A 56,516-nucleotide genomic window follows, 5' to 3' on the forward strand; every position below is an offset into this window, starting at 1 on the left:
CGCCGGTTCTTGCCCAACAAGTGGTGGGCGCTCGGCCGCGTCGACGTTGTCGTGATCGGCACCCTGATCCTGTGGCACTTCATCGGCGCCACCACTGCCGACGACGGCTATCAGTACGGCATGGCCAAGGCGGCGCACCAGTCCGGCTACATGGGCAACTACTTCCGCTACTGGGGAGTTCCGGAGTCGCCCGTCGGCACGCCGTACTACGACGCGTTCGGTGTGCTCTCGCGTATCACGACCGCGAGTCCGTTCGTCCGACTGATCGCACTCGCCTGCGGAATCGTCGCGTGGCTGGTGATCAGCAGGGAAGTGGTTCCGCGACTCGGTGCGCGCATTCGCGAGAACCGGGTGGCGATTTGGACCGGCGCCCTTGTCTTCCTTGCCTTCTGGTTGCCGTACAACAACGGGCTGCGCCCCGAACCCGCGGTCGCTCTCGGTGTGCTGCTCACCTGGTGCTCGGTGGAGCGTGCGATCGCGACCCGACGCCTGCTACCCGCTGCGATCGCCATCTTGATCGCCGGCTTCACTGTGACCTGCGGGCCGTCCGGAATCATCTGTTTCGCCGCGCTGCTCGCCGGGCTTCGTCCGATCGTGCAGATCTGGGTGGCGCGCGGTAAGAAGCTGGGCTACCTGTCACAGCTGCTGCCGGTCATCGCGGCGGGCACCGTGATTCTGGTGCCTGCGTTCGCCGACCAGACCCTTGCCGTGGTGCGCGAGATGAACCGGGTCCACGTGATCGCGGGGCCCAGCGTGCCGTGGTTCGAGGAATACCTGCGCTACCAGTACCTGCTGAACATCTCGCCGGACGGATCGCTGTCGCGTCGCTTCGGTGTGTTCGTGATGATCCTGAGCCTGGCGGTGTGCATCGTCGTGATGCTCCGCCGCAACGGCAAGATCCCCGGAATCGCGTCCGGTCCCGCTCGTCGCATCATCGGAATCACCATCGGCGCAATGGTGTTGATGATGTTCACGCCGACCAAGTGGACACATCACTTCGGTATCTACGCCGGCCTCGCCGGCTCGCTGGCAGTTGTGACAGCGGTGGCGGTGAGTGCGGTGGCATTGCGTTCGCGGCGCAATCGCGCGTTGTTCGCTGCCGCGATTCTGTTCTTGCTTGCCATGTGCTTCACCAGTTCCAACGGCTGGTGGTACGTGACCAGTTGGGGAGTTCCGTTCTGGGACAAGCCGATCATGATCGCCGGGCTGGGTGCGTCGACCATCTTCCTCGGGCTGACGATGCTGATGCTCGCTGTCGCCGTTTGGTTCCATTTGCGGGAGCCGTACACCGGTGGCCCCACGTTCCCGAAGAGCAGGTGGTGGGCGCTGCCGCCGCTCACCATCGCGGCAGCGGGAATGGTGCTGTTGGAAGTGCTGTCGATGGCGAAAGGCGCTGTTGCCCAATACCCGTCGTTCTCACTGGCGAAGTCCAACTTCGATGCCCTCGCAGGCAACGCCTGTGGTCTGGCGCCGTACGTCCAGCTGGAAACGGACCCGAACAAGTCGATGCTGCAACCGCTCACCGGCGATGCAAGCGCGGCTCTCGCAGGCACGAGCAGCGGCTTCACGCCGGACGGTGTGGCTGGCGACCTGACAGCAGACGAGGAAACATCTGCCGCGAGCGGCACGGCCAACTCGGTGGACACCGGAGATCAGAAGAGCACCACCACCAGTTCGGCCGGAACCGGCGGCGGCGCAGGACAAGTCGGCATCAACGGCAGCAACGTGGCGTTGCCGTTCGGCCTGTCGCCGCAGACGACGCCGGTGCTGGGTAGCTACCAGTCGGGGGAGCAGTCCGCGGCATCGCTGACAAGTGGTTGGTACGGGCTGCCCGGCGCGTCCGGTGGCGCGCGCGGTGACCTGATCTCGATCGCGGTCGCGGGACGCGTACGGTCCGTGGATCACGACGGAATCGTCACCGACGGACCGGTTCTGCAAGTCGAGTACGGAACCAAGAACCCTGACGGTTCGGTGGCGCCCAAGGGTCGTGTGACTCCCATCGACATCGGTCCCGCACCGTCCTGGCGCAACCTGCGCGTTCCGATGGATCAGATCCCGGCAAGCTCCGACGTCGTCCGACTGGTGGTATCCGATCAGAACGCCAACCCTGATCAATGGATAGCGGTGACACCGCCGCGCGTTCCGCAGACCAGGACGCTGCAGGATGTGGTCGGCACCAAGACTCCAGTGATGGTGGATTGGGCTGTGGGACTGCAGTTCCCGTGTCAGCGTCCGTTCGACAGCCACGAGGGCGTCGCAGAGGTGCCCGAGTACCGCATCTTGCCCGACCGCATCGGCGCCATCACCACCAACAAGTGGCAGGACCACTACGGCGGCGGACCGCTCGGCTGGATCGACATCCTGCTCGATGCCAAGACCATTCCGTCGTATCTGAAGGACGACCTGTCCCGCGACTGGGGCGAGATCGAACGCTACGAGCCGCGCAATTCGGATGCTGTTCCCGCCCAGGTGAACAAGGTCACCGTGCAGCGGTCCGGCATGTGGACGCCGGGTCCGATCAACACGGCGTCCTAGGGGTCGCGTCATCCGAACGGCGTAGTTTGCCCCAGTAAGTATGGGGGGCTTCCCCTATGTACGTGCGCGTCCGGAAAACGGACAATTGCAGGTATGGGGATGGGGGAACGGGAGCTGCATTCGGCGGCGGCCGCGGCTGCAGCAGGCGACCGGCGTCGCGCTGAGGAGTTGTTCGAGGAGATCTGGCCGATGCTGGTCCGATACTGCCGTGCGCGGGCGGGATCACGGTCCGGTGGTTGGGAATTCGCCGACGGACTCGCACGCCTGGCCGGCGTGCAGATACCCCTGCGTTACGGACGCGTCGAGGCGTCGCGGCCGTTCCGCGAATTCGTCTATGCCGTCGCCGATCGAACGATGCGAGATGCTCAGCCGACGACGGGTGATGCACTGAATGCGTTGGCGCACAGCGAACGAACCGTGCTGATTCTGCGTGTGATCGAAGGGTTGTCGGTGGGGGAGACCGCGGCAGCGCTCGGCCTACCCGACGCTCGCGTGCGGTTGATGCAGCATCGAGCCATGCGGAGCCTCGGCGCTCAGGTCGCCTGACTAGGGCGGGGCCACCGGTTGTTCTCCAGGGCTTCGATCGACCGATTGAACTTGGTGATCAGAGCGTGCATCTGCTCGACTTCGTGATCGTCCCACTCGGCGACCACCTTGGCGACGCCCTGCCTGCTCTGCTCGCGATCGGCGCGTAGGGCGGCCAAGCCGGCCTCGGTGGCCTGCACCTTGCGGGCCACGCCGCCCTTCGGGTCGACGACTCGCTCGACCAAGCCGTGCTTGAGCATCGACCCCACCTGGCGGTTGACGGTGGATACGTCGAGACGGAATGCTTCGGCGATCTCCTTGAAGCTCAACGCGATGTCGAGCTCCAACCGGCTCAGAATCAGATACGCCGACCTGTCGAGCACCTGTGCGGGGCGGTGCTGGGCGGCGGCCAGATAGTGCCGAGAAAACAAGGTCAGCTCGTACTCGAGGCGCTCATGTGCGGTGATGGCGGACCTCACTTCGGACATTAGTTGTGCATAGTACATATCGTATGTACCGTACACATCAGCGTCGATGGACGCTGCTGATAGTAGGAAATTGGAGAATTACAGTGGCGATTCCATCGGTTTCACCCATGACGGATGTGCCGACCGACGAGCGATCCCGTGTCCCGACCCCAGCTGTGCTGATCGCGGTCCTCGGCTCGTGCGGCGTTGTGGTCTCGCTGATGCAGACACTCGTCGTTCCCCTCATTCCCTCGCTTCCGCAATTTCTGAACACCTCGGCGGCGAACGCTTCGTGGGTCATCACCGCCACGCTGCTCGCGGGTGCCGTCGTGACGCCGATCAGCGGCAGGCTCGGCGACATGTTCGGCAAGCGGCGGGTTCTCTTCATCAGTCTGCTTGCGCTGATCGTCGGGTCGATTGTGTGCGCGCTGTTCTCGTCGCTGATTCCCGTCGTGATCGGCCGCGCGCTGCAAGGCGCTGCCATGGGTGCGATCCCGTTGGGCATCAGCATCATGCGCGACGAACTGCCGTCCGAGCGTGTCGGCTCCGCGATGGCCATCATGAGCGCCACGCTGGGTATCGGTGGCGCCATCGGTCTGCCGTTCTCCGCGGCGATCGCCCAGGTCGCCGACTGGCACGTGTTGTTCTGGGTATCTGCTGGGCTCGGAGCAGTCTGTGCCGCACTGGTTTTCGCATTGATACCCGAATCGCCGGTGCGGACTCCCGCCCGATTCGACTTCGTCGGCGCGGTGGGTCTCACACTTGCGCTCACATCGCTGCTGCTCGCGATCACCAAGGGCGGCGACTGGGGGTGGGGCAGTTCAACCACACTGAGCCTGTTCGCAGCGTCGCTGATTGTTTTCCTCGTCTGGGGCGCATACGAACTGCGCACCACCAGCCCGCTCGTCGATCTGCGGGTCTCCTCGCGCCCGCGCGTGCTATTCACCAACGTCGCATCGATCGCCGTCGGCTTCGCCTTGTACGGCATGTCGTTGACGCTGCCGCAGCTGTTGATGGCTCCGAGGGCGACCGGGTACGGTTTCGGGCTCTCGATGATCGAAGCCGGACTCGCCCTTGCGCCAGGCGGTTTCGTGATGATGTTGCTGTCACCCGTGTCCGCGCGGATCTCGGCGACCCGCGGGCCGAAGGTGACGCTGATGCTCGGATCGGGCGTGATCGGTGTCGGCTACCTGGCCGCACTGGTCCTGATGAACAGCGTGTGGGAGATCGTCATCGCGTCGATGATCATCGCCGGCGGAATCGGGCTCGCCTACGCGGCGATGCCTGCCCTGATCATGGGCGCGGTGCCACTGAGCGAGACCGCAGCGGCCAACGGACTGAACTCGTTGATGCGGTCGATCGGCACATCCACGTCATCGGCCGTGATGAGTGTGGTGCTGGCCCATCTGACGATCTCGCTCGGCGAACACGTACTCCCGTCGCAGCACGGCTTCTCGGTGGCGTTCATGATCTCGATCGGCGCTGCCGTACTCGCTGTTGCGCTTGCCGCGTGCATTCCGATGCGCGCCCAGGCGTAAGGATCCGTCCTACGCGTCTCGACCGCGGTAGGACGGCGTGGTGGAGATGCGCTTCGCATCCCACAGCTGCTCGGTGACGTCGTGGAAGCAGACGAGCGCCACCGGATCGTCCTTGCGCGTGAAGACGGACTCGCTGACGACTGCGCGTACCGTCGAGCCGTCCTCGGCGACGAGCGAGATGATGTCCCCCGCAGCGCCGCGCAGATATTCGATCGCAGTGGTGTCGTCCGCGAGAATGGCCGCGAGAACATCCGCGGTCTCGCGCCCGACTACGGCGTTCTGCTCGAATCCCAGCATGTCCTCGAACGCCGGATTCGCGTGCACGATCGTGCCGTCGAGGTGCACGGCCAGAATCGGGACGGGCAGCCGGTCGAGCAGAATCGATGCAGGCAGACGCTGCAAGTACCCGAGGGGTGTGTCGGGTCTCGGCTCTCTTCGATCTTCCACTGTGGCGATCTCTCAGTTGGGAGGGGAACGCGTTTTACAGCATGTTAGTCGTCGCAAACTCCAATTCCGTTATCACGCAGCAATCCGCGACCGTCCTGAGATCGATTCAGCGCGATCCTTACTCGTGCAAAACGCGCGGAACCGGCCATACGCTGCGCAAATGACCACAGCCTCGGCAACACACCTCGGTTCCATCATCGACGCCACCACCGCGGCCGTCGCGGACAACGTCGCCAACGCTCACGTGGTGTTCCGCGCGTCCGGGACGCCGGAGTATGCCGTCGGCAGCGCGATCGCGCTCGGCGGCTACACCGTGCACGTCGACGAGCCGCAGGCGCTCGGTGGCGAGAACACAGCGCCCAATCCGGTGGAGTTCTATCTGGCGGCGCTGATCTCGTGCCAGGTGGTCACCTACCGGTTCTGGTCGGAGCGGCTCGGCATCACCTTCGACGACATCGCGATCGATGCCGAGGGCGATCTGGATGTGCGTGGATTCTTCGGACTCGACGACGACGTACGGCCTGGATTCACCGCCGTCCGCGTCGAGGTCGCGGTGCGGGGCCCCGAATCACCCGAGCGCTACCGCGAACTACAGGACGCCGTTGATGCGCACTGCCCCGTGCTGGACCTGACGAAGGCGCCGACACCGGTGGAGACGACGCTCGTCATCGCCTGAGCTCGAGTACGGCGCTGGAGTAATCTTGCGACCATGTCACGCGGTGCGCGAAAGGACAGTGGTTCGCGGTTGCGCCGTGCGTCGCGCGGGAGCAACCAGTCGGCTGTGATCACCGTGATCGCGCTCGGTTACGCCAAGTTGTGGCGCGCGCGAATCGGATTCGACGACAGATACGAGATCTACGTGTGCTCCGGTATGCGGGGTGGATTCGGTCGTGCGGGCACCACTATCGGCGGTGCATACCTCACCGACACCAACACGGCCCTGCGCACCATTCGCCACGAATCGGTGCACGCCGATCAGTGGGCGCGGTACGGGGCCTCGTTCGCGATTCGCTACCTGCTCGAGGAACGGCGACACCCGAAGGCGGGCAACAAGTTCGAGATCGAAGCCGGTCTGGTGGACGGCGGTTACACGAAGTCGTCGGATCCGCGGGTTTGATGCAGATCAGGTCCGGCGGACGGTGACCTTTTCGCTCGTCGCCTTGCGGTCCAGCGCGGCCTGATCCGCGTTGGCCACCTGCACCAGTGATGCGCCTGCGGCGAAGACGGCGATCAGGCCGTCGACCACGTCGGTCGGGGTAGTCCAGTCGGCGGTGGAGAGTACCCGGTCGTCGATACCGAAACCCTGTGTCGCAGCCGATGATCCGGCGGCGTCGAGGATGTCGAGAACCGAGCGGCCTGCCAGAGCAGCACCCGCGCCGGACGCGCGAAACTGGTCGCCGTGCACACGCACCGAGGTTGCGTAGTCGGTGACACCGATCGGCAGATCGGGCACGGGGCGACCCATGGCGTCGAGGGAGAGGGCAGCCACCTCGGGGATGTCTGCGCTGTCGTCGAGTCGGTCGGGAGTGACGAACGCCAGTTCGGCAGCCGGGTCCGCATCCAGAACCACCTCGGCGCCCGCCCACCACACGCCGAGAAGCACGGCGGCGGTCTGCCAATGCGCGGGCAGCAGCACGGCGACCCGCGCACCCGGTGTCAGGCCGAATTCGTCGCGAATCATGTTGGCGGTCTTCGCCGCCCAATTCGCCAACGTGAGCGCGGACAGTTCGATCCGCGCGCCGGTCGCGTCGTCGTAGTACGTGATCCGGGGGCGTGCTGGATCTCGCTCCAGGATGGGCGGCAGCAGTGCATCCGTCAGCGTTGTCGTCAGTTCACGCATTTGGGACCACCCTCGCCTGCGTCGATGGGGGGAGCAGGCGGCACCGGCGTCGGTGCCGTGGAGGATTGCGACGAATCCGACTGGGGATCGGTCGATTCCGAGTCGGACGTCGTGGTGGGACCGGTGTACGAATCCGAGCCCGGGCCTGCGTAGTCGGCTGCCAGAACCACGCGAACAGTGCCCTTCGGCACGCTGGAATCGGCAGCGACCCGAAGGCCACCGAGCTTGTCCGCGACGGCCTTGGCGCCCGCGTCGTCCGCGCTGGCCGCCAGCACCTGACTGTTGTCGACCGAGTTACCGGTGTTGTTTCCGACCGTGCCCGTGCCGTAACCGTCGGTGGTCAGTGCCTGCGAGACGTTGCTTGCCAGACCGTCGATGCCGCTGTCGTTTGCAACGTCGACGGTGACGGACGAGGGATTCACCGTGGGTTTCGGCTTGGCAGTGGTGGTTTGGGAGCTGGTGTCGGCATCCTCGCCCGCCAGACTGGCGACGTACTTCTTCACCGCCGCCGGATCGACCGTCACCACGGACTCGCCGTCGTCGGTGTTGCCGTTGAGGTCTGTCACGGGGATCGTCTCGAACTTCACTTCGCCACCGGCGAGTTCCTGCAGCTGGCCGGCGAATTTCAGGATGTCCCAGTCGGAATCGAGAACCACCGAACGCGAGATCGCCGTGCTCAGCTCGCTGAGCTTCGATGGGCTGCTCAAAGTCTTGGCGCTGAGCACCTTTCGGGCGAGGGAGGCCATGAACACCTGTTGACGCACGATTCGGTCGAGGTCACCGCGTGGTAGCTCGTGGCGCTGGCGCACGAAGCTCAGCGCGTCCGAGCCTTGCAAGGTCTGCTCGCCCGCGGGAAAGTTCGCGCCGGACATCGGTTCGTCGACCGCGTTGTTGAGGCATACGTCAACGCCGCCAACGGCATTGGTGAGCAGAACGAATCCGAGCAGGCCGACCTCTGCATAGTGATCGACCGTGACGCCGGTGAGGTCCGCAACCGACTTGATGAGTGCTTGGCGACCGGCTTTGGTGGAATCGGCGTCGGCATCGGCGTCGGATTCACCCTCGTTCACCAACTTCAGTCGCTCGGTCTCCTTGGTGGCACCGTAGGCAGCATTGATCTTGGACATGCCGATGCCCGGAACGTCGACGTAAGAGTCGCGGGGAATGGAAATGGCCGTCGCCGAGCTGCCGTCGTTGGGTATGCGAATGAGCACGATGGTGTCGGTGTTGGACGCAACCTCGTCACCGGCACGCAGCGACGCGAGTTCGCTCTCCGATAGCGGGTTGCCGTGCGCGTCGGTGCGACTGTCCGTGCCGACCATCAATATGTCGATGGCACCGTCCTTTGCACCACCCAGGCCGAGGCCTGCGGCCATCGACAGGTTGGACCGCAGCGAATCGACGCCCTGCCACGCAAATCCGGTGACGACCAGGACCAGAACGGACATTGCCGCGATCGCGATGCGTGCGTGCTTGGAGGCGGGAGGCTTGACGGCCGAGCGTCGCGCTCGTCGCTCTCGTTCCTCCGGCACCCGCAAATCTCCTCTGTAATGCTCGACGTACTCGGTCGGCTTTCAGGCTACTTGCCGTTTGCCACGCTCCCGATCAACCGGCGGCCCGGCGTGCCAGACTTGTCGCGTGCCAAAAATCGTGATCACCGGAGCCCGCGGACAGCTCGGCAGCCAACTCGTTGCGCGGGGGACCGATGCCGGCCTCGACGTGGTGGGACTGACGTCCAGCGATCTGGACATCACCGATCGGGCGGCGGTGCAACGGCTGGTCGAAGGCGGTTCCGTCGTTGTCAACTGCGCGGCCTACACGGCTGTCGACAAAGCCGAGACGGACCAGGCTGCCGCCTTCGCGGGCAACGAGACGGGGCCTCGAAATCTGGCATCGGCATGCGCCCGCGTCGGCGCTCGGCTGATTCACGTTTCGACGGATTATGTGTTCGACGGCACTGCCGATTCGCCCTACGCGACGGATGCGGCGCCGGCCCCGGTAACCGTGTACGGCCGGTCCAAGCTCGCGGGCGAGCTGGCGGTGCACGAGGAGCTGCCGACGGCGCAGATCGTTCGCACCGCGTGGGTGTACACAGGCATCGGCTCGGATTTTGTCGCGACGATGTGCCGACTCGAGACCGAGCGTGACACCGTCGACGTCGTCGACGACCAGATCGGATCACCCACCTACGCCGCCGACCTGGCGGACGGACTGCTGGAACTGGTGGGTCGTCCGGATGCTCCGCGACTGTTGCATCTGACGAACGGCGGCCAGACCAGCTGGTTCGAGCTGGCCCGAGCCGTGTTCACCGGGGTCGGTGCCGACGGCGAGCGGGTCCGTCCGTGCAGCAGCGATCAGTTCGTTCGACCTGCGAAACGGCCGGCCTATTCGGTGCTGTCCGGGCAGGCCTGGGTGGACGCCGGGCTGGCACCGCTACGCGAATGGCGGAGTGCGCTCGAGAGCGCGCTCGCTGAGCTGCCGTCGAATCAGAGGTAGCGGGACGGTTACGCTGACCGGCGTGAGTTCGCAGCTGGCCGTAGTGACGGTGACCTATTCGCCCGGAGACCACCTGTCGGAGTTCATCGAGTCGTTGGCGACCGCAACGACGGAGAAACCGCAGGTCATCCTGGCCGACAACGGGTCGACCGATGGAGCGCCCGAAGCCGCTGCCGCCGCGTTCGATCATGTTCGACTGCTTCGAACGGGTGCCAACATCGGCTATGGCGGCGCTATCAACCGCGCGGTGGCCGAAGTCGACACGAGCATCGAATACGTGATCGTCGCCAATCCCGACGTGCGCTGGAGTCCCGGTTCCGTCGACGAACTGTTGGCCGCAGCGCGGCGGTGGCCCCGCGCAGGCTCGTTGGGTCCGATGGTTCGCGAACCCGACGGCAGTGTGTACCCGTCCGCGCGCGAGGTGCCCGACATTCTGGGTGGTGCCGGACACGCCATTCTCGGCACGGTGTGGCCGCGTAATCCCTGGACCCTGCGGTACCGGCAGGAGGACGAGGCGCGCACCGAACGGCCGGTGGGATGGTTGTCCGGATCGTGCCTGTTGTTGCGTCGTACCGCGTTCGACTCCGTCGACGGCTTCGATTCGCGATACTTCATGTACATGGAGGATGTCGATCTGGGCGATCGGCTGACCAAGGCGGGTTGGCACAACATCTACGTCCCGACCGCCGAAGTGACCCATACGAAGGGGCACGCAGCCGGTCGGAATCCCGAACTGATGCTGCCCGCGCACCATCAGAGTGCGTACAGATTCCAGGCGGATCGGCATCCGCGCTGGTGGCACGCGCCACTTCGACTCGCCTTGAAAGCGGGCCTTACGGCAAGATCCAAGGTTGCGGTTCGATCGGCACTGGCCGAACGGGATGACGCGCAGACGAAGGGAACGACTCACGATGGCAGGTAGCAGCGAGACAGACGCTGTCATTCTGGTCGGTGGCCAGGGCACCAGGCTGCGTCCGCTGACGCTGTCGGCACCCAAGCCGATGTTGCCGACGGCCGGCCTTCCGTTCCTCACGCACCTGCTGGCGCGCATCGCCGAGGCGGGCATCAACCATGTGGTTCTCGGTACCTCGTTCAAGGCCGAGGTGTTCGAGAAGCACTTCGGCGACGGCGCCGACCTCGGCCTGGAGATCGAGTACGTCACCGAGACCGAAGCCCTCGGTACCGGTGGCGGCATCCGCAACGTTCTGCCGAAGCTGCGGGCGGACAACGTCATGGTTTTCAACGGCGACGTGCTCGGCGGCACCGAGCTGGGCGCCGTCCTCGACACCCACGAGTCCACCAACGCCGATGTGACCCTGCACCTGGTGCGGGTCGGCGATCCGCGCGCGTACGGCTGTGTGCCGACCGATGCCGACGGCCGTGTCACAGCCTTCCTCGAGAAGACGCAGGATCCGCCGACCGATCAGATCAACGCCGGTTGCTACGTGTTCCGGCGCGAGTACATCGAGAAGATTCCCACCGGCCGACCGGTGTCCGTCGAGCGTGAAGTGTTTCCGGCGCTGCTCACCGAGGGCGTTCGGATGTACGGCCATGTCGACTCGGCGTACTGGCGCGACATGGGAACGCCGGAGGATTTCGTTCGCGGCTCCGCCGACCTGGTTCGCGGAATCGCCCCGTCGCCCGCACTGCCCGGTCAGCGAGGTGAATCGCTCATTCATCCCGGCGCGGGCGTCGCTCCGGGTGCGCTGATCATAGGCGGTTCGGTCGTGGGTCGTGGTGCCGAGGTCGGTGCAGGCGCACGACTGGACGGCGCGATCCTGTTCGACGGTGCCGTCGTGGAAGCGGGCGCCGTCGTCGAGCGCTCGATCATCGGCTTCGGCGCTCGCATCGGACCCCGCGCGTTGGTGCGCGACGGCGTGATCGGCGATGGCGCCCATGTCGGCGCACGCTGCGAACTACTCCGTGGCGCCCGAGTGTGGCCCGGCATCGATATCCCAGATGGTGGGATCAGGTTCTCCACCGACGTCTGATTCCGCCGGGTGAATGTGCCTTTCGTAGCGTCAGATCGAACGAATGTGCCGTTGACTCAGGCCGGACGACTCAGGCGGGACAGCGAGCGGCTTGGGCTACCAGATGATCGATGGTTTCTGTTTCGGCCTCTGCCGGTAGCTGATCTACCGGCCACCATTGCAGATCTACCGACTCCGAACTGCGGACGATCGGCGCGTTGTCTGCCGCGCGCACCAGAAAGCGCAGATCGAGGTGACGGGTCGGTACGCCGAGCGAGCAGGTGATCGGGTGGGTGTGCGCGGATAGCAGACCCGGTGCGATGGTGAGGTCTGCGATGCCCGATTCCTCTGTTGCCTCGCGCAGCGCCGCGGCGATCACGGTGTCGTCGGACTCCTCGCAATGCCCACCCAGCTGAATCCACTTGCCGACGCGCGGATGCAGCGTGAGCAGGACATTGCGTCCCGATGCGTCGAGGACTAGCGACGACGCGGTGATGTGCCCCGGCGCGTGCGCACGCAGACAACCGGTCGGAGCGGATCCGAGGAACGCCAGCATGGTGTGACGCAGTGATTCGTCGCCGGCATCGGTCGGCCGCCACGCTTCCAGCAGGTCCGTAGCCGACGCGTGCAGCGACTCGACGCTCACAGTTCGAGCACGCCGTCGCCCGGATCACGAGGCGCACGCGGCGTCAGCGGTTCGGTCGGGTGCCCGATCGCGATTGCGCCCAACGGCGACCAGTCCGCCTCGAGCCCGAGTTCTGCTCGGACGACGTCCGGCGCGAAGATCGTCGAGCCGATCCAGCAGCTGCCGACCCCCTTGGTGGCGAGTGCCACCAGTAGTCCCTGCACCGCCGCACCGACCGCGACCGTGAACATGGTTTTCTCGGCCTGGGTGCGTTTGTCGTCGGGATAGTGGTGCGCACCGTCGGGAACGCAGAACGGAATCACGACCTCGGGTGCGCCGACCAGAATGTCGCCGCGGCCGATTCGACGCTCGATCCGTTCCGCGCTCAGGCCGTCGGACTCGAGATCCGAACGCCACTGTTCGCGCATCGCGGCGAGCAAGGCCGTTCGACGTTCGGGGGAGCGCACCCACACGAACCGCACCGGTCGAGTGTGGTGCGGGGCGGGCGCGGTGAGCGCTTCGGCGATGGAGCTGCGGATCAATTCCGGATCGACCGGTTCGCCAGTGAATTGCCGGACGGACCGGCGAAGCAGCAATGCCTCGTTTCGGCCCTGTTCCATCGCCTCGGCGGTGCCGAGCCAGAAAAGATCGTCGATGCCGCCGCGAACCAGATCCCGTGCGGTCGATCCGTCGTCCTGAGACGCGAATCCGCGCACCACCGCGATCGGCACGCCACCCAGCTTGCCCTTGACCAAGTCGCCTGCGGCAGCCAATTCGTCCGCGATCGCCACCTCGGTCACCTGAAGCTCGTTGCCTTGTCCGTCGTGCGATCCCGCGTACGCATGGACTACCGACAGCCCCGACGACCCGATTGCTGCATCGGTTTGTCCCACCCGCCACGCACGCCCCATTGTGTCGGTTATCACAACCGAAATGTCCACTTTCAGGCGCTGTTCGAGCGCCCGACGCAGTGCTGCAGCACTCGCGTCGGGGTCTTCGGGCAGCAATGCCAACTCCGCAGGGTGCACGTTGGAACCATCGATTCCGGACGCGGCCTGGACGATGCCGAGTCGATTTTCGGTGATCAGCGTCCGGCCTTTTCGAGCAAGCACACGCACGGCTTCCTGATCGACCAGCACGCGGCGTGCGGCGTCGCGTTCGTCGGGGTCGGTGGGCGACTCGACGATTCGCCCCTCCACCTTCGACACCACCTTGCTGGTGACGACGAGAACGTCGCCGTCGCGCAGCCATGAGGCCTGCTGCGCGATGTGCTCGGCCAGATCGTCGCCGGGGCGGAACTCGGGAAGCCCACGGACAGGGAGGATTTGGAGGCCGTCCGCGGCGGCGTGATCCTCGCTCACAGTGACACTCCGGCCAATTCCAATGCCGTGCGGACCATTTGGGCCGTCGTCGCGGGATCGCTCATCAGCAGTGGAATGCTGCGTACCTCCACCCCCGGTACGTCGGCCTCGTCGGTGGAATGGATTAGCCACCCATCGAGAATGCCCGTGTCGGAGCGTGCGCCGTAGTAGCGCCCGATCGCCTCGGCGGACGTTTCGACACCGATCACATCGAGGCATTCGTCGGCCATGCCGCGCAACGGTTTTCCACCGATCACCGGGGACAGCCCGATCACCTTGGCCGCGGTGGTCCGCAGCGCGCCACGGATGCCGGGCACGGCGAGGATCGCACCCACGCTGACCACCGGATTCGACGGCGCAAGGAGGACGACGTCCGCGTTCTCGATGGCGTCCAGCACCCCCGGAGCAGGCTTGGCCTGATCTGCGCCGACGTTGACGAAACTGTGCGTCGGAACCTGCGCTCGGTAGCGCACCCACCACTCTTGAAAGTGAATTGCGCGCTGTTGGTCCGGATCGTCGGATTCGGGATCCGTTACGACAACGTGGGTTTCGCAGCGATCGTCCGATGCGGGTAGCAGCTGCACACCGGGCTGCCAGCGATTACACAGGGCATCGGTGACAGCCGAGAGTGGGTAGCCGGTGCGCAGCATCTGCGTGCGAATCAGGTGGGTGGCGATGTCGCGATCGCCGAGGCCGAACCAGTCGGGAACAGCGTTGTACGCCGCCAATTCCTCCTTCGTATGCCAAGTTTCGGCGATGCGGCCCCAGCCGCGTTCGGTGTCGATCCCGTCGCCGAGCGTGTACATGCACGTATCGAGGTCGGGGCAGATGCGTAACCCGTGCATCCACACGTCGTCGCCCACGTTGACCACCGCCGTGATCGAGTCGCTCTCACTGACAAGGGATCGCACACCCTGAAGGAATCGAGCGCCTCCGACCCCGCCGACCAACACCGTCACTCGCACCGGTTTCGCCTCTCCATTCGCGCGCTTTCGCGTCCGCTCTGTCACGTCGACAAAGCCTAGGCCGGTGGGTGTTCGGGGCGCGCACCCTGGGCGATGCGTGGCCAATGCGGCGCGAGATAGTAATGGAATTCGGTCGACAGCTTGACCATCCACCGCTCCGGCGTGTCTAATCACATTTATGTCATTTACGGTCCGCGGCGCGAGTTCGATTGCGGCGGATACCGATTCGAACAGCCGTTCGTATCGGCGTGACATTTCCTTTTCTATTCTGCGCTATCACAGGTGAGGAGGCGGAGCGATGCCCAGCGAGTTGGAAAAGTTCGACACTTCTTCGATCACAGTGGCTGACGAACCGCAGACCGATTCCAAAGCAGGCGCAGTTCTTGGCGTCAGCGACGACGACGAGGCGTCCGCGGAGCGTCCGCGGTTGAGTCTCGTGGTCGATGGTTTCGACGAGCTGTTCGAAAACATCGAAGATCAATGGCAGGAGCGTGCGTTGTGCGCTCAGACCGACCCGGAGGCGTTCTTTCCTGAAAAGGGCGGATCGACTCGGGAAGCCAAGCGCATCTGCTTGGGCTGTGAAGTCAAGGACGAGTGCCTCGAGTACGCGTTGGCCCACGACGAGCGGTTCGGTATCTGGGGTGGTTTGTCCGAGCGTGAACGCCGTCGCCTCAAGCGCGGCATCGGCTAGCGAAGAAATAGCTAGTCAGGCCCGCCGTCGGCGAGGTCGGGGTCGATGATGTCCGGATCGACTCCCAGATAGGTCGCAATCTGTTGCACGAGTACCTCGTGCAACAAGTCGACCAAGTCTTCGGGGTGTTTTGCACGTAGTTCCAGGGGGCGACGGAACAACACAACTCTTGCTCGGGTCGCGCTACCGCGACGATCGACGCCTGCGGGGACGAGCCGGGACAGCGGTACCGGCCCGTCGGCGACGACCTCGTCGGGCCAGGTCACCGACTGCGGGTCGAGCGGACGAATCTTGGGGACTTCGTCGACAGCGATATCGAGCTTCGTCAGTCGCTCGTGCCAGCGGGCATCGAGCGGGGCGAAGGCTTCGAGCGCGAGCAGATCGAACTTTTCACCGCGAGTACGCCACGCGGGTACCGAATTCGGCAGCACCGGACCGCGCACACCTCGACCGCGTCGTGTCACGGTGCGGGAAGTCTGCGGTCGTCGATTCGGTCGTGCCACGAAGAGTCACAGTATCCGGTGTGTCTGGGTAGGTGACGGATCAGGAGGGGGCTAGTGTCGGTTCTGTGAAGAGGTCACAGCTGTGAGGGCGCTGCGTCGATGCTGCAGGCCGGGATGCAAGAACCCGGCCGTCGCGACGTTGACCTACGTCTACTCGGACTCCACCGCAGTCGTAGGACCGCTCGCGACCGTGGCCGAGCCGCATTCCTGGGATCTGTGCGATCAGCACGGTTCGCGAATCACCGCACCCAAGGGTTGGGAGATGGTCCGTCACGAAGGCGGCTTCTCCTCCAGCACGCCCGACGAGGACGATCTGACCGCCCTTGCCGAAGCCGTTCGCGAGGCAGGCCTGTCCGGCCGCGGCACGGTGTCGCAAGCGCCCCGATCGGCCGAGTTCACTCCGGTGACGCCCTCGTCCGTGCCGACCGCACGCACCGGACGCCGCGGCCATCTGCGTGTGCTGCCGGATCCCAGCAACTGATCCCGCGCCACCGCATTTCCGGCCGCATATAGGCTGACCACACAACTTTCGCTGCGTGCATCCGTCGTGCCCGCGGCCTCGAGCACGGGAGCAACTCTGTGGCACGTTCGGCCGAACTCGTGAACGCGGTGATCAAGGCCTACGACGTACGTGGTGTGGTGGGCGAGCAGATCGATGTCGATTTCGTCCGCGACGTGGGCGGCGCCTTCGCACGCTTGGTCCGGACGGATCCGATCGACAACGGTGACAGGCAACGCGTCGTGATCGGGCACGACATGCGGGCCTCGTCCCCGGAGCTCTCGCGAGCTTTCGCGGACGGCGTGCTCGCGCAGGGCGTCGACGTGGTGCACATCGGGCTTGCCTCCACCGATCAGCTCTACTTCGCCTCGGGCCGATTGGATTGTCCCGGAGCGATGTTCACCGCCAGCCACAACCCCGCGCGGTACAACGGCATCAAGCTGTGCAGGGCGGGCGCGAAGCCGGTGGGGCAGGACACCGGACTTGCGACGATCGCGGCCGAGGTCACCGACGGCGTCCCGACGTTCGACGGTCCGGCAGGCACTGCAACCGATGTCGACGTCCTCGACGAGTACGGACAATTCCTGCGTGAGCTGGTCGATCTCAGCGGTCTACGACCGTTGACGGTGGCCGTGGACGCGGGTAACGGCATGGGTGGCCACACAGTGCCCGCCGTGCTCGGTCCGCTGCCGCTGACCGTGAAGCCGCTGTTCTTCGAGTTGGACGGCACCTTTCCCAACCACGAGGCCAACCCGCTCGATCCGAAGAATCTGGTGGATCTGCAGAAGTTCGTCGTCGAGACCGGTGCGGACATCGGGCTTGCGTTCGACGGTGATGCCGACCGCTGCTTCGTCGTCGACGAGAAGGGCGATCCGGTGTCGCCGTCCGCCGTCACCGCGTTGGTAGCCGAGCGCGAGCTCGGAAAAGAGCCCGGTGCCACCGTGATTCACAATCTGATCACGTCGCGGGCCGTTCCCGAGTTGGTAGCCGAGCGGGGTGGAACGCCGTTGCGCACCCGGGTCGGACACTCGTTCATCAAGCAGGAGATGGCGAACACGGGCGCGATCTTCGGCGGTGAGCATTCCGCGCACTACTACTTCCGCGACTTCTGGGGTGCCGACTCCGGCATGCTCGCTGCGTTGCACGTTCTCGCCGCGCTGGGCGAACGCGACCGGCCTCTCTCGGAACTGACCGATGCCTACGAGCGCTATTCGGCATCCGGCGAGATCAACTCCACCGTCGACGACGCGGCCGCGCGTACTCAGGCAGTGCTCGACGCGTTCGCCGATCGCACCGAATCGATCGATCGACTCGACGGCGTCACGGTGTCGCTTGCCGACTCCGCGTGGTTCAACCTGCGAGCGTCCAACACCGAACCGTTGTTGCGGCTCAACGTCGAAGCGCGTTCGAGCGACGAGGTAGACGCATTGGTGACCGAGATACTGACCATCGTTCGCGGTTGACTGGGATAGTGGAGTCATGACCGCCCCGTTGGTTCTCGACCTCGACGACGCCGATTCGCTGGCCGCCGCCGACTCGGTCGGTGCGCTGCGATCGGCGGCCCTCGGTGGCGCTCAGGTGCGCGCGACGGCTGCTGCCGTGACCGAAGGTGCACTCGCTCGACTCGACGGATTGCGCCCGCGCAGCGTGGTGCTCGTCACCGGTGCAGGTCGGGCGTCGCGTGCGTCCGCGTTGCTGGTTGCCGCTCTCGGCGGGCGCTCCGGATTGCCCGTGCTCAGCGTGCCGGAAACGCCGCCGTGGGTGGGTCCGCTGGACGTCGTCGTGGTTGCGGGCGATGATTCGGGGGATCCGCGGTTGGTCGAATCCGTCGATCGGGCGGTGCGTCGCGGTGCCGAGGTGGTGTTGGCCGCGCCCGAGGAAGGTCCGTTGCGTTCGGCGGGTGCGGGTCGCGCATCGGCACTGCCGCCGCGTGTTTCGGTGCTCGATATCAACGCGCTCGTTCGTTATCTCGCTGTGAGCGTCGCGGTGCTCGATGCCGTCGACACCGTTCGCTCGCGGCCGCTGGTTCCCGACCTCGACCTGCTCGCCGACGTTCTCGACGCGGAGGCATTGCGCGACCATCCGGGCAACGAGGTTTTCCACAATCCAGCCAAATCCCTTGCGACCCGGATGCACAAACGGCGCACCGTCCTGGCCGGCGACTCGCCTGCGACGACGGAACTCGCGCGGCACGGCTCGGAGGTGCTGTTGCGCGGCGGTGCCACCGTGACGGCGGCGGCAGGCCTCGGCGACGTGCTCGCGGTCGGTGCACGCCTCGACGCCGCAACGGCGACACCGGCCGCAGGCTACGACCCGTTCTTCCACGACGAGGAACTCGACGGCCCCGCGCCGGTCGATCAAGCGCGGATCTTCGTGCTCAGCACGGACGGCGACCGGTTGGCGTTGCAGCGTCGAGTTGCTGCGCTGCCCAGCGCAGACACGGTCACCGCGGACAGCATCCCGACCGACGGTGCCGACGATCTGCCGCCGTCGCTGGACATGACGAGGTTCGATGGGTCGACGCCTGCCCGGCGCGGCGTCGAGATAGAGCAATTGGCAACCGTTGCCGTACGGCTGGAGATGACGGCCGCATATCTGCAGTTGATGGGTGGGCGATAGTGCATCTGCTCGACGGTCGGCTGCGGTCCTATGCCTGGGGGTCACGGACCGCGCTAGCGAAGTTGTGTGGGCGCCCGGTGCCGTCTGCACACCCGGAAGCCGAACTCTGGTTCGGCGCACACCCCGCCGATCCGGCATATCTGGAGCGCGACGGCGCGGCAGTCTCCATGCTCGACGTTCTCGCGGCGGACCCGACGGGGGAGTTGGGTGCCGAGGTGGTCGCGAAATTCGGTGCGCGCCTGCCCTTTCTGCTGAAACTGCTCGCCGCCGAAGAACCGCTGTCGCTGCAGGCACACCCGAGTTCCAGCCAAGCTCGCGAAGGGTTCGCCCGGGAGAATCGGCTGGGAGTGGCGATCGACTCGTCCGTGCGCAACTACCGCGACGACAGCGCCAAGCCGGAATTGGTTGTCGCGCTGGAGCCTTTCGATGCGCTGGCCGGGTTCCGCGATCCGAGCGTCACCGTCGAGTTGCTCGAATCACTCGACGTGCCCGAGCTGAAGAAATACGTCGGACTCCTTGCCGGACAACCGGATTCCGACGGTTTGCGGGCCTTGTTCACCACGTGGATCACCTTGCCGCAGGCGGCGCTGACGACGTTGCTGCCCGCCGTGCTCGACGGCTGCGTTCGCTACGCAACCAAAGCGCAGGGCCGCGGCCGGTTCTCGGCGGAGGTGCGCACGTCGCTCGAGCTCGCCGAAGCGTATCCGGGCGATGCGGGGGTGCTTGCGGCGCTGCTGCTCAACCGGATCACGTTGCAACCCGGTGAGGGCCTCTACCTCGACGCCGGAAACCTGCATGCCTATCTGCGCGGCACAGCGGTCGAGATCATGGCCAATTCGGACAACGTGCTGCGTGGTGGGTTGACACCCAAACACGTCGACGTACCGGAACTGCTGCGGGTCCTCGACTTTCACCCGGCCGCGATGCCGGTTTTGAAGGCCGAGCATCGCGCCGAAGACGACTTGGCGGTCTACTCGACGCCGGCACCCGAATTCGCCTTGGCCCGAACGGATCTGACGGCAGAGCTGCCCGGGTCGGTCGTCCCCACCGGCGGTCCGAAGGTGCTGGTGAGCGTGCAGGGTTCGGTCGAATTGGATTGCGGGGGAGAGGTACTCGCGCTCGCACAAGGTGCGGCGGCGTGGATTTCGGCGTCCGACCCGGACGTGACGGTGCGAGCGTCTTCGGCGACCGCGCAGGTGTTCTGCGCTGCCGTCGGAAGGCTGGAGTAGACCTTTCGTCCGACGCCCGGGGAGTCGGCTGTGTAGCGTATGTCCGGATCGAACTGGGCTATCGGGTAGGAGACGTCATTGTCGGCCAGCGGGGGTAAGAGGGCGATCATCGCAGCGTTGACTGCGAATGCGGGGATCGCCGTCGCGAAGTTCGTCGGCTTCCTGATCACCGGGTCCTCGTCGATGCTCGCGGAGGCCGTGCACTCCGTCGCCGACACCTCGAACCAGGGTCTGTTGCTGCTCGGTCAGCGGCGTGCGGCTCGCGACGCCGATCAGCTGCATCCGTTCGGTTACGGCCGCAACCGGTACTTCTACTCGTTCGTCGTCGCGCTCGTGATCTTTACGGTCGGCGCGGTTTTCGCGATGTACGAGGGCATCCACAAGATCGAACACCCGGCACCGCTGGATTCGCCGATCGTCGCGGTGGTGATTCTGTTTATCGCGATCGCGTTGGAGAGCTACAGCTTTCTCACAGCGATGAAGGAATCGCGACCGCTGAAGGGCAACGCCAGTTGGTGGGGGTTCATTCGCAACTCGCGCAGTCCCGAACTACCTGTCGTCCTGCTCGAGGACACCGGTGCTCTGATCGGTCTCCTGCTGGCGCTGGCGGGCGTCGGACTGACGATGGCGACGGACAACGGCGTGTGGGACGGCATCGGCACGTTGTGCATCGGAGTTCTGCTCGCGATCATCGCCATCATCTTGATCATCGAGATGCAGAGCCTGCTCATCGGCGAAGGCGTGACGGTCGACGACGAGCGAAAGATTGTGGCGGGCTTGACAGATGGCGATCGCATCGATCGCGTGATCCATCTCAAGACCCAGTATCTGGGGCCGGAGGAAATCTTGGTCGCGGCGAAGATCGCGGTGTCACCGGGCTTGGACATCGCTGCGGTTGCGGCCGCGATCGACGACGCCGAGGCCCGGGTACGGGCTGCGGTTCCGGCGGCACGAGTCATCTATCTCGAGCCCGATCTGTATCGCCCGCAGAACTGAATTCTGCCTCGCGGCCGGCCTCCGCAGACCTGGGCTGGCCGCCATGGCTATCGACAACAACAGTCCCAAAAGGACTAGAAATTCACTGTTCCGGACCAAGTCGGTCGAACAATCGATTCGCGACACGGACGAGCCGGACTCCAAACTCCGCAAAGAACTGACGGCCTGGGATCTGACGATCTTCGGCGTGGCGGTCGTCATCGGCGCAGGCATCTTCACCCTCACCGCGCAGGTGGCGGGCAACAAGGCGGGCCCATCGGTATCGCTGGCATTCGTCATCGCAGCCGCGACCTGCGCGCTCGCCGCCCTCTGCTACGCCGAGTTCGCATCGACGGTGCCCGTCGCGGGCAGCGCCTACACGTTCTCCTACGCAACCTTCGGTGAGCTGGTGGCGTGGATCATCGGCTGGGATCTGATCCTCGAATTCGCATTGTCCGTCGCAGTGGTCGCGAAGGGTTGGTCGCTGTATCTCGGCGAGGTGCTCGGATCGACCATCTCACCGACCGCGCACTGGGGCCCTGTCGATTTCGACTGGGGTGCTGTGCTGATCATCGCGGTGCTCACCGTCGTGCTCGCGACCGGAACCAAGCTGTCCTCGCGGGTATCTGCCGTTGCGGTCGGAATCAAGCTGGCCGTGGTCGCTCTCGTTCTCGTCGTCGGCGTCACCTACATCAAGAAGGCGAACTACTCGCCGTACGTCCCGCCTGCGAAGCCGAGCGACAGCGGCAGCGGTCTCACCCAGACTCTGTTCTCCTATCTGACGGGCGCAGGCAACACCACCTTCGGCTGGTACGGCCTGCTGGCAGCGGCGAGCGTGGTGTTCTTCGCCTTCATCGGCTTCGACGTCGTCGCCACCACCGCCGAAGAGACCAAGAATCCGCAAAAAGCTTTGCCCCGAGGCATTCTCGGATCGCTGGCGATTGTCACAGTGCTCTACGTCGCCGTCACCCTTGTGTTGACCGGCATGGTGCCGTACACGGATCTGGCGGGCGACAAGTCGACCCTCGCTACCGCCTTCGCACTCAACGGAGTCGATTGGGCGAAGAACATCATCTCCATCGGCGCGCTCGCCGGTCTCACCACGGTGGTGATGGTGATGTTCCTGGGCCAGACCCGAGTGCTCTTCGCCATGTCACGCGACGGTTTGATGCCCCGGCAGCTGTCCCGCACCGGTAAGCACGGAACGCCGGTCCGGATCACGATCATCGTCGGTGTGATCTGTGCGGCGCTGGCCGGCTTCGTTCAGTTCGGAACGCTGGAAGAGATGGTCAACATAGGCACGCTCTTCGCCTTCGTGCTCGTATCCATCGGCGTCGTCCTTCTGCGCCGCATGCGACCGGAGCTGCCGCGCGGATTCCGCGTTCCGCTGGTACCGCTCATTCCCGCCCTCTCGGTGCTCGCGTGTCTGTGGCTGATGCTGAATCTGTCGGTGGAGACGTGGTTGCGATTCCTGATCTGGATGGCAATCGGTGCGGTCGTCTACGCCGCCTACGGCCGAAATCACTCCGTGTTGGGTCGCCGCGAACGCGGTTTACAAAAATAGATGTTTGTCTAGACGCCTGACATTAGATGGCGTACTGTCCAATCAACGGTGCGACAGCTCACAAAGCCGTGAGCGCTCGGCACCCATCGATTGGAGACACGGATGTCTACGCATGCCGAACCCGCTCAGGCTGTGCCGGCCGCATTGGACTGGCGCGACTCGAAGCGCTACATGTGGCTGTGGGGTCTGTTCGCACCGACGGCGCTGCTGGTTGCGCTACCGGTGGTCTGGGGCTTGAATCAGACTCCGCTGGGCGGGATTTCGCACGCTCTGTGGTGGTTGGGTCCGATCTTGATCTACGTGTTGATCCCGATCGCCGACATCTTCTTCGGACCGGACGGTGAGAACCCGCCCGACGAGGTGATGGACCACCTCGAGAACGACAAGTACTACCGATACCTGACCTATCTGTTCATTCCGTTTCAGTACGTGTCGCTCTTCCTGGTCGGCTACCTGATCACGTCGGGCAACCTCAGCTGGTTGGGTATCGACGGCGGACTGGATCTGGTCGACAAGGTCGGTGTGGCGATATCCGTGGGCTGCATCGGCGGCATCGGGATCAACACGGCACACGAGTTGGGCCACAAGAAGGTCGACATGGAACGTTGGCTCTCGCGAATTACGTTGGCGCAGACGTTCTACGGCCACTTCTACATCGAGCACAACCGTGGCCACCACGTGCGAGTCGCGACCCCCGAAGATCCGGCGAGCTCGCGGCTGGGTGAGACGTTCTGGGCGTTCTGGCCGCGGACGGTCGTCGGCGCACTGAAGTCGTCGTGGGCGTTGGAGAAGACGCGATTGGCCCGTCTCGGGAAGTCGCCGTGGACGATTCGCAACGAGGTACTCAGTTCGTGGCTGATGTCGGTGGGATTGTTCGCAATCCTGATCGGGATCTTCGGATGGGAACTCGCGCCGTATCTGGTGTTGCAGGCGATCGTCGGATTCAGCCTGTTGGAGGCGGTCAACTACCTCGAGCATTACGGGCTCCGGCGCGAGAAGACGGCCAGCGGTCGGTACGAGCGGCCCGCACCTCGGCACAGCTGGAACAGCGACCACATCGTCACCAACATCTTCCTGTACCACTTGCAGCGGCACAGCGACCATCACGCATATCCCACGCGTCGCTACCAGACGCTGCGTAGCTGGGACGGTGCACCGAATCTGCCGAGCGGTTACGCCAGCATGATCCTGATCGCGTATTTCCCGCCGATCTGGCGTCGGGTCATGGACAAGCGCGTATTGGCCCACTACGACGGTGACATCACGCGCGCCAACATCGATCCGCGCAAGCGTGCCGAAGTGCTGGCGCGATACGGGGTGACCGAGACGGAGGTGGCGTCATGAGCTCGTACCGCTGCCCGGTCTGCGACTACGTCTACGACGAGGCTACGGGCGCTCCGCACGAGGGATTTCCCCCGGGCACAACGTGGGACAGCGTCCCGGACGAATGGTGTTGCCCGGACTGCGGAGTGCGAGAGAAAGTCGACTTCGACGAGGTCGATGTTCGAGAAGGGATTCGGAAATGAACGACTACAAGCTCTACCAGTGCATTCAGTGCGGCTTCGAGTACGACGAAGCTGTCGGTTGGCCCGAGGACGGCATCGAGCCGGGTACCCGATGGGACGACATTCCGGACGACTGGAGTTGCCCCGACTGCGGTGCTGCGAAGGCGGACTTCTTCATGGTCGAGATCGAACGCTCATGAAATTGACTGCGATCCATGCTCGTGACACCGTCTCCGGCATGGATCGCGTCGCTCCGAGAGTTCCCTACGCGGAGGCATCGCGGACGCTGTTGCGCAGTTCGATTCTGGATTCGATGCGCGACCTGCTGATCGAACGCGACTGGTCCAAGATCACGTTGTCCGACGTCTCCAAGCGCGCAGGGGTGAGCAGGCAGACGCTCTACAACGAGTTCGGTTCTCGCGCTGCTCTTGCCCAGGCCTACGCACTCCGGCTCGTCGACGATTTCGTCGATCACGTCGACAAGGCCGTCTGGGCGAACGTCGGAGATGTCCGGTCCGCCCTTGCCGAGGCCTTCCGGGCGTTCTTCCTCGACAGCGCGTCGGAGCCGCTGATTCAGTCATTGCTCAGCGGGGATGCGAAGCCCGATCTGCTGCGCCTGATCACGTTGGACAGCGCACCACTGGTCAGTCGCGCGTCGGCTCGCCTCGAAATCACCTTTCGGAAGAGTTGGGTCGATGCGCCGCCGGCCGAATCGGGAATCCTTGCGCGCGCGGTCGTTCGGCTGGCAATGAGCTTCATTTCAATTCCGCCGACGTCCGATCATGACGTTGCTCACGAATTGGCAGCTTTGCTCAGTCCATTTGTTGAGGCATTCGTTTCTCAGAGTTAGATTCTTTGCTAACGAAACCCGTCCGGGTGTCGATATCAGGGCGAGTGAGTCAGTACTTTCGGCGTGGGGGCGCCGCAATCCTGCTTACGGATTGTTAGGCAGTACTAACTCCGACCCTGTATGTTTTTTCAGCAAGGTGTCAAACCTCTGGTCGGCTTCGAAGGGCATGGACATGGTTGCGGTAGAGGGGGTGCCTACCTGGCGGGATCGGAAGAGATATCTGTGGATACTCAGCCTGATCACCCCGGGATGCGCCGTGATCCCCTCGCAACTGGTGCTCCGGACCGGCCAGCCGATTTTCTGGTGGCTGGGCCCGATCCTGATCTTCGTCATCATCCCGGTCGTGGATCGGCTTGTCGGTGACGACGGCGAGAACGTTCCGGACGACGCCTACAAATGGCTTTCCGAGGATCGTTTCTATCGCTGGTGCACATTCCTCTTTCTGCCGTTGTTGCTGGCAGGTTTGATCATCGCCGGTTACATGTGGGCAAGCCCCGAGCTGAGCGTGCTCGACAAGATCGGCCTAGCGACCACCGTCGGGTTGATCAGCGGTGTCGGGATCAATGCAGCACACGAACTCGGCCACCGCGTCGAGGAGCACGAGCGCTGGTTGGCCAAAGTCGCACTTGCACAGTCTTGCTACGGGCACTTCTTCGTCGAGCACAATCGCGGCCACCACATGAACGTGGCGACACCCAACGATCCGGCAAGTGCCCGGTTGGGCGAGCGGGTCTGGGAGTTCGTGCCGCGCAGCGTCATCGGCGGATTCCGGTCCGCATGGCAGTTGGAAAAGTCGCGCCTGGAGCGCAAGGGGTCGCGCGCGTGGAGCGTGCACAACAACATTCTGCAAGCGTGGTCGATGAGCGTCGTTCTCTTCGGTGCAATGCTGGCGGTGTTCGGCCCGACAATTGCGCCCTATCTCGTATTGCAGGCCGTTGTTGCATTCTCGATGCTCGAGGTCGTCAATTACGTAGAGCATTACGGGCTGTTGCGGCAACAATTGCCGAACGGTCGGTATGTTCGTTGTTCCCCGCGCGACAGTTGGAACAGCGACAGGCTGGTTACCAACATTTTCATGTTCCACCTGCAGCGGCACAGCGACCATCACGCCAACCCGGGCCGGCGATATCAGACGCTGCGCACCTCCGACGTGGCCCCGCAGTTGCCCGCCGGCTACGCGACGATGATCTTGCTTGCGATGATCCCGCCGCTGTGGCGACGCGTGATGGATCACCGTGTGGTCGAGAATTACGGCGGCGACATCACGCGCACCAACCTGTTGCCGAGGCGCCGCGAGAAGCTGCTCGCCGCGTACGGCGTCGACAAGCAACTGGCCGACGCAGCCTGAGGTGCTTGCCCCCAACGTGCCTGTCCTTGAGGTGCACTGTCTGGGCCTCTGATGCGGCGGCTAGCCTAAGGGAACCCGATCAGAGAGAGGCAGATGACGACCTCAGTGTCCAACACCGTGTCCGAAAACAAGCTCGTTGCAGACAAAGCCAACGGAATCGATTTCAAAGTAGCCGATCTGTCGCTGGCCGAATTCGGCCGCAAGGAGATCAGGCTCGCAGAACACGAGATGCCGGGCCTCATGGCGCTGCGTCGCGAGTACGCAGAGGTGTTGCCGCTGAAGGGCGCTCGCATCTCCGGCTCGCTGCACATGACCATCCAGACCGCCGTGCTCATCGAGACACTCGTTTCGCTCGGCGCCGATGTTCGCTGGGCGTCGTGCAACATCTTCTCCACCCAGGATCACGCTGCCGCGGCCATCGTCGTCGGCCCCAACGGCACTCCCGAGGAGCCCAAGGGCATCCCGGTCTTCGCCTGGAAAGGTGAGTCGCTCGAGGAGTACTGGTGGGCGGCAGAGCAAATGCTCACCTGGCCCGAGGGAGACGAAGCGGAGCGGAGCTCGACCCATGGGGGTGGCCCGGCCAACATGATTCTCGACGATGGTGGCGACGCGACCATGCTGGTCTTGCGTGGTGCGCAGTTCGAGAAGGCAGGCGTCGTTCCGCCCGCCGATGATTCCGATTCCGCCGAATACAAGGTGTTCCTCAACCTGCTGCGTGCGCGGTTCGAGACGGACAAGGGCAAGTGGACCACCATCGCCTCGGCCGTCAAGGGTGTCACCGAAGAAACCACCACCGGTGTGCTGCGGCTCTACCAGTTCGCTGCGGCAGGCGAGCTGGCCTTCCCGGCGATCAACGTCAACGATTCGGTCACCAAGAGCAAGTTCGACAACAAGTACGGCACCCGCCACTCGTTGATCGACGGCATCAACCGCGGCACCGACGTGCTGATCGGCGGCAAGGCTGCGTTGGTCTGTGGTTTCGGTGACGTCGGCAAGGGTTGTGCCGAGGCGCTCAAGAGCCAGGGTGCGCGTGTCGCGATCACCGAGGTGGACCCCATCAACGCGCTGCAGGCGTTGATGGAGGGCTACGAGGTCAAGACCGTCGAAGAGGCTGTCGGTTGGGCCGACATCATCATCACCGCGACGGGCAACCAGGGCATCATCACCTTCGAGCACATGCAGAACATGAAGCACCAGGCGATCCTCGGCAACATCGGTCACTTCGACGACGAGATCGAGATGGCACGTCTGGAGTCGGCTCCCGGCGTCACCCGCGTCAACATCAAGCCGCAGGTCGACGAGTTCCAGTTCGCGGACGGGCATTCGATCATCGTGCTGTCCGAGGGGCGGTTGTTGAACCTGGGCAACGCGACGGGCCACCCGTCGTTCGTGATGAGCAACAGCTTCTCCAACCAGGTGATCGCGCAGATCGAGCTGTGGACGAAGCCGGACGAGTACGACAACGAGGTCTACCGGCTGCCGAAGCACCTCGACGAGAAGGTCGCGAAGATCCACGTCGAAGCACTCGGTGGCACGTTGACCAAGCTCACGAAGGAGCAGGCGGAGTACATCGGCGTCGACGTCGAGGGTCCGTACAAGCCGGAGCACTACCGGTACTAGGCACCTCGTGCGCGGTCGACGAGTCCAAGGGCTCGTCGACCGCGCATGGGCGATAGCCTTCCCCGCGTGGGAATACTGATTGCGCTCGAAGGCCTCGACGGCGCAGGTAAGCGGACGTTGGTCGAGAAGGTTGTGCGTGAGTTGCGCGCGCTCGGACGTACCGTCGCGACCGTCGACTTTCCTCGCTACGGTCGTTCGATCCACGCCGACCTGGCATCCGAAGCGCTCAAGGGTGAACACGGAGACCTCGCGGCCTCGGCCAATGCGATGGCAGTCCTGTTCGCCCTCGACCGAGCAGGCGCCGCCGACGATCTCCGGGATTTGGTCGCCGCCAACGACATCGTCATCCTCGATCGCTACGTCGCGTCCAACGCGGCGTACGGCGCGGCGCGCACCCGCCAAGGTGCCGACGGCGACTTCGCCGCCTGGATCGCCGAACTGGAATTCGAGCGGCTCGGGTTGCCTGCCCCGGACCTGCAACTGCTTCTCGATGTGCCGGTGGAGCTGGCGGCGCAGCGCGCCCGCCTTCGCGGCGAGAGCGATGCGACCCGGGCATTGGACGCGTACGAACGCGACGGCGACTTACAGGCGCGCACCGGTGGCGTCTACCGTGAGCTGGCCGATAACAGCTGGCAGGGGACGTGGTGGCGGGTCACCGCGAACGCCGATCCGGCCGAGCTGGCGGGCAGGATGGCAGAGTTGTCATGACGATTGTGCGAGACGCGCCCAGGCGTGGCGAGCTGTTCCGGCCGATGGAGGTGACACGATAGAGGCATGAAACCAAGGATTCTGGTTGTCGACGACGACACGGCGCTAGCCGAGATGCTGACGATCGTGCTCCGCGGCGAGGGTTTCGAGCCCTTCGTCGTGGGTGACGGAACGCAAGCTCTTGCCGCTGTCCGTGAGACGCGGCCGGATCTGGTGTTGCTGGACCTGATGCTGCCCGGCATGAACGGCATCGACGTGTGCCGTGTGCTGCGCGCCGACTCGGGCGTTCCGATCGTGATGCTGACCGCCAAGACCGACACCGTGGACGTGGTGCTCGGCCTGGAATCCGGCGCCGACGACTACATCATGAAGCCGTTCAAGCCGAAGGAGTTGGTCGCTCGGGTGCGCGCCCGACTGCGCCGCACCGAGGACGAGCCCGCCGAGCTGCTCTCGATCGCCGACATCATCATCGACGTGCCCGCGCACAAGGTCAGCCGCAACGACGAGCTGGTTTCGCTGACACCGCTGGAATTCGATTTGTTGGTTGCCTTGGCACGCAAGCCTCGCCAGGTGTTCACTCGTGAGGTGTTGCTCGAACAGGTGTGGGGCTACCGGCATGCTGCCGATACCCGGTTGGTCAACGTCCATGTCCAGCGGCTGCGCGCCAAGGTGGAGAAGGATCCGGAGAATCCCGAGGTCGTTCTGACCGTCAGGGGGGTCGGCTACAAAGCCGGACCGCCGTGAATCTGACTCTTACCCGAATGCGGCGGCGGATCGACCGCGAGCTCGCTCCGCTGCTGCGCTGGTTTCAATCACTCTCCAACACCCTCGCCCACGCCTGGCGCAGGTCACTTCAGCTTCGCGTCGTCGTCTCCACCCTCACGCTGTCGCTGATCGTCATCACCATCCTCGGCGTCGTGCTGACCAGTCAGATCACCGACAGGCTGCTCGAGGCCAAGATCAGCGCTGCCACCGAAGAAATGGATCGTGCCCGCGGCACGGTGCAGGGGGTGCTTGCCGGGGCCGACGACAGTAACTCGTTGCCGACCAGGCTCGAAGGCGCGCGCGCCGCGTTGTCGAGCAGAGAGAGCGACAGCGGTCAGGCCGCAGGCGCCGCAGGCACTTTCGATTCGGCATTGATCGTTCCCGGCGACGGCCCGCGGGAGCCGACAGTGGTTGGGCCAGCGGATCAGATCCCGCAGAGCCTCCGATCGTTCGTGCAGGCAGGTCAGGTGAGCTACCAGTTCGCGACGGTGGCAGATCCGGACGGCTATCAGGGGCGCGCGTTGATCGTCGGCAGCCCGACGGCGTCCGACATCTCCACGCTCGAGATGTATCTGGTGTTTCCGCTGGCCAGCGAAGATCGCAGCCTGTCGCTGATGCGCGGCACCATGCTGATCGGTGGTGCGGTCCTTTTGGTGCTACTTGCTGCGATTTCGATGCTGGTTGCGCGGCAGGTGGTGCTGCCGATTCGGTCGGCGTCTCGCATCGCCGTCCGATTTGCCGACGGCAGGCTCAAGGAGCGCATGCCGGTTCGCGGCGAGGACGATATGGCCCGGCTTGCGATGTCGTTCAACGAAATGGCCGAAAGTCTGTCGAAACAGATCAACCAGCTCGAAGAGTTCGGCAACTTGCAGAAACGCTTCACCTCCGACGTCAGTCACGAGCTACGTACGCCGCTGACCACGGTTCGCATGGCCGCCGACCTGATCCACGACGGCAGCGGCGAGTTGGATCCGGCATTGCGGCGATCGTCGGAGCTGCTGGTCACCGAACTGGACCGGTTCGAGTCTCTGCTCAACGACCTGCTCGAGATCAGTCGCCACGACGCCGGCGTTGCCGAGTTGTCCGCCGAGCAGCTCGATCTGCGGATGTGTTGCCGAGCGGCCGTGTCCACAGTGCGACACCTGGCGCGCGACTCGCAGACCGAGCTGGTGCTGGACCTTCCGGAGGTGCCAGTCATCGCCGAGGTGGATCCGCGTCGCGTCGAGCGAATTCTGCGAAATTTGCTGGCCAATGCCATCGACCACGGCGAGGGCAAGCCGGTGTTGATTCGATTGCGCTCCAACGAAGATGCGGCCGCAATCGTGGTTCGCGACCAAGGCATCGGCCTGCGACCCGGCGAAGAGAAGCTGGTGTTCAACAGGTTCTGGCGCTCCGACCCTTCGCGCGTGCGTCGTTCCGGTGGTACCGGCCTCGGCCTGGCGATCAGCGTCGAGGATGCGCACCTGCACGACGGCAAGCTGGAAGCATGGGGCGACCCCGGCAACGGGTCGGTGTTCCGCCTGACCGTCCCACTCGTGCGGGGCCGCAAGGTGATCGGCAGTCCGCTGCCGCTCAAGCCGGGCAACCTTCGCCACGTGCAAGGTAAGCCGTTCGACGATCCGGGCACCAACGGGCACACGCCTGCGATCAAGTCGGTTCCCGAACGCAATGCCCTCGAAGCCGCCCCGGACACCCCGGATTCCCCTGCCGACGCCGATCGGGTCGGAGAGCGCAAAGGATGACCATCGGTATCACCCATCGCCGGGCCGCGGCAGCGGTGTCGATCTTCGGCGCCCTGCTGCTGACCGGGTGCGCGAGTCTGCCCGACACGTCGACGCCGGAAGCCATCGGCACCATCGCGCGCGAGCCGGTCAGCGCCAGCCTGCCGCAGCCCGCCCCCGGACGTGAGCCGGACCTGCTGCTGCGCGACTTCTTCAGTGCGGGTACCGATCCCGCGAACCGGCATGTCGGCGCGCGGCAGTTTCTCACCCCGGACATGTCGGCGAAATGGGATGACGCCGCCAGCGCCACGCTGGTGGACAAGCTGGACGTACTGCCGGACACCCGCACCGCCGATCACGCCACCTACACGATCCGAGGCAAGCGGGTCGGGCAGTTGCAGGCGGGCGGCGCCTATCAAGCCGAAGAGGGCACGTTCGAAGGCAAGGTCGGCCTGCGTAAGGCCGACAACCAGTGGCGCATAGACGAATTGCCCGCGGGCGTAGTGATGGAGCTGCCGCAGTTCGCCAGCAGTTACCAACGCAAGTCGTTGTACTTCCTCGACCCCACCGGCACCGCGACGGTCCCGGACCCGCGCTGGATCGCAGGCAGTCAGGACCAGACGGCGGCCCAGCTGATCGGCCTGCTGGTCGACGGCCCCAAGCCCGCTCTCGCGCCCGCGATTCAGAACGAGTTCTCGGACAAGGTGTCCATCCGCGGTCCGATCACCAAGGCGGACGGCCGGACCACCTCGGTGGGTGTTGGCCTCGGCGGAATTCGCATCGACTTCCAGGGTCTCGCAGGCATGGAGAAGAAGAATCGGGATCTCCTTGCGGCCCAGGTGATCTGGACTCTGGCGAAAGCCGAGATTTCCGGCCCGTACGTGTTGCTGGCCGACGGCAAGCCGCTCGACGATCAGCATCCGAACGGCTGGACCACCGAGGACGTCGCGTCGTTGGATCCACTTGCCAACGCCAGCAACAACATCGGGCTGCATGCGCTACGTGACGGCGCGCTGGTCTCGGTCGGCGACTCCGGGGTGACACCGATCCCCGGCTACTTCGGCGTCGTCAACAACCTGCGATCCATCGCTCTCTCACGAGACGGAAACCTGATCGCCGCAGTTGCCGACACCGGTCGGCAAGCACCGGATCCCACGAACGCGTTGATGGTCGGCTCCTACGACGGCGGTGCGTTCCCGGTCGCCGACGGCGGCGTCATCAGCCGACCCTCGTGGGCGGCGGACGACGGTTCGGCATGGGCCGTGATCGACGGCACCCGGGTGATCAGGGCCGTCCGCGATCCGCAGACCAGCCAGGTGTCCGTGGTCAATGTCGACTCCGCTGCGGTGAACGCACTGGGCAAGTCGATCACCGAGCTGCGCCTCTCCCGTGACGGTGTGCGTGCCGCCATGATCGTCGACGGCAAGGTGTACGTAGCGATCGTGGTGCAGCAACCCAACGGGGTGTTCGCGTTGACCAATCCGCAGCCGGTGGCGATCGGTCTCGGCAGCCCGGCACTGTCGCTGGACTGGACGACCGGCGAATCTGTGGTGATCGCCCGCGCTGCGGCCGATGTCCCGGTGGTGATGGTGACCGTCGACGGCTCGCGTATGGACGCGCTGCCGAGTCGGAACCTGACGGCTCCGGTGACGTCGGTCGATGCGGCGTCGACCACTGAGTTCGTCGCCGACGCGAGGGCCGTGTTCCAGCTCAACAACAACGATCCCGTCGAAGACCGCGAGTGGAGGGAAGTGCGCGGCCTTGCCGGCCTGAAGGCGATTCCGGTACTGCCCGGCTGACTCCGAACCGTGTCGGTCCCCGCGCGCACACTCGCGTGGTGAACACACTGCTCGACCTGATTCTGCCGCTGGAATGCGCGGGCTGCGATATGCCGGGTACCGGATGGTGCGAGCGCTGCCGTGACGACGTGGAAGCCGAGCCGATCCGGATCGAACCGCGCGTCGATCCGGGAGTGCCGTGTTGGGCGCTCGGCAGCTACACCGGTCCGCGTAGGCGGGCCGTCATCGCAGCCAAGGAACGGGGAAGACGCGACCTTGCGCTACCGCTCGGCGCGGCCTTGGCAGGGGCGCTGTGCTGGCTGCGGCGCTGGGGTGAGCTGTCGCCGCTCGAGTTGGCACCGCTGCTGCTCGTGCCCGCTCCCAGCCGAGCGCGCGCGGCACGTATGCGCGGAGGTGATCCCGTCGAACGGTCGGTGCGGGCGGCGGCGTGGGCGTTGGAGCCGGAGCGGTGCACCGTGGCGCCGGTGCTCGGGATGCAACGCGGTGTGCGTGATTCGGTGGGTCTGTCCGCTCGGGAAAGGCAGGCGAATCTGGCCGGTCGTATCACCGTTTCACAGGAATTTCCGCGGATCCGGGGTGCCGAGATCGTGCTGATCGACGACGTGCTGACCACCGGGGTAACGGCGCGCGAGTCGGTTTCGGCTCTGCAAAGAGTCGGGCTGACGGTGGATGCAGTGGTGGTTGTTGCGGCCGCGTAAATACGACACGCGAAATTTTGGTGAACGCTGGCACTCGTGCCGACGACGGACTAGCGTCGCGTCCACACCCGAAGAGTCAGGGAGGAGGTGGTGCCTCGAAACCTGGTGTCGGGCGGTTCCCCTCCCGGCACAGCTCAAGCTCGCCACGACCGTTTGCCGGTGGTGGCCGTATTTCGGGAGGTACGCGTGACGACCGCTTCACAATCCTCGGTTTTCGAAGAAGATTCAGCCGAACTATCCGCCCAGCCCGACGCTTCCCATGCCGAAGTTGTGGTCAAGGGCCGCAACGTAGAAGTACCAGAACATTTCCGAAACTATGTGTCCGAGAAGCTGTCTCGGCTCGAACGTTTCGATCCCTCGATCTACCTCTACGACGTGGAGCTCTTCCACGAACGCAATCGACGACAACGCAAGAGCTGCCAGCGGGTGGAGATCACCGCGCGAGGCAAAGGTCCTGTGGTTCGTGCCGAAGCGTGCGCGGACAGCTTTTACGCTGCTCTCGAGTCGGTGACCGCCAAGCTGGAAAGCCGGCTCCGGCGAACCAAGGATCGTCGCAAGGTCCACTACGGCGAAAAGACGCCGAAGTCGGTGGCGCAGGCGACGGCAGCGCTTGCCGAAGTGGAGGCGATTTCGGCTGCCATCGCGGCCGAGTCCACCGATGACACCACTCCAGATTCCGGTCCGGGCCAGATCGTCCGAACCAAGTTGCACTCGGCGGCTCCGATGTCGGTAGACGACGCGCTCTACCAGATGGAGCTGGTCGGTCACGATTTCTTCCTGTTCCACGACAGTGCCACCGATCGACCCTCGGTGGTCTACCGCAGGCACGCCTTCGATTACGGGCTCATCAGGCTCACGTAAGTCAGTCGCCGAGAAATCCGGCCGGAGCGAATGCCCCGGCCGGATTTCTGTGTTCGGCCGATCAGCAGTGCGTATCGACCTGCACTCGTACCGTTGGACCCATGGACTCGATGCCCACTCCAGCGCTGATCGTCGACCCGTCGACCGTCGATCGCAACATTGCGGCCATGGCCACTCGCGCGCGATCGCTCGGCGTCGAATTGTGGCCGCACGTCAAAACGCACAAATGTGCGGACATCCTTGCCCGTCAGCTCGAGGCCGGAGCAGCGGGCGTCAGCGTTGCCACCGTTCGCGAAGCCGAACTCGCTGCCGATCAGCACGCGCCTGCCATCTTGATAGCGCATCCGCCTGCCTCTCCCGAACGTCTGAGCCGGGCCGTCGCGCTGGCAGGACGGGTGCGACTGCGCGTTGCGCTCGACTCGGAGGAGGTTGCGCGTGCGCTGGACGAGGCGTGCCGCGATGCCGGGGTGATCGCCGAATGGCTGTGGGAGGTCGATTGTGGCGTCGGCCGCACAGGCACACCGCCGGGGGCCGCAACAGCCGAACGCGTTGCGCGTCTTGCAACGCACACCACCGCAGCTACTTTCGCGGGAATCATGGCGTTCGGTGGGCATGCCTACGGAGCCCGCGACACCGACGGCGTCCGCGCTGCCGCCCGTGAGGAACGTGACGCCGTCGTCAGTACCGCCGATGCGCTGGAGGCGCTCGGTGTTGCCGTCCCCGTTCGAAGCGCGGGAAGTACGCCCACCGCGCACGCCTTGGATCACGCGACCGGGCTGACCGAATTGCGGCCCGGCAACTACGTATTTCACGACGCGACACAGGTCGGGCTCGGCGTAGTGACGATCGATGACTGCGCCTTGACCGTCGCTGCCACCGTCGTCTCGCGGCCGACCGACGGGCGGGTGATCCTCGACGCGGGATCCAAAGCCCTCGGTGCCGACCGCATGACCGAACTGGCCCCCGGCTTCGGAACGGTCGTCGATCATCCCGAACTGATCGTCGCCAAGCTCTACGAGGAACACGCGATCCTCAGCGGTGCCGAGGCGGGCACACTCCCGATCGGTACCCGTGTCCGCGTGATTCCCAACCATGCCTGCGCCGCGGCGAATCTGCACCGCACCATGCACCACCTGGGCGGGTCGGGCGAGTGGACAGTCGCCGCTCGCGGTTGGCGACCCGAGCTTCGATAGGCCTCATCCGCTGGTGCCCGGTATGTGCGACTCGGGTCCGATAGAACGGCCGGAATGGTCGCACTGTGTGATCAGCGCATACCATGGACGCCGCTGGGCGAAGGTGGCCCGCACTGTTCCCGTGCGCGGGAGCCGTGACCCTGACGGACGAAGATTGAGGACAAACAAGACCGTGCCTGCGCTGTCACTAGGGAAGTTGCTCCGAATCGGTGAAGGTCGCACAGTCAAGCGACTGGCGCATCTCGCGGATGAGGTGACCGCTCTGGGTCCCGAAATCGAGAAGCTCACCGACGCCGAGTTGCGCGCGAAGACGGTCGAGTTCCGCAAGCGCTACGCCGACGGCGAAACGCTCGACGAGCTGCTCCTGGAGGCTTTCGCGGTCGCTCGTGAAGCGTCCTGGCGGGTGCTGTCGCAGAAGCACTTCGACGTGCAGGTGATGGGTGGCGCCGCGCTGCACATCGGCAACATCGCCGAGATGAAGACCGGTGAGGGCAAAACCCTGACCTGTGTGCTGCCCGCCTACCTCAACGCCATCGGCGGCAAGGGCGTCCACGTGGTCACGGTCAACGACTACCTGGCCAAGCGCGACTCGGAGTGGATGGGTCGTGTGCACCGCTTCCTCGGCCTGACGGTGGGCGTCATCCTCTCGGGCATGACTCCGGCAGAACGTCGCGACGCGTACAACGCCGACATCACCTACGGCACCAACAACGAGTTCGGCTTCGACTACCTGCGTGACAACATGACGCACTCGCTCGACGACCTCGTGCAGCGCGGCCACAACTTCGCCGTGGTCGACGAGGTCGACTCGATCCTCATCGACGAGGCCCGCACACCGCTGATCATCTCCGGCCCCGCCGACGCGTCGTCGAAGTGGTACGCCGAGTTCGCCCGTATCGCACCGCTGCTCAAGCGCGATCTGCACTACGAGACGGACATCAAGAAGCGCACCATCGGTGTGCACGAGGCCGGTGTGGAGTTCGTCGAGGATCAGCTGGGCATCGACAACCTGTACGAGGCCGCGAACTCGCCGCTGGTCAGCTACCTGAACAACTCGATCAAGGCGAAAGAGCTCTACACCCGCGACAAGGACTACATCGTTCGCGACGGCGAGGTGATCATCGTCGACGAGTTCACCGGTCGCATCCTGGTCGGCCGCCGCTACAACGAGGGCATGCATCAGGCCATCGAGGCCAAGGAGAAGGTCGAGATCAAGGCGGAGAACCAGACCCTCGCCACGATCACCCTGCAGAACTACTTCCGCCTCTACGACAAGTTGTCCGGCATGACCGGTACGGCGCAGACCGAGGCGTCCGAGCTCAACGAGATCTACGGCCTCGGCGTTGTGCCGATTCCCACGAACCGCCCGATGGTGCGCGCCGATCAGTCGGATCTCATCTACAAGACCGAGGAAGCGAAGTTCGACGCCGTCGTCGACGATGTCACCGAGCGGCACGAGAAGAACCAGCCGGTTCTGATCGGTACCACCAGCGTCGAGCGTTCCGAGTACCTGTCGAAGCAGCTCACCAAGCGTGGTGTCGCACACAACGTGCTCAACGCGAAGTTCCACGAGCAGGAAGCGACGATCATCGCCGAGGCGGGCCGCGCCGGTGCGGTCACAGTGGCGACCAACATGGCCGGTCGCGGTACCGACGTTGTGCTGGGCGGCAACCCGGACATCATTGCCGACCTGGCACTGCGCAAGCAGGGACTCGACCCTGTCGAAACCGCCGACGACTACCAGGCGGCTTGGGACCCGACGCTCGAGAAGGTGAAGGCCGAGGTCAAGGCAGACGCCGACAAGGTGCGCGAAGCGGGCGGCCTGTACGTCCTGGGCACCGAGCGTCACGAGTCGCGTCGTATCGACAACCAGCTGCGGGGTCGTTCCGGTCGTCAGGGCGATCCCGGCGAGTCGCGGTTCTACCTGTCGCTCGGTGACGAGTTGATGCGTAGATTCAACGGTGCGGCACTGGAATCGATCATGACCCGGCTCAACCTGCCCGACGACGTGCCGATCGAGGCCAAGATGGTGTCGAAGGCCATCAAGAGTGCGCAGACGCAGGTGGAGCAGCAGAACTTCGAGATTCGCAAGAACGTTTTGAAGTACGACGAAGTGATGAACCAGCAGCGCAAGGTCATCTACGACGAGCGGCGCCAGATCCTCGAAGGCAAGGATATGGAGGGTCAGGTCGAGAACATGATCACCGACGTGGTCACCGCCTACGTCAAGGGTGCAACCGAAGAGGGCTATGTCGAGGATTGGGATCTCGAGCAGCTGTGGACCGCGCTCAAGACCCTGTACCCGGTGAAGCTGGACTACAAGGAACTCGCAACCGAAGACGAGCACGGTGACCTGAGCGAACTGACCCGCGACGAGTTGTCGGACGCGGTGCTCGAGGACGCGCACCAGGCCTACGCGCAGCGCGAGTCGGAGATCGACGGTCTTGCGGGCGAGGGCGGCATGCGCAACCTGGAACGCCAGGTGCTGCTGTCCGTGCTGGACCGCAAGTGGCGCGAGCATCTCTACGAGATGGACTACCTCAAGGAAGGCATCGGACTGCGTGCAATGGCGCAGCGCGATCCGCTGGTCGAGTACCAGCGTGAAGGCTTCGACATGTTCTCGGCGATGCTCGAGGGCCTCAAGGAAGAGTCGGTCGGCTTCCTGTTCAACCTTCAGGTCGAAGCTGTGCAGCCCGAGCAGCCGCAAGGTCTCGGCGTGGGTGCCGGCTTGCAGTCGCCAGTCGGTGCCGGTGCGCCCGCGGCTCCAGCCCCGGCCCCGGCGGCTCCCAAGCCGCTGCCGACCCAGGAGGCTCCGAAGGAGCCGGCTCGGGCGGCCGCACCATCGGCGTTGCGGGCTCGCGGACTACGCGATCTCGACGACAACCGGCGGCTGAGCTACTCCGGTCCGGCGGACGACGGCACCGCGGCGGTGCGGCGCACCACCGCAGCGCAAGAAACCGGCGGCGACAACGGTGCGGACAACGGGGCAACCCGCCGCGAACGTCGCGAAGCCGCGCGGCAGCAGGCGAAGCCGGCCAAGCGTGCGCCCAAGGCCAAGCGGAAGCACTGATACAGCGTTAACCGAATCGCAGCGACGTCACCGACCAACCGATTCCGGTTCGGTTGGTGATGCGCGCGGCGACGGCGAACATGCGCGGTCCGCGACTGTAGGTGCCGAACACTTCGGCGGTCGTCGGATCGACGAGTCGAATGTGCACGCGCTCCAACGTGCCCGTCCCCAGCGCCTTTCCGGGGAACGCGGTCAACGACCGAGCGCGCACCATCTCGAGTAGCGCGGGCTCGACGATCGATTTGAGCTGAGTGGGCGGTCGCCGCCGATCCACCACCTCGAGGACCAGCCGCAGCGCGTGCTCGGTGAACCGTCTTGCCGCAGTGTGGTTTTCGAGATCTTCGATCGGTACCGCGGGTGCAGATCCGGAGCGCCCGTCGTGCGGTGTTCGGCGCACGGTGCGCTGCTGCGGAACGGCGCAGTGCCTGGTGCCGACGCGGCCGTGCTCGTAGAGCGCGGGTTCACACTGTGGTGGTCGAGACAGAAACTGTGGTGGTCGCGACGGAAATGGCGTCATCTTCTCTCCAAATCGGCAGACGTGTGCTCGGGCATTCGAATGCGTCCGAGGAGAGGATCGGACGCGCACAGCATGTCATGGATGTGTGACATTCACCTGATTTTGCGACTCTCGCTTCCGGCACCGTCCGGCAATAAGGTGGAGCAATGGTCGCCCGGCTCACTCCGCAGGATGCAGCGTTCTACGGCGTCGAGGCCAGTAGCTCGCCCGTGCACATCGGATCGCTTGCGATCCTCCAGAATTCGGACGGTCGGCTCGACTACGAGCGGCTGCTCGAGATCGTCGAGCGCCGACTCTTCCTGGTGCCTCGGTATCGCCAGAAGGTACGCGAAGTTCCGTTCGGGCTGGGTCGGCCGGTCTGGGTCGACGACAAAGATTTCGACATCACCTATCACATTCGGCGTTCGGCATTGCCGAAGCCGGGAACGGACGAGCAACTGCACGAACTGGTCGCTCGGCTGACGTCGCGGCCCCTGGACGCCACGCTGCCGCTGTGGGAGATGTACCTGGTGGAAGGCTTGTCGGACAACAGGTGTGCCATCTTCACCAAGTCGCATTCGGCGCTGGTGGACGGCGATTCCGCGCTCGAGATCGGTCATGTGATTCTCGATGCGACGCAGACACCTCGCCCGGTTGCAGACGACCTGTGGATGCCGGGTCGAGAGCCGACGTCGTTCGGGCTGACAGTCGATGCGCTCACCGAGTTGATGGTCCGGCCGGGCGCGAGCGTCGAGTTGGTGCGGCGCACAGTCGGTGGAGTGACGTCGACGGTGGGCAATTCCGCGCGCTCGATGGTGCGCGCGGCGACTCTGGTGCAGTCTGCTGCGAAGGTGACGCCACCCAGTCCGCTCAATGCGCCCATCTCACGCAACAGACGCTTCGCGGTGGCGAAGACCGACCTGGTCGACTACGGCAGAATCAAGGCCCGCTTCGATTGCTCGATCAACGATGCGATCTTGGCCGTTGTCACTGGCGCACTGCGCAATTGGCTGTTCTCGCGGGGTGAGCCGGTCACCGAGTCGACGAGTCTGCGTGCGCTGGTGCCGATGTCGGTCTATACCGGCGAGGGCGAGGCCAGCGAAGTGTCGTCGTTCTTGGTCGATCTTCCTGTGGGCGAACCGAACCCGGTTATTCGGCTGTCGCATATCGCGCACGCGACCGAGGTTCACAGCCGGCAGCGGACTACTGTGCGAGCGCGAACTCTGGTGCGGCTCTCCGGATTTGCGCCGGCCAGCCTGCATGCGCTGAGCGTCCGCACGGCCAGTGGGTACGCGCAGCGCGCCTTCAATCTCCTCATCACCAATGCGCCGGGGCCGCAGGTCCCGATGTTTGTGGGCGGCGCGCGGATGCTGGAAATGTTCCCCGTGTCGCCGCTGCTGAAGAACCAGGCGTTGAGCATCGGTCTGACCTCGTACGACGGCAACGTCTACTACGGTTTGAACGGGGACCGTGACGCTATGCCCGACGTGGACGTGGTGACGGCGCTGCTGTACGAGTCGATGGAGGAAATGCTCGATGCGAGTGCGTGAGCAGTTCGGAGTGGTCCGGTGAGGGTCTACATCCCCGCGACCGTGCGGATGCTGCGCACGCTCGTGACCGAGCGTGAGTTGCTGCCCGTCAACGGGACGGCGTTCGCGATCACACCCGCGCTGCGTGAGGCCTACTCGTCCGGTGACGACGACGAATTGGCCGAAGTCGCGATGGCCGAGGCCGCGCGCGCATCGCTACGTCTACTCGCCGCCGAGAGCGAGGACGGCGCCGAGATCCACAATTCCGACGGCGCACCGGTGCGGCGCCGCGCGGTCATCGCCGCTGACGTGGACGGCGCCCGCCTACGACCGGACCTCGACGATGCGGTGGTGCGGCTGACCGGTCCCGTCGAGTACGCGCAGGTGGCGTCGGCGCACGTCGACCTCGCCGAAGCGGAAACGACCATCGAACGGGCCATCGCGGTGATCGACGACGCCGATCTGGGGGACGCCGATGCGGAGTTCGTGCTCGGCGATGCCGAAGATCACGAGCTCGCCTGGTACGCCGCGCAGGAGCTGCCATTCCTCGTCGAGCTGCTCTGAGCGCTCCCTACTTGCAAGTAACTTACGAACCCGTAACCCTGGTATCCTTTGGATGACCTCACACCGGATCGGATGGACAGCGCAATGGGTTTGCGGAACTGGCTCGAGGCGCCTGTCGCGGAAGTGGCCGCGCCGTGGCGCTCGCGTCTGAACTTGGTGCGTGGGGCCGTCGCGCGAGTGACCACACCGTTGCTGCCCGACGACTATCTTCATCTCGCCAACCCGCTGTGGTCGGCTCGTGAGCTGCGTGGCCGCATCGTCGAGGTGCGGAAGGAAACCGCTGATTCGTGCACGCTGGTGATCAAGCCGGGTTGGGGTTTCGACTTCGATTACAAGGCGGGCCAGTACGTCGGTATCGGCCTGCACATCGACGGGCGATGGCACTGGCGGTCGTACTCGCTGACCTCGGCACCCGTCGAGTCCGGGTCGATGCGTCCGGGTGATCGCAAATTGATCTCCATCGCGGTCAAGGCCATGCCGGAGGGCTTCCTGTCGAGTCATATCGTCAGCGGCGTGCCGTCGGGCACCATCGTGCGACTGGCAGCGCCGAAGGGCGATTTCGCGTTGCCCAAGCCGCCGCCTGCCAAGATTCTGTTTCTCACCGCGGGCAGCGGCATCACTCCGGTGCTGTCCATGCTGCGAACCATGAAGGGCCGCAACGAACTGACCGACGTGGTGCACGTGCATTCGGCACCGACTGACGAGGACGTCATGTTCGGTGCGGAACTGCGCGAGCTTGCAGCGCGCAACCCCAACTTCGTCACCCGGATCCACCTGACGAGAAGTCAAGGCAAATTCGCGCTGGCCTCGCTGGACGAGCAGTTCCCGGACTGGCGCGAACGCGACACCTGGGCCTGCGGTCCGGTGTCCATGCTCAACGAGATCGAACAGGTCTGGCGTGACGCAGGCCTATCCGATCGACTCCATCTGGAGCGTTTCGAAATCGCCCGTGCCGACACGTCGGGGCATGGCGGCACCGTCACCTTCGCCAAAGCCGGCCGGTCGCTGGCAGTGGACGGGGCGACGACGTTGCTGCAGGCTGGTGAGCAGGTTGGCGTCGCGATGCCCTTCGGTTGTCGGATGGGCATCTGTCAAACCTGCGTCGTTCCGTTGACCGATGGCCATGTTCGGGACATTCGTTCCGGTCAGGAGCATCGCGAGGGCGATCGCGTCCAGACTTGCATCTCGGTTGCCGCAGGCAACTGCACGCTCGACCTGTAGCTCGTTCCCACACCAAACGGAGGATGTCCGGTGGCTATCACCGATATCAAGGCGTTCACGCATCTCACCGACGCCGACGTCGAGGCGCTCGGCCGTGAGTTGGATGTCATCCGCCGCGACATCGAAGAGTCGCGCGGCATTCGTGATGCCAAATACATCCGTCGCACCATCAAGCTGCAGCGTGCGTTGGAGGTCGGCGGACGTGCCACCCTGTTCGCGAGCAAGTATCGGCCGGCCTGGGTTGCGGGCACGGTGATGCTCACGCTGTCGAAGATGATCGAGAACATGGAGCTCGGCCACAACGTCAGCCATGGCCAGTGGGATTGGATGAACGATCCGGAGATCCACTCCACGTCGTGGGAGTGGGACATGACCGGCCCGTCGGCGCACTGGAAGCGTGCGCACAACTACTCGCATCACACGTATACCAACATCGTCGGCATGGACGACGACATCGGCTTCGGCATCCTGCGCATGACGCGCGACGAGGAGTGGCGGCCGGTCAACCTCTTGCAGCCGATCGCGAACATCATTCTGGCTGCCACGTTCGAGTGGGGCATCGCCCTGCACGACCTGGACAAGGAGAAGGAACTTCGCGGCGTCGATCCGAAGGATTTCTTCTCCGAGCCGAACAAGGAGTTCTGGGCGAAGATCGCGAAGCAGGTCGGCAAGGACTTCGTGATCTACCCGGCGCTGACCGGTCCTGCGTGGAAGACCACGTTGGCCGCGAATGCGACTGCCAACCTGGCCCGCAACCTGTGGACGTACGCGGTCATCTTCTGTGGCCATTTCCCGGACGGTGCCGAGAAGTTCACGGTTGAGCAGTTCGAGAACGAGACACACGCCGAGTGGTACCTCCGCCAGATGCTGGGCAGCGCGAACATCAAGGCCGGCCCGCTGATGGCGTTCATGACCGGCAATCTGAGCTACCAGATCGAGCATCACCTGTTCCCCGACCTGCCCAGCAACCGCTACGGCGAGATCTCTGTTCGGGTGCAGGCGCTGTGCGACAAGTACGACCTGCCCTACACCACGGGTTCGATCGGAAAGCAATATCTGTTGGCGTTCCGCACGATTCACAAGTTGGCGTTGCCCGACCGATTTCTGAAACGGACCGCCGACGACGCTCCCGAGACGTCGTCCGAGCGTCGATTCGCAGGCATCACCGACACGGTCAATGCGCTGCGCGTCGATCCCGCGACCGGCGAGATGCGCGGACTCCGGTCGGCGATGGTCGAGGCCAAGGCCGCGATGCGAGCCAAGAAGGTCGAGGCCAAGGCCGCTTTGCGGATCAAGAAGATCGAAGCCAAGGCCGCATTGCGCGAGGCGAAGGCTCAGCGCAAGCGCGCGAATTGACCTTCGTCAGGTCGGCCGGTCCCATGCGTCGTTGCTGCTGACCGCGGTCAGCAGCAACCGGACGGCTTCGACTCGGCGAGCAGCCTTGCCCTCCAGCAGATCCAGTGCGCATTCCGGGTCCGCGGGTGGTCCGAGGTGCGTGCAACCTCGCGGGCAATCCAGCGCTGCCGCAGCTAGATCGGCGAACGCGGCCACGACGTCCGCGGGGGAGATGTGCGCGAGACCGAACGACCGGATGCCGGGTGTGTCGATCACCCAACCCGATGTGCGCAGCGGTAGCGCTACCGACTGCGTCGATGTGTGTCGACCTTTGCCGACTCCGGACACCACGCCCACAGCTCGGTCGGCATCCGGGACGAGCCTGTTGACCAACGTCGACTTCCCGACGCCGGAGTGCCCGATCAGCGCAGTGAGTTTGCCGTCCACCACAGCGAGGACGTCGTCCAGCGGTTCGCTGCTGCCGCCGAGCACCACCGGCAGATCGAGGTCGGCGAACGAGCTGGCGAACTCCTGGTGCGATTCCAAGTCGCTCTTGGTCAAGCACAGAATCGGTTGCAGCCCACCGGCATACGCGGCAATCAGGGTGCGTTCGACGAAGCCGGTCCGCGGTGGCGGGTCGGCGAGTGCGACCACTATCAGCAGCTGCTCGGCATTGGCAACCACGATGCGTTCGAACGGATCGGTGTCGTCAGCGGTACGGCGCAGCACAGATCGGCGATCGCTGACGCGGACGATCCGGGCAAGTGTGTCGGTCTTGCCGGAGAGATCGCCGACGATGTCGACCTCGTCACCGACCACGATCGGGGTACGCCCGAGTTCGCGTGCGCGCATGGCGATTACGTGCTTGTCGGGATCGCCGCCCAGTGCGCAGCCCCAACGGCCGCGGTCGACGGAGACCACCATCGCGGACTCGGCGCTCTCGTGTTGTGGCCGAGTCTTTGTGCGGGGACGCGAACTCTTGCCCGGGCGTACCCGGACATCGGATTCGTCGTACTCGCGTCGTTTCAGTGGAAGAGGCTTTCCCACATACCCGTGAAATCGGGGAGCGTCTTCGCGGTTGTGCCGATGTCCTCGACCTCGATGCCGTCGACGCAGAGTCCGAGAATGGCTCCGGCCGTTGCCATTCGGTGATCGGCGTAGGAGTGCCACACACCGTCGTGCAGCGGGGCTGGCACGATGTCCAGGCCGTCTTCGGTCTCGGTGACGTTGCCGCCGAGCGCATTGATCTCGGTGGTCAGCGCTGCCAGCCGATCGGTTTCGTGGCCGCGAAGATGTGCGATGCCCCGCAGCCACGACGGCGAATCTGCCAGTGCCGCAAGGGCTGCCACGGTGGGCGTGAGCTCGCCGATGTCGTGCAGGTCGATGTCGATGCCGTGCAATTGCTTCGGACCTGTCACCGAGAGGGTTCCGTCGATGTAGGCGACGTGTGCGCCCATCTGCTCGAGGATGTCGCGGATCGCGTCGCCCGGCTGTGTGGTCTTCACCGGCCACGACGGGACACTCACCTGGCCGCCGGTCACCGCGGCTGCGGCAAGAAACGCGGTGGCGTTGGACAGATCCGGTTCCACTGCCCAATCGACCGGGCGAATCGGGCCGGGCGAGACGATCCAGGTGTCGGCTTCGGTGCTCTCGGAAGGGGATTCGACCCGCACGCCCGCGGCGCGGAGCATGTCGACGGTCATCTCGATGTGCGGCATCGAAGGGACCGGCTTGCCGCTGTGGTGTACGCGGATGCCGTCGTCGAATCTGGCGGCCGAGAGCAGCAGTCCGGAGACGAACTGCGACGATCCCGACGCGTCGATGGTGACTGTGCCACCGGCGACTGACGCCCCGCCGACGACAGTGAACGGCAGCGCGTTTCCGTCGACGTCGGCGCCGATGGCGCGGAGAGCATTCAAGATCGTGTCGAGCGGTCGTTGTCGGGCTTGCTCGTCGCCGTCGAACGCGACCGGGCCGCTCGCCAGTGCTGCGACCGGGGGCAGAAAACGCATCACGGTTCCGGCGAGGCCGCAGTCGATGTCCGCGCTGCCGAGTTGTCCGGGCGTCACGCGGAGGACGGTTCCGTCGCCGTCGATGTCGGTGCCCAGAGCGCGAAGGGCGTAGATCATCAGATTGGTGTCGCGACTGCGCAGGGCGCCGGTGATGGTGGACGGGCCGTCGGCCAACGCAGCAAGCACCAGCGCGCGGTTGGTGATCGATTTGGAACCGGGCAGCGCGACTGTGGCATGTACGGGTGCCTGCGCGAGGGGTGCTCTCCAAACGTCCACGTACCCCATCTTTGCGCATCGCACGTCGGTGGCTCATGCCAGCATGGAGTCATGTGCGGCAGATATGCGACCACCACGGACCCGGCATTGCTGGCTGTCGACCTCGATGCGGTCGACGAGACCGATCCGGACGAGGATCTGCTGCCCGAAGAAAAGGGGCCCAACTACAACGTCGCGCCCACCACCAAAGTATTGACGGTGGTGCAGCGCCACGACCGCTCCCACCCCGACGACGACGCAACCCTGCGGGTACGCCGGATGCGATGGGGGCTGGTGCCGCGGTGGACCAAACCGGCCGAGCCCGGAGTGCCCGCGAGGGGGCCACCGCTTTTCAACGCCCGAGCCGACAAGGCTGCGACTACCCCCGCGTTTCGAGATGCGTTGAAGACCAAGCGCTGCCTGGTGCCGATGGACGGTTGGTACGAGTGGCTGACCGAACCGTCGGCGGACAAGAAGGCCACCAAGGTGCCGTACTTCATGACGCCTGAGGACGGCTCGCGGCTCTACATGGCGGGCCTCTGGTCGGCGTGGCGCGATGGCGACCGTCCGCCGCTGCTGAGCTGCACCATCCTGACCGCCGATGCGGTCGGTGACTTGACACGCATCCACGATCGGATGCCGCTGATCATGCCGAAGGAGCACTGGGGGAGTTGGCTTGATCCGGATCGTCAGGTGGATCCGGCGTTGCTGGAATCGCCGAGCCTGGACGTGGTTGGTGCGCTCGAAATCAGGCCGGTGTCGCCGCTGGTCAACAGCGTCAAGAACAACGCGCCGGAATTGGTCGACCGTGTTGACCCAGGAACGGTGCAGGATCGAAGCGGCGAGCAGATCAGCTTGCTCTAGTGCACCAGCCGATCGGGAGGGCACCGCTGTGTTCAACGACCTGTTCCAGATGCAGATCCCGATGCTCGAGAAGATTCTCCGGACCGTCCTTGTATACGTCGTCATCATCGTGCTGTTTCGCATGATCGGGAAGCGCGGGCTCGCGGCGTTGAACACCTTCGACTTCGTTGTGATCTTCCTGCTCAGCAACGTGGTGCAGAACGCGATCATCGGCGAGGACAACAGCCTGCTGGGTGGGGCGATCGGTGCCGTGACGTTGATCGCGGTCAACGCGGCGGTCAACCGGTTGATCGTGGTGAGCCCGCTGACGTCGCGGCTGTTGGAAGGAACCGCGACCACGGTCATCACCGATGGCAAGGTCGACGAGGCGGAGGTTCGACGTCTCGGGTTGGACCGCGCCGAGCTGGAACATGCGGTGCGCGTGCAGAACGGTGACAGCATCGCCGATGTGACGCACGGCGAACTGGACCCCAGCGGGAAGCTGGTGTTGGACGTCGACGACGACGCCAAACCGGTCACCCGCCGCGACCTGGCCGAGGTGTTGGCGCGGCTGGACAGCATCGATCGGCGGTTGTCCGCGCAGCGGTAGTGGGTCTCAGTTGACTGCGCGCAACGGAGCTGAATTCCGGCGGAGGATGTCCAACGCAGCCAACTACGCCAAGACGATGTTCGAACAGCTCGCGTGGTGGGCCACGACTCTCACCGAGGCACGCGCCAGGACGCCCTACCCGGCGTAGTCGCCATCAGAACGGCGGTGGTTCATCGAGGTCGGTGCGCGGTGGGTCTGGTAGTCGGGCTTTGATTTCGGGTGGGATGTGGGTGCTGAGTAGGTAGCGGAGGTCTTCTTCGATCCAGGATTTACTGTGGGGTCCGAAGTAGCGGTCGAGCACGTCCGGGCTGGTGCATGACGGGAGTTCGGCCGGAATGTCGGGTTCGTGCACCGGCTCCGGGGCTGGTGGGATCGGGTCCGGGATGTTGTCCGGGAACAAGTATCCGGCACCGGCGGGGGTCGTGATGATTTTCTGGCCTGATGGTGAGGTCCATTGCAGGCGGCCGCGTCCGATCTGACGCACGCGCCACCCGTTGCGGCCGTTGTCACCATCGGTTTTGAGGCGGTGATGGCGCCGGCACAAGCACGCGGTGTTCTCGCGTTCGGTGAGTCCACCCTCGTCGGGGTTGTCAGGGCAGAACGGGCAGGTGTGGTCGATATCGCACAACGCGGCGGGGACGATGCAGCCAGGGAATCGGCAATGACCATCGCGGGCGCGGATCCAACGGGCCAACGCGACCGAGGGTGCGTACGTACGCCGCTGGGTATCGGTCTCGGGGTCGGTGATCTCGACTGCGGCATCCGCGGCGGCAAGCAGGACTTCCCAGCGTCCGTCTTTCGCCAACTCGCGAACCAGGTCGGCGTCGACGGCGCCGCAGCCAGCGAGGAAGCCTGGATACTCGCGGAGTTTCAGCAAGGTATCGAGGGATACTCCGACCTGTATCAACGGTTTCCGCGGGGCCGCGATCGGGGTGTCGGAGACGGGGCAATCATCGCGCCCGCACGAGCAGGACAATTGGCCTGAACCATCAGCGAGGGCGACCAAGGCGTCGGCTCGGCGTTGGGCGAAGGTGCGTGGATCGTAGGCGCACACCGACATCGACATTTCGCGTAGCCGCATCGCCAGCGTTTGCGCACCAATCGCAGGTAGGAGGCCATCGACGTCGGCGACACCGTCCCCGAGGTGCTTGATCCGCACGTCCCGATCGGCGACTCGGTGTTCGCGGCGTTTCTTCTCCCCGTGCGGATCACGGGCGGCGATCCACCGGCGGGCGTTGTGGCGTAGTCGGGTCGGGTTCATCCCCATCGCCGCGTCGACCAGGCGTTGTTCGATCTCCGCGATGACGGCCGGGTCGACGTTGATCACGGCGTTGACTATGACCCGAACGTGCGGGAGATCGATGTCACCGATCGCGAACGCGGCCCTGGTGATCGGGAGTTCGTGATCGAGAGCCAATCCGATATCGATGAGTCCGGACACCGCTGCTTCGGTCATCCGTAACGCGGTGGCGGCTTCGGTGGTCGCGAACTCCCCGGCGCGGGCCGGGTTGACCCCGACCGCGGCGTCGTTGCGGCAGTGCTGACGAAACAGCTCCGTCAACGAGAAGATTTCCTCGGCGTGTGCGACCGCGCTCGCTCGGTGCTGCAGACGCAGACGATCGATGACCCCGTGTCGGGTCTCGATGGCTTCGCCTATGTCGAACATGTGTTCTAGTCTACTCGCATATCGGCTGCCGTGCAACGACTTTCGAGCAGAAGTCGACCCCTCGAAACTATGGTTATGCAGGCGTCCACTCGACCGATGCTTGCGTAACCATCAACTCGTGCGAGCAGCAATGTGCGCGACGACAGCACTCGTCAATTGAATCAAATCGGCCGACGCCAACTCGATCTCCATGCCACGCTTTCCCGCACTGCAGAAAATCTGCTCGTGCGTCAGCACCGAACTGTCGATCACCGTCGCCAGCTGCTTCTTCTGCCCCAGTGGCGAAATTCCGCCGAGAACGTAGCCGGTGGATCGTTGTGCCTTCGCAGGATCGGCCATCGTCGCCCTGGACGCTCCGAGTGCGCTCGCTGCAGCTTTGAGCGACAACGTGCAGTTCACGGGGGCTATCGCGACCGCCAGCTTGCCGTCGGACAGCTCGACGATCAACGTCTTGAACACCGATTCGGGCCGCACGCCGAGAGCCTCCGCCGCTTCCAGCCCATACGACGACGAACCGGGGTCGTGGCGATACTGATGCACCGTGTGCGGCACCTTCGCGCTCACCAACACCCGCACGGCCTGCGTCGCGCCTGCTCCCATGCGGTCGACTCTAGGGTCAACAGTCCGCCGTGAGGGTGATGGTGTCGGAGGTGTCCGCCCCAGCGGTCGCGGACGGCGTTTGGTCGGTTACCGGACAGTCGCTGGCATTCGCCGTGCGGACGCCATTGGGATAGGTCACCACGATGTTGGTGAATTGTGCTGCGGCCAAAGCATTTTGGGCGTCGCTGACGCTCATGCCGATGACATTCGGCGTCATCGTCGCGCTCGCCGTGCCAACGCCGAGTGCGACGGCTGCTGCCGCGGCAGCGAGCGCAACCGTGATCGATCGTCTTGCGAACATGTGAATTCTCCTTGCCCCGATGTTGCTTGTGACGCTGCTCTCGGAGCGGAAGAATTTCCGCAGAACTCCCTGTGGATCTGCTGACAAATTGCGCGGTGGGAACACGAAACAGGCCATGCGTGTTGAAGGGTGCAGAACAATCCGAAGTGAAGGGAGTTCGTCCGTGCCGGTGCTGTGCCAAGAGCGACCTATTGCCATGGCGGTAGATTCGATGTCTACGGCTAGGGAAGGGACACGCGTGCGCGGCGACGAAGGCCCGGCAATCGAGCGACCGGATACCGAAAACGAGCTGGCGGAACGGTTCGAGCGCGATGCGCTCCCGTTGCTCGACCAGCTCTACGGCGCTGCCCTGCGCATGACGCGGAATCCTGCCGACGCAGAAGATTTGGTGCAGGAGACCTACGTCAAGGCGTTCACCGCCTTCCGGTCCTTCAAAGAGGGCACCAACCTGCGCGCCTGGCTGTACCGGATTCTGACCAACACCTACATCAACTCGTACCGCAAGAAGCAGCGTCAGCCTGCGCAGTACCCCACGGACGAGATCACCGATTGGCAGCTTGCCGCCAGCGCCGAGCACACGTCGCAGGGGTTGCGGTCCGCCGAGGTGGAGGCGCTGGACGCACTGCCGGACGACGACATCAAGGCGGCGCTGCAGGAATTGCCCGAAGAGTTTCGGATGGCGGTCTATTACGCCGACGTCGAGGGATTTCCCTACAAAGAGATCGCGGAGATCATGGGAACTCCCATCGGCACCGTGATGTCCCGGCTGCACCGCGGCCGCAAACAGCTGCGCGGCATGCTCGCCGAGGTGGCACGTGAACGAGGATTCAACAGGAACGGCGCCGTGGACGCTGCGGAGCAGGAGGTTTCGCCGTGAGTACCCAGGATGAGGAATTCGAGCTGGATTGTTCGGCCGTGATCGCCGATGTCTGGCTGGTTCTGGACAACGAGTGCGACCAGGCGAGCCGTGCGCGCCTCCAGAAACACCTGGACAGCTGCGGGTCGTGCTTGGCGGCCTACGGCATCGAGGAGCAGATCAAGGGGCTGCTGAGCCGCAAGTGCGGTGGGGAGCGCGCTCCGGAGTCGCTGCGTCAGCGACTCTCGATCGAGATCCGTCGCACCGTCGTGGTGGAGCGCACCGACATGGAGAACTGACCGACCCTTCGAACGCACACAGCCGCACATTCGATCGAATGTGCGGCTGTTGTGTATATCCGGCTTGCGTCAGCTGTTCGGACGCTTGCCGTGGTTCGCTTTGTTCTTCTTACGGTCACGCTTCTTGCGGCCTCGCTTACCCATCAGTAAGCCTCCCTTCTGGTTGTCGGCCATTCTTCCACGTGTGGTTGGCTGTAACTGCATTGACTGGTGTGTGCAGCGACGACGAATGAGGTGCTCATGGCAGAAGACGTCCGCGCAGAGATGGTGTCGACCGTGTTCCAGGTCGTCGTGACCGAAGGTGCCAGCGTCGTATCCGGTGACACTCTGGTCATTCTCGAATCGATGAAAATGGAGATCCCCGTACTGGCCGAAGTCGACGGGACGGTCACATCGATCGGTGTGAAGGTCGGCGACGTCATCAAGCAGGGCGACTTGATCGCGGTCATCTCCTGATCCGAGATCCCGAATGTCGACGCTGAGCGAGCTTCTCGCCGAGTACACCGATCTGCCCGGCGCTGCCGTCGATCACCTGCAACGCGTGGTGGGGGATTGGCAGCTGCTCGCCGATCTGTCGTTCGCGGACCTGCTGCTGTGGGTGGGATCCGGTCCGGTGGAAGCCGGTGCGCCTGTGGTCTGTGTGGCGCAATGCCGCCCGACCACAGCACCCACCGTCATCGTCGAAGACGCCGTCGAGACACTGGCGTCGAGCACGGAGCATCCGGAGGTTGTCCAGGCGTTGCTCGACGGTCGGATCGTCCGCAGCGAGGTCGGCGCCTCCGGTGTGGAAGCTCCGACGTTGCGCGAGGCGATCCCGGTGCTGTCCGGGGGGCATGTGATCGCAGTGCTCAGCCGCGATACCGACCTGGCGCGGACCCGGATGCGCAGCACGTTGGAACTGGCCTATCTCGAATGCGCCGACGACCTCTGCCTGATGATCAACGACGGCACGTTCCCCACGCCGGAGGATCGCGCCGCGACGCATTCCAGCCCGCGCGCAGGTGACGGATTCATTCGGCTCGACACCGCAGGCAAGGTGGTCTACGCCAGCCCCAACGCTCAATCCGCCTATCACAGAATGGGTTTGACGAGCGACCTGTCCGGTCACGAGCTCGCCGAAACCACTCGATCGTTGGTGACGGACCCCTTCGATGCGCAGGAGGTCGTCGCCGATATCGCCGCTGCGCTCGCGGGTAAGACCGGCAGGCGAATGGAGGTGGACGCGCATGGCGCGACGGTGCTGTTGCGCACTCTCGTGCTGCGTCCCCGCGGTGAATTGGCGGGTGCGGCTGTGTTGGTCCGCGACGTCACCGAGGTGAAACGGCGCGATCGCGCGTTGCTCAGCAAGGACGCCACCATCCGCGAGATCCACCACCGGGTGAAGAACAATCTGCAGACCGTTGCCGCGCTGCTGCGCCTGCAGGCGCGTCGCACCGAGAACGACGAGGCGCGTGTCGCGCTCACCGAATCGGTGCGTCGAGTGACCTCCATTGCCGTTGTGCACGAGATGCTTTCGATGTCCGTAGACGAGGAAATCGATCTCGACGACGTAGTGGATCGGCTGGTCCCCGTGATGGCGGACATCGCGTCGGTCAACACCCGCGTCGGTGTACGACGCGAGGGCAGCCTGGGCGTCTTCTCCGGCGAACGTGCGACTCCCTTGGTGATGGTGCTCACAGAACTGGTGCAGAACGCGATAGAGCATGCCTTCGATCCGGGAGCCACGGGCACGGTGACACTGCGCGCCGAACGCTCGGCGCGATGGCTGGACGTGGTGGTGCACGACGACGGTCGCGGCCTGCCTGCTGGGTTCAGTGTCGAGAAGTCCGATCGGCTCGGTTTGCAGATCGTGCGCACGCTCGTGGGGACGGAGTTGAACGGAACGATCGCACTGCGGCCCGGTAGCCACGGCGGCACTGACGCGGTGTTGCGGGTTCCCCTCGGGAGGCGAAGCGGCCGGAACTGACCGGCGGGTGCGTTGCTAGCAATTAACCGGAATCGCGGTGCCTTATAGCGCTGGGACCTGCACCGACTCGGGTAATATCGCGGAGAATGAGGGATGGGCAGCGAGCGCCGGACTTTCGACTTCGAGACCACACCGGCCACATGCGCACACTGTACGAATTTCTTTCCGACGGACCGGTGGTGTTGTTCTTCTACCCGATTGCGTCGTCGCCGATCTGTACCGCGCAGGCATGCCACTTTCGCGATCTCGGCAACGAGTTCGCTGCCGTCGGAGCTCAGCGAATCGGCATCAGCACCGACAACGTCGATCGGCAAGCGCATTTCGCCAAGCAGCGATCATTCGATTTTCCGTTGCTGAGCGACGACGGCGGTCGGGTGGCCGAACAGTTCGGTGTCAAACGTGGGGTACTGAGCAAGCTTTCGCGAAGTTTCGGCGACGACGGGCGGACTCGCCACGGGCAACACGTCCGACACCGTGAGCGTCGGTCCGGGCGCTTCATCGGGAAGTTCCTGCCGGTCCGGCGAACTACGTTCGTCATCGATCGCGACGGCACCGTGCTGAAGGTCGTATCCAACGAGCTGCGCGCCAACACCCATGCGAATCAAGCATTGTGGTTCCTGCAGAACAGCGTCAGCCAGTAAGGCTGCCCGGGCCATCAAAAAGACCCGGCACCAACAGGTGCCGGGCCCGATCGTTCGGGTGCGTCAGACCGTGGTGCGAGCCCTGGTCCGCGCGTTGCGGCGCTTGAGTGCGCGGCGCTCGTCTTCGCTCATCGCGCCCCACACGCCGGCGTCCTGTCCGGACTTCAGTGCCCAGGACAAGCAATCTGCTGTGACGGGGCAGCGGTTGCAGACGAGTTTGGCATCGGCGATCTGCGCGAGAGCCGGGCCGCTGTTCCCCACGGGGAAAAACAGTTCGGGATCCTCGTCGCGACAGATTGCATTGTGGCGCCAGTCCATCCTCTGCTCCTTACCGGGTGCATGGAAGCACCGTTTCGTATTGGCTCGTTAACTTGTGCGTCTGAAATGTTTCTGCACGGTTGCTTGTGAATGCTTTCACGAACACAGTAGATGTCAATAGGGTTCCCGCGCACCGTGGGGAAACTCACTCTGTTAGGCTTCCCTTCGGATCGCTGCGGTCCTTTCTACCCCGAGTCGGCCGGGTTCGCACGACAAATAGACTGATCGACCAGCTACGAGCGTGCGCGGACCTGCCTCAGGGTGCGGGCGGAGACACCACGTCGAGCGCTCGGGGGATCGAATGAAACTCCACGTCGTCGCGCTGGCCGATGAAGTCGCCGTCCATCTGCAAACCGATCGGTGCCGATGATCTGATGCGTACGCTCGGTACGTCGTCGACGCGAAACAGCTTGCGCGCCTTGGGTTCAGCGCCTGCCCGGAGCAGCTGACCCGACACCCGCAAGGTGGTGAACAACGCGGTGGTCTGCATTGCGAAAACCCCCAGCCCGGTGTCGTAGCCGGTGTGCGGATTGGTGTGGACGGGACGAGCGTTGAAGTAGGTCCACGGACTCGCGTTCGTGACGAACGAATAGTGAACATCTCGGACGGGTTCCTGCCCGGCGATTTCTACCGTAAGGGTGGGATCGGCGCCCTTGGTGCGGAAGAAAGTCCGCGTGGCGGTCGCGACGTAGCGCATCGGTGTCGCGGCGTATCCGTCGTTGCGACTGGAATCGATGGCCTCGCACACATCGGCGTCCCAACCCATGCCCGCGTTGAAGGTGAACCAACGCTTGTCCGCGTAGCCGAGCCCGATCGTGCGTGACGAGTGCGTCGACAGCAGGTCGATCAGCTGGTTCGTCGCGTCGACGGGGTCCGGCGCGATGCCGAGAGATCGTGCGAACACGTTTGCCGATCCACCTGGGAGCACCGCGATGCGCGGTGTCCATTCGGTGGGTGCCGGATCGGGCGACCCCAGCGTCGGTGCAGGAAGGAAGCCGTTGATGGCCTCGTTGACGGTGCCGTCGCCGCCGTGCACGACCACCAGATCCATACCCTCGTCGGCGGCTTTGGCTGCCAGCTCGGCGGCATGGCCACGGTGCTCGGTGTGCGCCACGGTCAACTGCACGCGGCTCTCCAGCGCATGCGCAAGGAGGTCCCGAGCAGCGGGGGTGGTCGATGTGGCATTGGGATTGACGATCAGGAGCGCGCGCACGGGGCAGAGCCTACGGCCAGACGGCGGACTGATCGCCTCGTGCGCCGACTTATAGGCTGTTGCCGTGCCGAAGCAATCCGCGAGCAGTGCCCCGCCCAAGCCGATCCGCTGGGCGGGAAGTCTGGTTGCACTCGAAGGTGCGGTTGCGTTCGTCGTCGCGGTGATCCTCGTCATCCGCGCATTACTCGGCCACGACCAGAGCCAGGCGAGCGGATACGGAACCGCAATCTGGTTCCTGATCCTCGGTGGCGCGGTGTCCGCAGGCGGAGTCGCGCTGCTCACCGGGCGCCGGTGGGGCAGGGCGATCGCAGTCGTCGCTCAGGTGTTGCTGCTCCCGGTTGCGTGGGCGTTGTTGACCGACTCCCATCGGCCCCTGCTGGGGATTCTGTTGGGCGTTGTCGTCGTCGCGTGCCTGGGACTGTTGTTCTCGCCGCCCGCATCCCAGTGGATGGCGCTGGAGTACGGCGACGTCGACGACGCCTAACCGCTGAACTAAACCTGGGTCGCGAGCGCCGTCAGCGCCGAGTCCGACAATCGATAGCCGATCCACTCGGTCTGCGGCAGTGCACCCAGCGAGTCGTAGAAGGCGATCGAGGGCGCGTTCCAGTCCAACACCGCCCAGCTGAGCCTGCTGTAGCCGTTGTCGACACATTCGCGAGCGAGCGTCGCCAGCAGGGCCTTGCCATAGCCCGACCCGCGGTGCGCCTGCGCGACGAAGAGGTCTTCGAGGTAGATCCCGTGCACGCCGTCCCAGGTCGAGTAGTTGAGAAACCAGACGGCGGTGCCGACCACGGCGCCGTCGAG

Annotated in this window: 59 protein-coding genes (2 of these 59 only partly in view); 41 read left to right on the forward strand and 18 right to left on the reverse strand. The window is 64.7% G+C overall.

What is annotated here, in order from left to right:
- Positions 1–2,535 carry the 3' portion of an arabinosyltransferase domain-containing protein gene (locus FOY51_RS05090; protein ID WP_371830405.1) on the forward strand. The gene continues 756 nt to the left of window position 1, outside the view, so 2,535 of the gene's 3,291 nt are visible here — the last part of the coding sequence; its start codon lies beyond the left edge, outside the window; its stop codon occupies positions 2,533–2,535.
- A gap of 99 nt (positions 2,536–2,634) precedes the next feature.
- Entirely contained in the window at positions 2,635–3,081 is a 447-nt protein-coding gene (locus FOY51_RS05095) for a sigma factor-like helix-turn-helix DNA-binding protein (protein ID WP_187776184.1), read from the forward strand.
- Here the strand turns inward: FOY51_RS05095 and FOY51_RS05100 are convergent.
- Positions 3,069–3,548: a MarR family winged helix-turn-helix transcriptional regulator gene (locus FOY51_RS05100; RefSeq protein WP_149429117.1), complete on the reverse strand. Its 480-nt coding sequence runs from the start codon at positions 3,546–3,548 to the stop codon at positions 3,069–3,071. The two genes, FOY51_RS05095 and FOY51_RS05100, sit on opposite strands and share 13 nt — an antisense overlap.
- A 107-nt stretch (positions 3,549–3,655) precedes the next feature.
- On the opposite strand from FOY51_RS05100, the gene FOY51_RS05105 reads away from it, so the two are divergent.
- Positions 3,656–5,065, forward strand: a complete 1,410-nt coding sequence (locus tag FOY51_RS05105) for an MFS transporter (RefSeq protein WP_149429118.1) — start codon at positions 3,656–3,658, stop codon at positions 5,063–5,065.
- Between the two features lie 9 nt (positions 5,066–5,074).
- On the opposite strand, the gene FOY51_RS05110 is transcribed toward FOY51_RS05105, so the two are convergent.
- On the reverse strand, positions 5,075–5,512 hold the full coding sequence (locus FOY51_RS05110) for a PAS domain S-box protein (RefSeq protein ID WP_149429119.1): 438 nt from the start codon (positions 5,510–5,512) through the stop codon (positions 5,075–5,077).
- A gap of 160 nt (positions 5,513–5,672) precedes the next feature.
- Between FOY51_RS05110 and FOY51_RS05115 the strand changes: the two genes are divergently transcribed.
- Entirely contained in the window at positions 5,673–6,188 is a 516-nt protein-coding gene (locus FOY51_RS05115) for an OsmC family protein (RefSeq protein WP_149429120.1), read from the forward strand.
- Between the two features lie 33 nt (positions 6,189–6,221).
- Entirely contained in the window at positions 6,222–6,629 is a 408-nt protein-coding gene (locus tag FOY51_RS05120) for a hypothetical protein (RefSeq protein ID WP_149429121.1), read from the forward strand.
- A gap of 6 nt (positions 6,630–6,635) precedes the next feature.
- Here the strand turns inward: FOY51_RS05120 and FOY51_RS05125 are convergent, their stop codons facing one another.
- Positions 6,636–7,352 (reverse strand): TIGR03089 family protein, encoded by a 717-nt coding sequence (locus FOY51_RS05125; RefSeq protein ID WP_149429122.1) that lies wholly within the window; start codon positions 7,350–7,352, stop codon positions 6,636–6,638.
- The gene (locus FOY51_RS05130; protein WP_149429502.1) at positions 7,340–8,800 is read right to left on the reverse strand and encodes an LCP family protein; all 1,461 of its coding nucleotides are present in this window, start codon (positions 8,798–8,800) and stop codon (positions 7,340–7,342) included. Before FOY51_RS05130 ends, FOY51_RS05125 begins: the two co-directional genes overlap by 13 nt.
- 190 nt (positions 8,801–8,990) lie before the next feature.
- On the opposite strand from FOY51_RS05130, the gene rfbD reads away from it, so the two are divergent.
- From rfbD to manB, 3 genes are read left to right on the forward strand one after another with little or no spacing between them, the layout of a single operon-like run.
- Positions 8,991–9,848 (forward strand): dTDP-4-dehydrorhamnose reductase, encoded by an 858-nt coding sequence (rfbD, locus tag FOY51_RS05135; RefSeq protein WP_149429123.1) that lies wholly within the window; start codon positions 8,991–8,993, stop codon positions 9,846–9,848.
- A 22-nt stretch (positions 9,849–9,870) separates the two neighbouring features.
- Complete coding sequence (locus FOY51_RS05140) at positions 9,871–10,770, forward strand: glycosyltransferase family 2 protein (protein WP_149429124.1); 900 nt, start codon at positions 9,871–9,873, stop codon at positions 10,768–10,770.
- Positions 10,760–11,839 (forward strand): mannose-1-phosphate guanylyltransferase, encoded by a 1,080-nt coding sequence (gene manB, locus FOY51_RS05145; protein ID WP_149429125.1) that lies wholly within the window; start codon positions 10,760–10,762, stop codon positions 11,837–11,839. The genes FOY51_RS05140 and manB overlap by 11 nt, the downstream gene beginning before the upstream one ends.
- 70 nt (positions 11,840–11,909) lie before the next feature.
- Here manB and FOY51_RS05150 read toward each other — a convergent pair whose 3' ends face one another.
- Genes FOY51_RS05150 through cofD form a run of 3 tightly spaced genes read right to left on the reverse strand, consistent with a single transcriptional unit; the run spans position 11,910 to position 14,769 of the window.
- The gene (locus FOY51_RS05150; protein ID WP_149429126.1) at positions 11,910–12,464 is read right to left on the reverse strand and encodes an NUDIX hydrolase; all 555 of its coding nucleotides are present in this window, start codon (positions 12,462–12,464) and stop codon (positions 11,910–11,912) included.
- Complete coding sequence (locus tag FOY51_RS05155; RefSeq protein ID WP_235916123.1) at positions 12,461–13,804, reverse strand: coenzyme F420-0:L-glutamate ligase; 1,344 nt, start codon at positions 13,802–13,804, stop codon at positions 12,461–12,463. Before FOY51_RS05155 ends, FOY51_RS05150 begins: the two co-directional genes overlap by 4 nt.
- On the reverse strand, positions 13,801–14,769 hold the full coding sequence (gene cofD, locus FOY51_RS05160) for a 2-phospho-L-lactate transferase (protein ID WP_187776219.1): 969 nt from the start codon (positions 14,767–14,769) through the stop codon (positions 13,801–13,803). Before cofD ends, FOY51_RS05155 begins: the two co-directional genes overlap by 4 nt.
- A 427-nt stretch (positions 14,770–15,196) precedes the next feature.
- Here cofD and FOY51_RS05165 point away from each other — a divergent pair, with 427 nt between their 5' ends.
- Entirely contained in the window at positions 15,197–15,460 is a 264-nt protein-coding gene (locus FOY51_RS05165; RefSeq protein ID WP_187776221.1) for a WhiB family transcriptional regulator, read from the forward strand.
- An 11-nt stretch (positions 15,461–15,471) separates the two neighbouring features.
- Here FOY51_RS05165 and FOY51_RS05170 read toward each other — a convergent pair whose 3' ends face one another.
- The gene (locus FOY51_RS05170) at positions 15,472–15,963 is read right to left on the reverse strand and encodes a metallopeptidase family protein (protein WP_149429130.1); all 492 of its coding nucleotides are present in this window, start codon (positions 15,961–15,963) and stop codon (positions 15,472–15,474) included.
- 82 nt (positions 15,964–16,045) lie between these two features.
- On the opposite strand from FOY51_RS05170, the gene FOY51_RS05175 reads away from it, so the two are divergent.
- From FOY51_RS05175 to secA, 20 genes are all read left to right on the forward strand, one after another.
- Positions 16,046–16,444 (forward strand): DUF3499 domain-containing protein, encoded by a 399-nt coding sequence (locus tag FOY51_RS05175; RefSeq protein WP_149429131.1) that lies wholly within the window; start codon positions 16,046–16,048, stop codon positions 16,442–16,444.
- Between the two features lie 98 nt (positions 16,445–16,542).
- Positions 16,543–17,925 carry a phosphomannomutase/phosphoglucomutase gene (locus FOY51_RS05180; protein ID WP_149429132.1) on the forward strand — a complete coding sequence of 461 codons (1,383 nt, stop codon included), beginning with the start codon at positions 16,543–16,545 and terminating at the stop codon, positions 17,923–17,925.
- 16 nt (positions 17,926–17,941) lie between these two features.
- Entirely contained in the window at positions 17,942–19,081 is a 1,140-nt protein-coding gene (locus FOY51_RS05185; RefSeq protein ID WP_149429133.1) for a tobH protein, read from the forward strand.
- A complete protein-coding gene (gene manA / locus FOY51_RS05190; protein WP_149429134.1) occupies positions 19,081–20,310 on the forward strand; it encodes a mannose-6-phosphate isomerase, class I in 1,230 nt (409 codons plus the stop codon). Before FOY51_RS05185 ends, manA begins: the two co-directional genes overlap by 1 nt.
- Positions 20,311–20,388: 78 nt before the next feature.
- The gene (locus FOY51_RS05195) at positions 20,389–21,306 is read left to right on the forward strand and encodes a cation diffusion facilitator family transporter (RefSeq protein ID WP_149429135.1); all 918 of its coding nucleotides are present in this window, start codon (positions 20,389–20,391) and stop codon (positions 21,304–21,306) included.
- Between the two features lie 43 nt (positions 21,307–21,349).
- Positions 21,350–22,849, forward strand: a complete 1,500-nt coding sequence (locus FOY51_RS05200) for an amino acid permease (protein ID WP_149429136.1) — start codon at positions 21,350–21,352, stop codon at positions 22,847–22,849.
- Between the two features lie 90 nt (positions 22,850–22,939).
- Positions 22,940–24,193 carry an alkane 1-monooxygenase gene (locus FOY51_RS05205; protein WP_371830406.1) on the forward strand — a complete coding sequence of 418 codons (1,254 nt, stop codon included), beginning with the start codon at positions 22,940–22,942 and terminating at the stop codon, positions 24,191–24,193.
- On the forward strand, positions 24,190–24,375 hold the full coding sequence (locus FOY51_RS05210) for a rubredoxin (RefSeq protein ID WP_149429138.1): 186 nt from the start codon (positions 24,190–24,192) through the stop codon (positions 24,373–24,375). The genes FOY51_RS05205 and FOY51_RS05210 overlap by 4 nt, the downstream gene beginning before the upstream one ends.
- Positions 24,372–24,554 carry a rubredoxin gene (locus FOY51_RS05215; protein WP_149429139.1) on the forward strand — a complete coding sequence of 61 codons (183 nt, stop codon included), beginning with the start codon at positions 24,372–24,374 and terminating at the stop codon, positions 24,552–24,554. The genes FOY51_RS05210 and FOY51_RS05215 overlap by 4 nt, the downstream gene beginning before the upstream one ends.
- Entirely contained in the window at positions 24,551–25,204 is a 654-nt protein-coding gene (locus FOY51_RS05220) for a TetR/AcrR family transcriptional regulator (protein WP_149429140.1), read from the forward strand. The genes FOY51_RS05215 and FOY51_RS05220 overlap by 4 nt, the downstream gene beginning before the upstream one ends.
- Before the next feature lie 172 nt (positions 25,205–25,376).
- On the forward strand, positions 25,377–26,552 hold the full coding sequence (locus FOY51_RS05225; RefSeq protein ID WP_235916124.1) for an alkane 1-monooxygenase: 1,176 nt from the start codon (positions 25,377–25,379) through the stop codon (positions 26,550–26,552).
- 93 nt (positions 26,553–26,645) lie between these two features.
- Positions 26,646–28,172: an adenosylhomocysteinase gene (ahcY, locus tag FOY51_RS05230; protein WP_149429141.1), complete on the forward strand. Its 1,527-nt coding sequence runs from the start codon at positions 26,646–26,648 to the stop codon at positions 28,170–28,172.
- Between the two features lie 66 nt (positions 28,173–28,238).
- Positions 28,239–28,880 (forward strand): dTMP kinase, encoded by a 642-nt coding sequence (locus FOY51_RS05235; protein WP_149429142.1) that lies wholly within the window; start codon positions 28,239–28,241, stop codon positions 28,878–28,880.
- A 66-nt stretch (positions 28,881–28,946) separates the two neighbouring features.
- Positions 28,947–29,624, forward strand: a complete 678-nt coding sequence (gene mtrA, locus FOY51_RS05240) for an MtrAB system response regulator MtrA (protein ID WP_149429143.1) — start codon at positions 28,947–28,949, stop codon at positions 29,622–29,624.
- Between the two features lie 17 nt (positions 29,625–29,641).
- Positions 29,642–31,387: an MtrAB system histidine kinase MtrB gene (gene mtrB / locus FOY51_RS05245; RefSeq protein ID WP_149429144.1), complete on the forward strand. Its 1,746-nt coding sequence runs from the start codon at positions 29,642–29,644 to the stop codon at positions 31,385–31,387.
- The gene (gene lpqB, locus FOY51_RS05250; protein WP_149429145.1) at positions 31,384–33,165 is read left to right on the forward strand and encodes an MtrAB system accessory lipoprotein LpqB; all 1,782 of its coding nucleotides are present in this window, start codon (positions 31,384–31,386) and stop codon (positions 33,163–33,165) included. The genes mtrB and lpqB overlap by 4 nt, the downstream gene beginning before the upstream one ends.
- 35 nt (positions 33,166–33,200) lie before the next feature.
- Positions 33,201–33,863 (forward strand): ComF family protein, encoded by a 663-nt coding sequence (locus FOY51_RS05255; RefSeq protein ID WP_149429146.1) that lies wholly within the window; start codon positions 33,201–33,203, stop codon positions 33,861–33,863.
- Between the two features lie 186 nt (positions 33,864–34,049).
- On the forward strand, positions 34,050–34,724 hold the full coding sequence (gene hpf, locus FOY51_RS05260; RefSeq protein WP_149429147.1) for a ribosome hibernation-promoting factor, HPF/YfiA family: 675 nt from the start codon (positions 34,050–34,052) through the stop codon (positions 34,722–34,724).
- Between the two features lie 101 nt (positions 34,725–34,825).
- Complete coding sequence (locus FOY51_RS05265; RefSeq protein WP_149429148.1) at positions 34,826–35,917, forward strand: alanine racemase; 1,092 nt, start codon at positions 34,826–34,828, stop codon at positions 35,915–35,917.
- A gap of 172 nt (positions 35,918–36,089) precedes the next feature.
- Complete coding sequence (gene secA, locus FOY51_RS05270) at positions 36,090–38,987, forward strand: preprotein translocase subunit SecA (protein ID WP_149429504.1); 2,898 nt, start codon at positions 36,090–36,092, stop codon at positions 38,985–38,987.
- Between the two features lie 7 nt (positions 38,988–38,994).
- On the opposite strand, the gene FOY51_RS05275 is transcribed toward secA, so the two are convergent.
- A complete protein-coding gene (locus FOY51_RS05275) occupies positions 38,995–39,504 on the reverse strand; it encodes an Rv3235 family protein (RefSeq protein WP_149429149.1) in 510 nt (169 codons plus the stop codon).
- A gap of 146 nt (positions 39,505–39,650) precedes the next feature.
- Between FOY51_RS05275 and FOY51_RS05280 the strand changes: the two genes are divergently transcribed.
- The 4 genes from FOY51_RS05280 to FOY51_RS05295 all read left to right on the forward strand — a co-directional run bounded on the left by FOY51_RS05280 (position 39,651) and on the right by FOY51_RS05295 (position 44,153).
- Positions 39,651–41,033, forward strand: coding sequence for a WS/DGAT/MGAT family O-acyltransferase (locus FOY51_RS05280; protein WP_149429150.1), 1,383 nt, complete (start codon positions 39,651–39,653; stop codon positions 41,031–41,033).
- 18 nt (positions 41,034–41,051) lie between these two features.
- Positions 41,052–41,576 (forward strand): DUF6912 family protein, encoded by a 525-nt coding sequence (locus FOY51_RS05285; RefSeq protein WP_149429151.1) that lies wholly within the window; start codon positions 41,052–41,054, stop codon positions 41,574–41,576.
- An 84-nt stretch (positions 41,577–41,660) separates the two neighbouring features.
- Positions 41,661–42,797 carry a ferredoxin reductase gene (locus FOY51_RS05290; RefSeq protein ID WP_149429152.1) on the forward strand — a complete coding sequence of 379 codons (1,137 nt, stop codon included), beginning with the start codon at positions 41,661–41,663 and terminating at the stop codon, positions 42,795–42,797.
- A gap of 30 nt (positions 42,798–42,827) precedes the next feature.
- Positions 42,828–44,153, forward strand: coding sequence for a fatty acid desaturase family protein (locus FOY51_RS05295; RefSeq protein ID WP_149429153.1), 1,326 nt, complete (start codon positions 42,828–42,830; stop codon positions 44,151–44,153).
- A 6-nt stretch (positions 44,154–44,159) separates the two neighbouring features.
- Here the strand turns inward: FOY51_RS05295 and rsgA are convergent, their stop codons facing one another.
- Together rsgA and aroA are read right to left on the reverse strand one after the other, a co-directional pair.
- Complete coding sequence (gene rsgA / locus FOY51_RS05300; protein WP_235916125.1) at positions 44,160–45,056, reverse strand: ribosome small subunit-dependent GTPase A; 897 nt, start codon at positions 45,054–45,056, stop codon at positions 44,160–44,162.
- Positions 45,057–45,157: 101 nt separating this feature from the next.
- Complete coding sequence (gene aroA, locus FOY51_RS05305) at positions 45,158–46,429, reverse strand: 3-phosphoshikimate 1-carboxyvinyltransferase (RefSeq protein WP_149429154.1); 1,272 nt, start codon at positions 46,427–46,429, stop codon at positions 45,158–45,160.
- A gap of 42 nt (positions 46,430–46,471) precedes the next feature.
- Here aroA and FOY51_RS05310 point away from each other — a divergent pair, with 42 nt between their 5' ends.
- Entirely contained in the window at positions 46,472–47,263 is a 792-nt protein-coding gene (locus tag FOY51_RS05310; RefSeq protein WP_149429155.1) for an SOS response-associated peptidase, read from the forward strand.
- A gap of 28 nt (positions 47,264–47,291) precedes the next feature.
- Entirely contained in the window at positions 47,292–47,852 is a 561-nt protein-coding gene (locus tag FOY51_RS05315; RefSeq protein ID WP_149429156.1) for a DUF421 domain-containing protein, read from the forward strand.
- A gap of 154 nt (positions 47,853–48,006) precedes the next feature.
- Here FOY51_RS05315 and FOY51_RS05320 read toward each other — a convergent pair whose 3' ends face one another.
- From FOY51_RS05320 to FOY51_RS27110, 3 genes are all read right to left on the reverse strand, one after another.
- Positions 48,007–49,518 (reverse strand): HNH endonuclease signature motif containing protein, encoded by a 1,512-nt coding sequence (locus tag FOY51_RS05320; RefSeq protein WP_149429157.1) that lies wholly within the window; start codon positions 49,516–49,518, stop codon positions 48,007–48,009.
- Between the two features lie 111 nt (positions 49,519–49,629).
- Entirely contained in the window at positions 49,630–50,118 is a 489-nt protein-coding gene (gene ybaK / locus FOY51_RS05325) for a Cys-tRNA(Pro) deacylase (RefSeq protein WP_149429158.1), read from the reverse strand.
- Positions 50,119–50,134: 16 nt separating this feature from the next.
- Positions 50,135–50,419: a PASTA domain-containing protein gene (locus tag FOY51_RS27110; protein WP_187776185.1), complete on the reverse strand. Its 285-nt coding sequence runs from the start codon at positions 50,417–50,419 to the stop codon at positions 50,135–50,137.
- Positions 50,420–50,630: 211 nt separating this feature from the next.
- Between FOY51_RS27110 and FOY51_RS05335 the strand changes: the two genes are divergently transcribed.
- The gene (locus FOY51_RS05335; RefSeq protein ID WP_235916126.1) at positions 50,631–51,296 is read left to right on the forward strand and encodes a sigma-70 family RNA polymerase sigma factor; all 666 of its coding nucleotides are present in this window, start codon (positions 50,631–50,633) and stop codon (positions 51,294–51,296) included.
- Positions 51,293–51,574, forward strand: coding sequence for a mycothiol system anti-sigma-R factor (gene rsrA / locus FOY51_RS05340; protein ID WP_149429160.1), 282 nt, complete (start codon positions 51,293–51,295; stop codon positions 51,572–51,574). Before FOY51_RS05335 ends, rsrA begins: the two co-directional genes overlap by 4 nt.
- A gap of 69 nt (positions 51,575–51,643) precedes the next feature.
- On the opposite strand, the gene FOY51_RS28110 is transcribed toward rsrA, so the two are convergent.
- Positions 51,644–51,718: a 50S ribosomal protein bL37 gene (locus FOY51_RS28110; RefSeq protein ID WP_149429506.1), complete on the reverse strand. Its 75-nt coding sequence runs from the start codon at positions 51,716–51,718 to the stop codon at positions 51,644–51,646.
- A 96-nt stretch (positions 51,719–51,814) separates the two neighbouring features.
- Here FOY51_RS28110 and FOY51_RS05350 point away from each other — a divergent pair, with 96 nt between their 5' ends.
- The 3 genes from FOY51_RS05350 (at position 51,815) to FOY51_RS05360 (ending at position 54,181) form a co-directional block, all read left to right on the forward strand.
- Complete coding sequence (locus FOY51_RS05350; RefSeq protein WP_149429161.1) at positions 51,815–52,030, forward strand: biotin/lipoyl-binding carrier protein; 216 nt, start codon at positions 51,815–51,817, stop codon at positions 52,028–52,030.
- A 13-nt stretch (positions 52,031–52,043) separates the two neighbouring features.
- Complete coding sequence (locus tag FOY51_RS05355) at positions 52,044–53,540, forward strand: sensor histidine kinase (protein ID WP_149429162.1); 1,497 nt, start codon at positions 52,044–52,046, stop codon at positions 53,538–53,540.
- A gap of 86 nt (positions 53,541–53,626) precedes the next feature.
- Positions 53,627–54,181: a peroxiredoxin gene (locus FOY51_RS05360; RefSeq protein ID WP_149429163.1), complete on the forward strand. Its 555-nt coding sequence runs from the start codon at positions 53,627–53,629 to the stop codon at positions 54,179–54,181.
- Positions 54,182–54,244: 63 nt separating this feature from the next.
- Here FOY51_RS05360 and FOY51_RS05365 read toward each other — a convergent pair whose 3' ends face one another.
- Together FOY51_RS05365 and FOY51_RS05370 are read right to left on the reverse strand one after the other, a co-directional pair.
- Positions 54,245–54,499 (reverse strand): WhiB family transcriptional regulator, encoded by a 255-nt coding sequence (locus tag FOY51_RS05365; protein WP_149429164.1) that lies wholly within the window; start codon positions 54,497–54,499, stop codon positions 54,245–54,247.
- A gap of 256 nt (positions 54,500–54,755) precedes the next feature.
- Positions 54,756–55,712 (reverse strand): diacylglycerol/lipid kinase family protein, encoded by a 957-nt coding sequence (locus FOY51_RS05370; RefSeq protein ID WP_149429165.1) that lies wholly within the window; start codon positions 55,710–55,712, stop codon positions 54,756–54,758.
- 64 nt (positions 55,713–55,776) lie between these two features.
- Between FOY51_RS05370 and FOY51_RS05375 the strand changes: the two genes are divergently transcribed.
- Positions 55,777–56,196 carry a hypothetical protein gene (locus FOY51_RS05375; RefSeq protein ID WP_149429166.1) on the forward strand — a complete coding sequence of 140 codons (420 nt, stop codon included), beginning with the start codon at positions 55,777–55,779 and terminating at the stop codon, positions 56,194–56,196.
- A gap of 8 nt (positions 56,197–56,204) precedes the next feature.
- Here the strand turns inward: FOY51_RS05375 and FOY51_RS05380 are convergent, their stop codons facing one another.
- Positions 56,205–56,516, reverse strand: partial view of a GNAT family N-acetyltransferase gene (locus FOY51_RS05380; RefSeq protein ID WP_149429167.1) — the 3' portion only. It continues 171 nt past the right edge of the window; 312 of the gene's 483 nt are visible here — the last part of the coding sequence; its start codon lies off the right edge, out of view; the stop codon is at positions 56,205–56,207.

The organism is Antrihabitans cavernicola, assembly GCF_008297975.1.
GTDB lineage: Bacteria > Actinomycetota > Actinomycetes > Mycobacteriales > Mycobacteriaceae > Antrihabitans > Antrihabitans cavernicola.

What these genes read in the sequence shown, in the direction of transcription:
- FOY51_RS05095 (WP_187776184.1), top strand. Translation starts at nt 2,635, where the DNA reads ATGGGGGAACGGGAGCTGCATTCGGCGGCGGCCGCGGCTGCAGCAGGC.
- FOY51_RS05100 (WP_149429117.1), bottom strand. Translation starts at nt 3,548, where the DNA reads ATGTCCGAAGTGAGGTCCGCCATCACCGCACATGAGCGCCTCGAGTAC.
- FOY51_RS05105 (WP_149429118.1), top strand. Translation starts at nt 3,656, where the DNA reads ATGACGGATGTGCCGACCGACGAGCGATCCCGTGTCCCGACCCCAGCT.
- FOY51_RS05115 (WP_149429120.1), top strand. Translation starts at nt 5,673, where the DNA reads ATGACCACAGCCTCGGCAACACACCTCGGTTCCATCATCGACGCCACC.
- FOY51_RS05120 (WP_149429121.1), top strand. Translation starts at nt 6,222, where the DNA reads ATGTCACGCGGTGCGCGAAAGGACAGTGGTTCGCGGTTGCGCCGTGCG.
- FOY51_RS05125 (WP_149429122.1), bottom strand. Translation starts at nt 7,352, where the DNA reads ATGCGTGAACTGACGACAACGCTGACGGATGCACTGCTGCCGCCCATC.
- FOY51_RS05130 (WP_149429502.1), bottom strand. Translation starts at nt 8,800, where the DNA reads ATGTCCGTTCTGGTCCTGGTCGTCACCGGATTTGCGTGGCAGGGCGTC.
- manB (WP_149429125.1), top strand. Translation starts at nt 10,760, where the DNA reads ATGGCAGGTAGCAGCGAGACAGACGCTGTCATTCTGGTCGGTGGCCAG.
- FOY51_RS05185 (WP_149429133.1), top strand. Translation starts at nt 17,942, where the DNA reads ATGACCGCCCCGTTGGTTCTCGACCTCGACGACGCCGATTCGCTGGCC.
- FOY51_RS05200 (WP_149429136.1), top strand. Translation starts at nt 21,350, where the DNA reads ATGGCTATCGACAACAACAGTCCCAAAAGGACTAGAAATTCACTGTTC.
- FOY51_RS05210 (WP_149429138.1), top strand. Translation starts at nt 24,190, where the DNA reads ATGAGCTCGTACCGCTGCCCGGTCTGCGACTACGTCTACGACGAGGCT.
- FOY51_RS05215 (WP_149429139.1), top strand. Translation starts at nt 24,372, where the DNA reads ATGAACGACTACAAGCTCTACCAGTGCATTCAGTGCGGCTTCGAGTAC.
- FOY51_RS05220 (WP_149429140.1), top strand. Translation starts at nt 24,551, where the DNA reads ATGAAATTGACTGCGATCCATGCTCGTGACACCGTCTCCGGCATGGAT.
- FOY51_RS05225 (WP_235916124.1), top strand. Translation starts at nt 25,377, where the DNA reads ATGGTTGCGGTAGAGGGGGTGCCTACCTGGCGGGATCGGAAGAGATAT.
- ahcY (WP_149429141.1), top strand. Translation starts at nt 26,646, where the DNA reads ATGACGACCTCAGTGTCCAACACCGTGTCCGAAAACAAGCTCGTTGCA.
- mtrA (WP_149429143.1), top strand. Translation starts at nt 28,947, where the DNA reads ATGAAACCAAGGATTCTGGTTGTCGACGACGACACGGCGCTAGCCGAG.
- mtrB (WP_149429144.1), top strand. Translation starts at nt 29,642, where the DNA reads ATGCGGCGGCGGATCGACCGCGAGCTCGCTCCGCTGCTGCGCTGGTTT.
- lpqB (WP_149429145.1), top strand. Translation starts at nt 31,384, where the DNA reads ATGACCATCGGTATCACCCATCGCCGGGCCGCGGCAGCGGTGTCGATC.
- FOY51_RS05265 (WP_149429148.1), top strand. Translation starts at nt 34,826, where the DNA reads ATGGACTCGATGCCCACTCCAGCGCTGATCGTCGACCCGTCGACCGTC.
- FOY51_RS05275 (WP_149429149.1), bottom strand. Translation starts at nt 39,504, where the DNA reads ATGACGCCATTTCCGTCGCGACCACCACAGTTTCTGTCTCGACCACCA.
- FOY51_RS05280 (WP_149429150.1), top strand. Translation starts at nt 39,651, where the DNA reads ATGGTCGCCCGGCTCACTCCGCAGGATGCAGCGTTCTACGGCGTCGAG.
- FOY51_RS05290 (WP_149429152.1), top strand. Translation starts at nt 41,661, where the DNA reads ATGGGTTTGCGGAACTGGCTCGAGGCGCCTGTCGCGGAAGTGGCCGCG.
- rsgA (WP_235916125.1), bottom strand. Translation starts at nt 45,056, where the DNA reads ATGGTGGTCTCCGTCGACCGCGGCCGTTGGGGCTGCGCACTGGGCGGC.
- aroA (WP_149429154.1), bottom strand. Translation starts at nt 46,429, where the DNA reads ATGGGGTACGTGGACGTTTGGAGAGCACCCCTCGCGCAGGCACCCGTA.
- FOY51_RS05310 (WP_149429155.1), top strand. Translation starts at nt 46,472, where the DNA reads ATGTGCGGCAGATATGCGACCACCACGGACCCGGCATTGCTGGCTGTC.
- FOY51_RS05320 (WP_149429157.1), bottom strand. Translation starts at nt 49,518, where the DNA reads ATGTTCGACATAGGCGAAGCCATCGAGACCCGACACGGGGTCATCGAT.
- ybaK (WP_149429158.1), bottom strand. Translation starts at nt 50,118, where the DNA reads ATGGGAGCAGGCGCGACGCAGGCCGTGCGGGTGTTGGTGAGCGCGAAG.
- FOY51_RS27110 (WP_187776185.1), bottom strand. Translation starts at nt 50,419, where the DNA reads ATGTTCGCAAGACGATCGATCACGGTTGCGCTCGCTGCCGCGGCAGCA.
- FOY51_RS05335 (WP_235916126.1), top strand. Translation starts at nt 50,631, where the DNA reads ATGTCTACGGCTAGGGAAGGGACACGCGTGCGCGGCGACGAAGGCCCG.
- FOY51_RS05350 (WP_149429161.1), top strand. Translation starts at nt 51,815, where the DNA reads ATGGCAGAAGACGTCCGCGCAGAGATGGTGTCGACCGTGTTCCAGGTC.
- FOY51_RS05355 (WP_149429162.1), top strand. Translation starts at nt 52,044, where the DNA reads ATGTCGACGCTGAGCGAGCTTCTCGCCGAGTACACCGATCTGCCCGGC.
- FOY51_RS05360 (WP_149429163.1), top strand. Translation starts at nt 53,627, where the DNA reads ATGAGGGATGGGCAGCGAGCGCCGGACTTTCGACTTCGAGACCACACC.
- FOY51_RS05365 (WP_149429164.1), bottom strand. Translation starts at nt 54,499, where the DNA reads ATGGACTGGCGCCACAATGCAATCTGTCGCGACGAGGATCCCGAACTG.